The sequence below is a fragment of the Streptomyces odontomachi genome (assembly GCF_024435355.1).
Classification (GTDB): domain Bacteria; phylum Actinomycetota; class Actinomycetes; order Streptomycetales; family Streptomycetaceae; genus Streptomyces; species Streptomyces odontomachi.
Map to the genome: position 1 here is coordinate 173015 of NZ_JAMJWG010000004.1, position 57671 is coordinate 230685.

39 protein-coding genes, 1 tRNA gene and 2 pseudogenes (1 of these 42 cut by a window edge) are annotated in these 57671 nt (G+C 68.7%); 24 read left to right on the forward strand and 18 right to left on the reverse strand.

Annotated elements, in window-relative coordinates; translation table 11 throughout:
• Positions 1-339, reverse strand: the beginning of a protein-coding gene (locus tag NQO67_RS11645) for a M6 family metalloprotease domain-containing protein (RefSeq protein WP_255950022.1). The gene continues 1119 nt to the left of window position 1, outside the view; 339 of the gene's 1458 nt are visible here — the first part of the coding sequence; its start codon is at positions 337-339; its stop codon lies off the left edge, out of view.
• Positions 340-1352: 1013 nt separating this feature from the next.
• On the opposite strand from NQO67_RS11645, the gene NQO67_RS11650 reads away from it, so the two are divergent.
• On the forward strand, positions 1353-3422 hold the full coding sequence (locus NQO67_RS11650) for a putative bifunctional diguanylate cyclase/phosphodiesterase (RefSeq protein ID WP_308295646.1): 2070 nt from the start codon (positions 1353-1355) through the stop codon (positions 3420-3422).
• Positions 3423-3585: 163 nt separating this feature from the next.
• Here NQO67_RS11650 and NQO67_RS11655 read toward each other — a convergent pair whose 3' ends face one another.
• The 3 genes from NQO67_RS11655 to NQO67_RS11665 form a co-directional block, all read right to left on the reverse strand.
• Positions 3586-4689, reverse strand: coding sequence for an LLM class flavin-dependent oxidoreductase (locus tag NQO67_RS11655; RefSeq protein ID WP_255950025.1), 1104 nt, complete (start codon positions 4687-4689; stop codon positions 3586-3588).
• A 252-nt stretch (positions 4690-4941) separates the two neighbouring features.
• On the reverse strand, positions 4942-5679 hold the full coding sequence (locus NQO67_RS11660; protein ID WP_255949784.1) for a maleate cis-trans isomerase family protein: 738 nt from the start codon (positions 5677-5679) through the stop codon (positions 4942-4944).
• 192 nt (positions 5680-5871) lie between these two features.
• Positions 5872-6750: a maleate cis-trans isomerase family protein gene (locus NQO67_RS11665; protein ID WP_255949786.1), complete on the reverse strand. Its 879-nt coding sequence runs from the start codon at positions 6748-6750 to the stop codon at positions 5872-5874.
• 356 nt (positions 6751-7106) lie between these two features.
• Between NQO67_RS11665 and NQO67_RS11670 the strand changes: the two genes are divergently transcribed.
• Both NQO67_RS11670 and NQO67_RS11675 read left to right on the forward strand, forming a co-directional pair.
• Positions 7107-8063: a D-2-hydroxyacid dehydrogenase gene (locus tag NQO67_RS11670; RefSeq protein WP_255949787.1), complete on the forward strand. Its 957-nt coding sequence runs from the start codon at positions 7107-7109 to the stop codon at positions 8061-8063.
• Positions 8064-8186: 123 nt separating this feature from the next.
• The gene (locus NQO67_RS11675; RefSeq protein WP_255949788.1) at positions 8187-9626 is read left to right on the forward strand and encodes an amidase; all 1440 of its coding nucleotides are present in this window, start codon (positions 8187-8189) and stop codon (positions 9624-9626) included.
• 246 nt (positions 9627-9872) lie between these two features.
• Here NQO67_RS11675 and NQO67_RS11680 read toward each other — a convergent pair whose 3' ends face one another.
• Positions 9873-10376, reverse strand: coding sequence for a DUF3830 family protein (locus NQO67_RS11680; RefSeq protein ID WP_255949789.1), 504 nt, complete (start codon positions 10374-10376; stop codon positions 9873-9875).
• Positions 10377-10469: 93 nt separating this feature from the next.
• Between NQO67_RS11680 and ehuB the strand changes: the two genes are divergently transcribed.
• The 5 genes from ehuB to NQO67_RS11705 all read left to right on the forward strand — a co-directional run bounded on the left by ehuB (position 10470) and on the right by NQO67_RS11705 (position 14132).
• Complete coding sequence (gene ehuB, locus NQO67_RS11685) at positions 10470-11375, forward strand: ectoine/hydroxyectoine ABC transporter substrate-binding protein EhuB (protein WP_255949790.1); 906 nt, start codon at positions 10470-10472, stop codon at positions 11373-11375.
• On the forward strand, positions 11372-12121 hold the full coding sequence (ehuC, locus tag NQO67_RS11690; RefSeq protein ID WP_255949791.1) for an ectoine/hydroxyectoine ABC transporter permease subunit EhuC: 750 nt from the start codon (positions 11372-11374) through the stop codon (positions 12119-12121). Before ehuB ends, ehuC begins: the two co-directional genes overlap by 4 nt.
• The gene (gene ehuD, locus NQO67_RS11695; protein ID WP_255949792.1) at positions 12118-12768 is read left to right on the forward strand and encodes an ectoine/hydroxyectoine ABC transporter permease subunit EhuD; all 651 of its coding nucleotides are present in this window, start codon (positions 12118-12120) and stop codon (positions 12766-12768) included. The genes ehuC and ehuD overlap by 4 nt, the downstream gene beginning before the upstream one ends.
• Positions 12758-13579 carry an ectoine/hydroxyectoine ABC transporter ATP-binding protein EhuA gene (gene ehuA / locus NQO67_RS11700; RefSeq protein ID WP_255949793.1) on the forward strand — a complete coding sequence of 274 codons (822 nt, stop codon included), beginning with the start codon at positions 12758-12760 and terminating at the stop codon, positions 13577-13579. Before ehuD ends, ehuA begins: the two co-directional genes overlap by 11 nt.
• 476 nt (positions 13580-14055) lie before the next feature.
• A tRNA-Lys gene (locus NQO67_RS11705) sits at positions 14056-14132 on the forward strand.
• A gap of 124 nt (positions 14133-14256) precedes the next feature.
• Here NQO67_RS11705 and NQO67_RS11710 read toward each other — a convergent pair.
• The 10 genes and pseudogenes from NQO67_RS11710 to NQO67_RS11755 all read right to left on the reverse strand — a co-directional run bounded on the left by NQO67_RS11710 (position 14257) and on the right by NQO67_RS11755 (position 34144).
• Positions 14257-15615 carry a tyrosine-type recombinase/integrase gene (locus NQO67_RS11710; protein WP_308295647.1) on the reverse strand — a complete coding sequence of 453 codons (1359 nt, stop codon included), beginning with the start codon at positions 15613-15615 and terminating at the stop codon, positions 14257-14259.
• A 453-nt stretch (positions 15616-16068) separates the two neighbouring features.
• On the reverse strand, positions 16069-16461 hold the full coding sequence (locus NQO67_RS11715; protein ID WP_255949795.1) for a CPCC family cysteine-rich protein: 393 nt from the start codon (positions 16459-16461) through the stop codon (positions 16069-16071).
• A gap of 208 nt (positions 16462-16669) precedes the next feature.
• Positions 16670-16867: a hypothetical protein gene (locus NQO67_RS11720; protein WP_255949796.1), complete on the reverse strand. Its 198-nt coding sequence runs from the start codon at positions 16865-16867 to the stop codon at positions 16670-16672.
• On the reverse strand, positions 16833-17060 hold the full coding sequence (locus NQO67_RS11725; protein ID WP_255949797.1) for an HINT domain-containing protein: 228 nt from the start codon (positions 17058-17060) through the stop codon (positions 16833-16835). Before NQO67_RS11725 ends, NQO67_RS11720 begins: the two co-directional genes overlap by 35 nt.
• A complete protein-coding gene (locus NQO67_RS11730; protein ID WP_255950046.1) occupies positions 17012-17344 on the reverse strand; it encodes a hypothetical protein in 333 nt (110 codons plus the stop codon). The genes NQO67_RS11725 and NQO67_RS11730 overlap by 49 nt, the downstream gene beginning before the upstream one ends.
• Positions 17345-18874: 1530 nt before the next feature.
• Positions 18875-19971: pseudogene (locus NQO67_RS11735) on the reverse strand (integrase core domain-containing protein).
• Positions 19972-20500: 529 nt separating this feature from the next.
• A complete protein-coding gene (locus tag NQO67_RS11740; protein WP_255950026.1) occupies positions 20501-27310 on the reverse strand; it encodes a polymorphic toxin-type HINT domain-containing protein in 6810 nt (2269 codons plus the stop codon).
• 251 nt (positions 27311-27561) lie between these two features.
• Positions 27562-31899, reverse strand: coding sequence for a LamG-like jellyroll fold domain-containing protein (locus NQO67_RS11745; protein ID WP_255949798.1), 4338 nt, complete (start codon positions 31897-31899; stop codon positions 27562-27564).
• 665 nt (positions 31900-32564) lie between these two features.
• Positions 32565-32789, reverse strand: coding sequence for a hypothetical protein (locus NQO67_RS11750; RefSeq protein WP_255949799.1), 225 nt, complete (start codon positions 32787-32789; stop codon positions 32565-32567).
• A gap of 77 nt (positions 32790-32866) precedes the next feature.
• The gene (locus tag NQO67_RS11755) at positions 32867-34144 is read right to left on the reverse strand and encodes a hypothetical protein (protein WP_255949801.1); all 1278 of its coding nucleotides are present in this window, start codon (positions 34142-34144) and stop codon (positions 32867-32869) included.
• Positions 34145-34952: 808 nt separating this feature from the next.
• Between NQO67_RS11755 and NQO67_RS11760 the strand changes: the two genes are divergently transcribed.
• The 3 genes from NQO67_RS11760 (at position 34953) to NQO67_RS11770 (ending at position 37465) form a co-directional block, all read left to right on the forward strand.
• Entirely contained in the window at positions 34953-35882 is a 930-nt protein-coding gene (locus NQO67_RS11760; protein WP_255949802.1) for a hypothetical protein, read from the forward strand.
• 107 nt (positions 35883-35989) lie between these two features.
• Entirely contained in the window at positions 35990-36436 is a 447-nt protein-coding gene (locus NQO67_RS11765; RefSeq protein WP_255949803.1) for a hypothetical protein, read from the forward strand.
• 555 nt (positions 36437-36991) lie between these two features.
• A complete protein-coding gene (locus NQO67_RS11770; protein WP_255949804.1) occupies positions 36992-37465 on the forward strand; it encodes a hypothetical protein in 474 nt (157 codons plus the stop codon).
• A 373-nt stretch (positions 37466-37838) separates the two neighbouring features.
• Here the strand turns inward: NQO67_RS11770 and NQO67_RS11775 are convergent, their stop codons facing one another.
• A complete protein-coding gene (locus NQO67_RS11775) occupies positions 37839-38465 on the reverse strand; it encodes a class I SAM-dependent methyltransferase (protein ID WP_255950027.1) in 627 nt (208 codons plus the stop codon).
• Between NQO67_RS11775 and NQO67_RS44555 the strand changes: the two genes are divergently transcribed.
• The 3 genes from NQO67_RS44555 (at position 38464) to NQO67_RS11785 (ending at position 41932) form a co-directional block, all read left to right on the forward strand.
• Positions 38464-38997, forward strand: a complete 534-nt coding sequence (locus tag NQO67_RS44555) for a hypothetical protein (RefSeq protein WP_374118972.1) — start codon at positions 38464-38466, stop codon at positions 38995-38997. The genes NQO67_RS11775 and NQO67_RS44555 overlap by 2 nt on opposite strands.
• A 1-nt stretch (position 38998) precedes the next feature.
• Complete coding sequence (locus NQO67_RS11780) at positions 38999-40537, forward strand: aromatic amino acid lyase (RefSeq protein WP_255949805.1); 1539 nt, start codon at positions 38999-39001, stop codon at positions 40535-40537.
• A 756-nt stretch (positions 40538-41293) separates the two neighbouring features.
• The gene (locus tag NQO67_RS11785) at positions 41294-41932 is read left to right on the forward strand and encodes an HD domain-containing protein (protein WP_255949806.1); all 639 of its coding nucleotides are present in this window, start codon (positions 41294-41296) and stop codon (positions 41930-41932) included.
• 334 nt (positions 41933-42266) lie between these two features.
• Here NQO67_RS11785 and NQO67_RS11790 read toward each other — a convergent pair whose 3' ends face one another.
• Positions 42267-43127, reverse strand: coding sequence for an SDR family oxidoreductase (locus tag NQO67_RS11790; RefSeq protein ID WP_255949807.1), 861 nt, complete (start codon positions 43125-43127; stop codon positions 42267-42269).
• Positions 43128-43242: 115 nt separating this feature from the next.
• Between NQO67_RS11790 and NQO67_RS11795 the strand changes: the two genes are divergently transcribed.
• The 7 genes and pseudogenes from NQO67_RS11795 to NQO67_RS11825 all read left to right on the forward strand — a co-directional run bounded on the left by NQO67_RS11795 (position 43243) and on the right by NQO67_RS11825 (position 50685).
• A complete protein-coding gene (locus NQO67_RS11795; protein ID WP_255949808.1) occupies positions 43243-43971 on the forward strand; it encodes a TetR/AcrR family transcriptional regulator in 729 nt (242 codons plus the stop codon).
• Positions 43972-44254: 283 nt separating this feature from the next.
• On the forward strand, positions 44255-45136 hold the full coding sequence (locus NQO67_RS11800) for a Rieske (2Fe-2S) protein (protein WP_255949809.1): 882 nt from the start codon (positions 44255-44257) through the stop codon (positions 45134-45136).
• 257 nt (positions 45137-45393) lie between these two features.
• On the forward strand, positions 45394-46641 hold the full coding sequence (locus tag NQO67_RS11805; RefSeq protein WP_255949810.1) for a sensor histidine kinase: 1248 nt from the start codon (positions 45394-45396) through the stop codon (positions 46639-46641).
• A gap of 35 nt (positions 46642-46676) precedes the next feature.
• Positions 46677-47390, forward strand: coding sequence for a response regulator (locus tag NQO67_RS11810; protein WP_255949811.1), 714 nt, complete (start codon positions 46677-46679; stop codon positions 47388-47390).
• 133 nt (positions 47391-47523) lie between these two features.
• Positions 47524-47868: pseudogene (locus NQO67_RS11815) on the forward strand (ATP-binding cassette domain-containing protein); the annotation flags it as partial.
• A gap of 202 nt (positions 47869-48070) precedes the next feature.
• Positions 48071-49468 carry an MFS transporter gene (locus tag NQO67_RS11820; protein ID WP_255949812.1) on the forward strand — a complete coding sequence of 466 codons (1398 nt, stop codon included), beginning with the start codon at positions 48071-48073 and terminating at the stop codon, positions 49466-49468.
• The gene (locus NQO67_RS11825; RefSeq protein WP_255949813.1) at positions 49465-50685 is read left to right on the forward strand and encodes an FAD-dependent monooxygenase; all 1221 of its coding nucleotides are present in this window, start codon (positions 49465-49467) and stop codon (positions 50683-50685) included. The genes NQO67_RS11820 and NQO67_RS11825 overlap by 4 nt, the downstream gene beginning before the upstream one ends.
• A gap of 170 nt (positions 50686-50855) precedes the next feature.
• Here the strand turns inward: NQO67_RS11825 and NQO67_RS11830 are convergent, their stop codons facing one another.
• Entirely contained in the window at positions 50856-51896 is a 1041-nt protein-coding gene (locus NQO67_RS11830; RefSeq protein ID WP_255949814.1) for an NAD(P)-dependent alcohol dehydrogenase, read from the reverse strand.
• Between the two features lie 120 nt (positions 51897-52016).
• On the opposite strand from NQO67_RS11830, the gene NQO67_RS11835 reads away from it, so the two are divergent.
• The 3 genes from NQO67_RS11835 to NQO67_RS11845 all read left to right on the forward strand — a co-directional run bounded on the left by NQO67_RS11835 (position 52017) and on the right by NQO67_RS11845 (position 57458).
• Entirely contained in the window at positions 52017-52625 is a 609-nt protein-coding gene (locus tag NQO67_RS11835) for a TetR/AcrR family transcriptional regulator (RefSeq protein WP_255949815.1), read from the forward strand.
• Positions 52626-52749: 124 nt separating this feature from the next.
• Entirely contained in the window at positions 52750-53523 is a 774-nt protein-coding gene (locus NQO67_RS11840) for a caspase family protein (protein WP_255949816.1), read from the forward strand.
• Positions 53524-53534: 11 nt separating this feature from the next.
• The gene (locus NQO67_RS11845) at positions 53535-57458 is read left to right on the forward strand and encodes a CHAT domain-containing protein (RefSeq protein ID WP_255949817.1); all 3924 of its coding nucleotides are present in this window, start codon (positions 53535-53537) and stop codon (positions 57456-57458) included.
• The last annotated feature ends 213 nt before the right edge of the window (positions 57459-57671 follow it).

Below are 57671 nucleotides of genomic sequence, written 5' to 3' on the forward strand. Positions count from 1 at the left end.
CGACGTCAGGACGTCCGGGCTGGTCCTGGGGCGGGCGTCGGGGAACGACAGGAAGACCAGCAGCGCGTCGAGCGTTCGCCTGGGACGCGGATACGCGCCGTTCCAGCTGTCCACGCCCTCCGAGTGGTGCGCCTCGGTCCGGCCCAGCGCACACGGCATCGACCGCCGGTCGGCGACCGCGGAGCCGGCCACCAGCGACGTCGCGGCCAGCGCCGACAGTGCGGTCAGCGCGGCCGCGGCACTGCGTAGCCAGGGCCGACGTTCACCAGGGCGCGGATCGGGCGGGCGCGCGGCGTCGGGGACGCGTGCGTCGGCCTGGGGCGACCTGGGCCCGGGCATGCCGGGGACGGTTCGCGCGGCCTGCGCTTCCGGACCCCGGCGGGGTGCGGAATTCGGCGGTTCTGTGCGTTCGTGGTGGGGCGGTTCCGCAGGGCCGGCGTCCAGTTCGGCGGCTTCGCCGACCGGCTCGGGCTCGGGGTCGGGGCCCGACGGCTCCTCCGGCCGTCCGGGGCGCCCGTGGGGCTCGCCGGTCTCCTCGGGCTCGTTCGGCTCCTCGGGGCGGAGCGGACGCGGCACGGCTACCTCCGGGCGCGGGTTTCAGGGACACCGCACCCAGCCTCATCACTTTTGTCACACTTCGCCCAGTTGTTCTGGCCCGGCCGAGTGAGCGGCGATGGCCGCTTCCGCACTCACGGAACGTCACAATCGATCGGGAGCCGACAAAGCCGCCCGCAGAGCCGACCAGGACCGAACGTGAAACGCTCCGTCGATGAAACGACGATGATCCGTCCCGCGAGCGAGAGCCACGCCTGGCCGGTCGCTGGCTGGATACACCCCGGGCGGCGCTCTATGATCGGCACACTTTCCTGCGCGGACCTGGCCGAACCGGCCCCCCGCCGACCCGGCCCCCACCCGCCCACCGGCGCGCCGGCGACCGGACGTACGACTGAGACCAGTACGACATCGACTGCACAACGACTGCACTGCGGGAGCGAGCGGTGAGCGGAACGCCCGAAGGACCGGCCCCACCGGCAGACGGCACCCCTCGGGCCGTCACGGAGCGTTGCTCCCGGGACGCCCAAGGCGGTACGGGTGCGCCCGGCGAGCCCGGGTCCCGGGGCGGGCGCTCAGGCGGGGGTGCGGAGCCGAGCGAGGGCTCCGACGCGCGCGACGGGGAGCCCCACAGTACGAACGCGCCCCACCCGTACGGCCCCCCGGGCGACGCCTATCTTCACGGCGCTCGCCCCGAACGGTCGGAGTACCCGGGCAACGAAGGCGACCGGGCCCCGCTGGACCGGGCGAGCGCCCAGGTGGACCGTGCGAGCGCTCCGTCCGGCCCCGCGGGACCGGCCGTGGCCCCGCCGCCCGCGGACCCGCCCACCGCACACCCGGGTCCGGCACACCGGCCTGCGGGCAACCAGCCCTCCGCGGCCCGCCCCTCCCCCGACCGCACCGGGGCGACCGGTCCCCGTTCCGGTGCGTCATGCGCGCACTGGGCCGCGTTCGCCGCCGCGCCCGTCGCGCTGGCCGTCGTCGACGGCGCCGGTCTGGTGGCCACCGCGAACTCCGCGTTCACCGACCTGTTCGGCACGGGTGGCGGTGCACCGGTCGGGCGGCCGGCCGCCGATCTGGTGGACCTGACCTCCGACAGCCGGATCTGGCATGCCTATCGGGAGGTGCTCCGCGGCCGGTCGGGCCGGCTGCGCTGCACCCGCCGGCTCAAACACCCCGACGGCCACTCGCTGTGGGCGCAGATCACCATCGCCCCCCTGACCGGCCGCCAGGACAGCGGCAAGGACAGCGGCGACGACCCGGCGCGGAAACCCGCAAAGGGTCCCGAAGGAACCGCCGGCAGCGCGGCGCCCGCGGCACTGCTGTCCGTCTCGGACATCACCGCACGCCGCGAGTTGCAGGCCCGGCTGCGCCACCTGGAGATGCACGACCCGGTGACCCGGCTGCCCAACCGGACGCTGTTCTTCGAGCGCCTCACAGCCGCCCTGGAGGCCGGCTCGTACGACGCGTACGAACCCCCCGCCCCCCACGCCCCCGGCACATCACCCGCACCGACCTCCCGGCCTGCCCCGGCCTGCGGCCAGCGCCCGTCTCCCTCGTCTCCTCCGTTCCACCCTCTCTTCAACGCCTGCGGACGCCACCGTGAGGCCGGCACGGGGCGGGTCGGCCTCTGCGTCCTCGGTCTCGACGGGTTCAAGGCCGTCAACGACACCCTCGGCCACCGCATCGGTGACCTGCTGCTGGCGGCCGTGGCCGACCGGCTGACGCACTGCGCGGAGCAGGCGGGCCTCGGCCGGGCCGCGACGACGCCGCTCGTGGCCCGGCTCGGCGGCGACGAGTTCGCGCTGCTCGTGGAGGACTCCACCGGTACGGAGCAGGTCGCCGACCTCGCCGAGTCGGTGCTGCGCAGCCTCCAGAAGCCCTTCGACCTGTCCGGTCAGCGGCTCTCCGTCTCCGCCTCGATCGGCGTGGTGGAACGGCGCGCCGCCGGCACCACCGCCACCGCCCTCATGCAGGCCGCGGACACCACGCTGTACTACGCGAAGGCCGACGGAAAGGGCCGGTGGACGCTCTTCGACCCGGAGCGCAACGCGCACCGCATGACCCGGCAGGCGCTGTCGTCGACGCTGCGGCCGGCGGTGGAGCGGGGCGAGTTCATGCTGGAGTACCAGCCGCTGGTACGTCTCGAGGACGGCGGGCTCCGCGGGGTGGAGGCGCTGGTGCGCTGGCAGCACCCGCAGTTCGGCACCCTGACGCCGAATCGCTTCATCGGTCTGGCCGAGGAGGACGGCTCGATCGTGCAGCTCGGCCGCTGGATCCTGCAGACCGCCTGCCGGCAGGCCCGGCAGTGGCAGATCGACCATCCCGACGTGCCGCCGGTCTACGTGAGCGTGAACGTCGCCGTGCGCCAGGTGTGGGACTCCGACCTGGTCGCCGACGTCGCCGAGATCCTCGCCGAGACCGGTCTCGCGCCGCGGCTCCTCCAGCTGGAGCTCACCGAGTCCGCCGTGATGGGCTCGGCGGGCCGTCCGCTCCAGGCCCTCCAGGCCCTCAGCGACATGGGCGTGCGGATCGCCATCGACGACTTCGGCACCGGGTACTCCAACCTGGCGTACCTCAGCCGCCTGCCGGTGTCGGTGCTCAAGCTGGACGGCTCCTTCGTGCGCGGTTTCCGGTTCGACGACGAGGCCCACCCGAACCCCGCCGACGAGGTGATCGTCGAGGCACTGGTACAGCTGGCCCACCGGCTGGGGCTCACCGTCACCGCGGAGTGCGTGGAGACGTCCGGCCAGGCGGACCGGCTACGGCGGATCGGATGCGACACGGCACAGGGCTGGCTCTACTCGCGCGCGGTACGGGCAGAGCGCATCCCCGAACTCCTGGTGACCGGAGCGTGCCCGCGAGCGTGACCCGCCCGAGCACCACCCCAGCCGGCCCGCACCACGACAGCCCGCCGGCACCACGACAGCCGGCCCGCACCACTACAGCCGGGCCGCACCACTACAGCCCGTCCGGCGTTTGAGGACGAGGCCGTCAAGGCCGACAGGGGGGTCTGGGGGCACAGCCCCCAGATCAGCGCCCCGGAACGCCGGCACCCGCCCACATCCCGTACGCATCGGCAATCAACTCATACGACCGCAGCCGCGCAGCGTTCCCATGCGCGTTAGCAGTGATCATCAACTCATCGGCCCCGGTACGCTTCTGCAGGTCGTCCAGCCCGGTACGAACCTCGTCAGGCGTACCGTGCACCACGTTGGCGTTCCACCCGTCGATGAACTCCCGCTCCATCGGGCTGAAGCTGTACGCCTCGGCCTCCTCAGGGGTCGGCACGAGACCGGGCCGCCCCGTACGCAGCCGCACCATGCCGAGCGCCGCGGCCAGCACCTGGCGACGGGCCTCACGCGCATCGTCGGCGGCGAGCGCGGAGACCCCGATCAGCGCGTACGGGGCGGCGAGCACGCGGGAGGGCCGGAACGACTCGCGGTACAGGTCGAGCGCGGGGACGGTGTTGCGCGCCGAGAAGTGGTGCGCGAAGGCGAACGGCAGCCCGAGCGCCCCGGCGAGCTGCGCGCTGAAGCCGGACGAGCCGAGCAGCCAGACCGGCGGCCGGGCCGGCGACTGCACCCCGCCGGGCGCGCTGGCCTGTACGGGGCCGGGGACGGCGTGGATGCGGGCGTACGGGTGCCCGTCGGGGAAGTCGTCGTCGAGGAAGCGGATCAGCTCGGCGAGCTGCTGCGGGAAGTCGTCGGCGCCCTCGTTCAAGCGATCGGTGCGGCGCAGGGCGGCCGCGGTGGCGCCGTCGGTGCCGGGGGCGCGTCCCAGGCCGAGGTCGATCCGGCCGGGCGCGAGGGCCTCGAGGGTGCCGAACTGCTCGGCGATCACGAGCGGCGCGTGGTTGGGCAGCATCACCCCGCCGGAGCCGAGCCGGATCCGCTCGGTGTGGGCGGCCAGGTGGGCCAGGATCACGGCGGGCGAGGACGAGGCGACGCCGGGCATCGAGTGGTGCTCGGCGACCCAGTAGCGGTGGAACCCGCGCTCCTCCGCCAGCCGGGCCAGCCGGACGCTGGTGCGCAGCGCGTCGGCCGCGGTGTTCTGCGCGCCCACGGTGGCCAGGTCAAGCACCGACAGCGGCACGGAAGCGCTGCCCCGGGCCTGGCCGGCGATCTCCTGACGCACGTCGTCCTCGTGGACGTCCTCGTGGACGTCCTCCTGGCGTACGTCGCCGCTCTCGTTCACCGGGGATGCCTCCTGGCTGTGCGGGTACGGTGTCTCCCCAGCGCGAACGGAGACAGGCTCCGGTTTATTCCGCCGGTCCCGTGCTGCCGGTCCTTCACCGCTCTACCCGCGCATCTCAGCGCATCTCCCCCGCCCGTCCGCGCCCGCATCACCCTGCCGAGCGGACCGCGCCGCCCGGCAGGGACGCCGGTGTCACTCCGTGGCCTGGACCAGGGGTTCGCGGGTGAACAGCTTCCCCAGTTGCGGGGCGTTCACCCGGCGCCCGGCGAGCCGCAGGGCCTCCCATGCGGTCACCTGGTTCGCCGTGAGCACCGGCTTGCCGAGGGTCTCCTCGAGTTCGGTCAGCCATGCCACCGTGTGCAGAGCCGTGTCCGGCATGAGGACCGCCTCCGCGTCCGGGTGGTCCCCGGCACGGCCCAGTTCGAGCACCTGCTCACGCCCCCAGGTGCCGACCTCGGCGGCGGTGATGATGCCGCTGCCGCGGGTGCTGAGCACCTCGATGCCGCCCTCTTTCAGGAAGGCGGCGAAGAGCTTCGCGACGTCTTCGGGATAGGTCGCGGCGACCGCGACCCGGCGCAGCCCGAGCTCCTGCGCCGCGTGCACGAACGCGAAGGACGTACTGGACGCCGGCAGCCCGGCGGCCCGGGCCAGCGACCTCACCTGCTCGTGCGCGCCGTCCCAGCCGTAGACGAAGCTGCCGCTGGTGCACGCCCACACGGTGGCCTCTGCGCCGGACAGCCGTAGCTCCTCCACCCCCGCGGCGAGCCGGTCGGCCGACCCCATCTCCAGCAGCGCGTCGACGCGATGCGCATCCGTGCCGATGTCGGTGTGCACGACGGCCAGCCGGATGCCGCCGCCGAGCAGCAACTCCATACGCGGGTAGTCGTCCTCCGCCGAGTGGCCGGGATACAGGAATCCCAGTGCGGTCACGTCCAGCCTCCTTGCCTTGCGCGTAGTACCTCAGGCGGATCGCCTACCCCCCTCCGGCCCGCCCGACGCGCCCCACCCATGGGGCACCTGGGCGGGCGGGTGCGGGCGGGTGCCCCGGTTACCGGGGACCAGGGCGCCGGTCGCCGTCGTATCCGGCCCTCGGCGCCCGGTGCGCCCGGTGTGTCCTTCCGGTCAGGACCAGCCTCCCTCGGTCTCCGCGGGTGGGGGCCCGTCGGACAGCGCCCCGCTGCCCTCACCGGTCGTCTCCCCCAGCGCTTCGAGGGCCGGGGACGCACCCGCGGGTGCCGGCGGCTCCAGCTGGGGGACGCCGGGTCGGGCGCCCGGATTGAGCAGTGCCTGGTACGGGCCTACTGCACGGGTACCCAGCCGCCGCAGCGCGGCCCACATCGTCACCTGATTCGCCGACAGCACCGGGATCTGGAGCTCGGCCTCCAGCTGCGGGATCACGTCGTAGGTCGGAAGGTTGGTGCAGCTGATGAAGAGCGCGTCGGCGTGGCCCCGCACCGCCTCGCGCGCCATGCCGACCACGTCCCGGTAGGGCACCTTCCAGATGTGCCGGGTCAGCCCCAGCATGGCCCGACCGGTGACATGCACCCCGGCCTCGGCCAGATAGTCCTCCAGCGCCCCGGTCACCGAGTCCGTGTACGGGGTGACCAGGGCTATCTGCCGCGCCGAGAGCTCTTCGAGCGCCTCGAGCAGCGCCCCGGACGTGGTCAGGGACGGCACCTCGCCGGCCCGCAGCATCGCCTCGCACATGGCTCGCTCGCCCGCGATGCCGCCGACGAAGCTGCCCGAGGTGCAGGCGTACGCCACGACCTCCGGCTCGGCGACGCTGAGCGCCCGAACGGCCTCGCCGAGCGTCTCGTGCTCGCTGACCATCCGGGCCAGGTCGAGGCTGACCTCGACCGGCACGAACGGCGTACGGGTCAGGAACAGCGAGATCTCGTCCGGCACCCAGCGCCAGAGCTCGCGGTCAAGCGCGAAGTCAAAAGGGGCGACGACCCCCAGACCACGCTGTGGCTGGGGTCCACCCAGGAAAGAGACGTCCATAGCAACTAACCCCGATTCGATCAACCAGTGGGGATGCAGTGCGTTCGGCCAAGGGCCGGGTTGACGTGCAGGGTGGAGCTGCGTGAAGGGTCGCCGGAAGGCTTGGGTGGTACACCGACGGCCGACGGGGCCTGGAAGATCACCACAAGTCCGACCGGAGAGCTCAGAGGACAGCTCCGGTGGAACGAGAAAGCCGGCACACGCCGGGACGTCGGGATGGGGAGGCGGAGCCTCGAAAAGGATCCGTGTTGACGACGGTAGGTTCGACTGCCAGCGTGGTCAATCCGCCTTTTCCAGTCGCTCCCCACTGACGATGCAATGGAAGCGGAACGCCGTTGCAGAAGGGTTTCCACCCGATGTCCAAAGCTGATCTTCCCAGCGTCCTGGTCCTCGGCGACCAGCCTGAGCCGCGCCTCGGTGCGCTGACCGGAAGGGCCCGGGTGAGATTCGTCGACGAGACCTCACTCGCCTCACAACTTCCCAGCGCAGACGTGTTGTTGGTGTGGGACTTCACCTCCACGGCGGTGCGCGGGGCATGGCCCGAGTCCGGTCCGCGGCCCCGTTGGGTGCACACCGTGAGCGCCGGTGTCGATCATCTTCTGGGGCCTCGGCTGGTGGCCTCGGACACCGTCGTGACCAACGCACGCGGAATCTTCGACCAGCCCATCGCCGAGTACGTCGCCGCCCTCGTTCTGGCCATGGCGAAGGATCTGCCGAGCACATGGGCTCTTCAGGGCCGCCACGAGTGGCGACATCGGGAAACACAGCGGTTGGCTGAAAATCGCGCTTGCGTAGTGGGCTCAGGCCCTATCGGGCGGGCGATCGCCCGGACCCTCGAGGCGCTGGGGATCACGACAGCGCTGGTCGGACGCACCCGGCGGGACGGCATCCACGGCACCGAGGACCTCGATCCACTTCTTGCGTCCGCCGACTGGGTAGTGAGTGTGGCACCGCTCACCGATGCCACCCGCGGCATGTTCGATGCCCGGCGTTTCGGCCTAATGCGCCCCTCGGCGCGCTTCATCAACGTCGGCCGCGGCCAGCTGGTCGTCGAAGCGGACCTCGCCCGGGCGCTGGCGGAGCGGTGGATCGCGGGCGCCGCGCTCGACGTCTTCGAGCACGAGCCACTTCCGCCGGACAGCCCGCTGTGGGACACGCCGGGCCTGCTGATCTCCCCGCACATGAGCGGCGACACGATCGGTTGGCGCGACGATCTTGCGGCGCAGTTCGTCGCCATGTACGACCGATGGGAGGCCGGCCAGCCGCTGCCGAACGTGGTCGACAAGGAGCGCGGGTACGTGCCCGGCGGCTGACCGGGCCGCCGGAAAACCTCGGGACCCGTCGGCACGGGAAGCGGACCCGGCGGCCCGGGAACACACCCGACACGAGGGCACACGACACATGCGCATACCGGACACACAGCACAAGGGAGAGCGATGACCGAGCTCACGGATCTGACCGCGGTAGGGCTCGTCGAGGGCTACCGCACGGGCGCCTTCAGCCCCGTCGACGTGGTGGATGCGGCCTTGCGGCGGTGCGAGGAGATCCAACCGTCGGTCAACGCCTTCGTGCGCATCGACGCCGAGCAGGCACGGGAGCAGGCCCGCGGCGCGGCGGACCGCTGGGCGCGCGGCGAGCCGATGGGCCTGCTCGACGGCGTACCGGTGACGGTGAAGGACATCCTGTTGCAGCGCGGCGCGCCGACCCTGCGGGGTTCGAAGACCGTCCATCCGGAGGGCGTCTGGGACGAGGACGCGCCGTCCGTGGCCCGGCTGCGGGAACACGGCGCGGTCTTCCTGGGCAAGACCACCACGCCCGAGTTCGGCTGGAAGGGCGTCACCGACTCACCGCTGTCCGGAGTCACCCGCAACCCGTACGACACCTCGCGCACGGCGGGCGGCTCCAGCGGCGGCAGCGCGGCCGCGGTGGCGCTCGGCGCCGGCCCGCTGTCGCTGGGCACGGACGGCGGTGGCTCGGTGCGGATCCCCGCCGCCTTCTGCGGCATCTTCGCGTTGAAACCGACGTACGGGCGCGTGCCGCTGTATCCGGCGAGCGCCTTCGGCACGCTGGCGCACGTCGGCCCGATGACCCGGGACGCGGCGGACGCGGCGCTGGCGATGGACGTGATCAGCGGCCCGGATGCGCGTGACTGGTCCGGACTCGGCCCGCTGACGGAGGGCTTCCGCGCCGCTCTGACCCACGGCACGGACGGCACCGAGCTTCGGGAGCCGGGCAGCGGGGTGCGCGGCCTGCGGATCGCCTACGCCCCGACGCTCGGCGGCAAGGCCACCGTGCAGCCCGCGGTGGCGCAGGGCGTGGGGCGGGTGGTGCAGCGACTCACCGAGCTGGGTGCGCACGTCGAGGACGCCGACCCTGGCTTCTCGGACCCGGTGGAGGCGTTCCACGTGCTGTGGTTCAGCGGCGCGGCCCGTGTCACCCAGCCGCTCGGCCCCCGCGAGCGTGACCTGCTCGACCCGGGTCTGGCGGAGATCTGCGCGCAGGGTGCCGGGTACAGCGCCCTGGACTACCTGGCCGCCGTCGACGTCCGCATGGACCTCGGCCGCCGCATGGGCCGCTTCCACGAGACGTACGACCTGCTGCTGACCCCGGCTGTGCCGATCGCAGCCTTCGAGGCGGGTGCGGAGGCGCCGGCGAGCTCGGGTGAGGCGCGGTGGACGAGCTGGACGCCGTTCACGTACCCGTTCAACCTCACCCAGCAGCCCGCGGCCTCGATGCCGTGCGGGGTGGACGACGACGGTCTCCCGGTGGGCGTCCAGCTGGTCGGCGCGCGCCACGCGGACGCGCTGGTGCTCCGGGCGGCCCAGGCCCTCTACGAAACGGGGGCGGTGGGCATCCCGGCGCCCACGTTGGCGTAGCTTCCCCCGTCGGCCGTGCGGCCGAGGGACGCCCCTTCCGAGGCACCCCTCGGCCCACGGCGCAAAAAAAGGGGGCGCGGGGAACTGCGCGAGCAACCCACCACCGCCCGGTGGTCCGGACACGACAGAACCGCCCCTCCGGTCCGGTGGCGACCCGAAGGGTCGCACCGGGCACCGGGCACCGGGCACCCGGACCACGGGCACCCCGGCCGGCCGGGGTCACCCTGACCCACGGGCCACCGTGGGTCAGGCCCGCTTGAAGGTCAGCGACTCCCCCAGCGCACCGGCCCGCCACAGGTCCTGACTCGCCTCGGCCATCCGGTCGAGGCCGTCGACCACCTGCCCCCAGACGATGCCGGGGATCCAGCCGAGGTCACCGTTGATGAGCAGGTTGTTGCGCTCGTAGAAGAACGCGAGGTCGATCATGGTCGCCCCGGCCTGCACGCCCGCGGCGGTGCTGCCGTAGCCGTAGGCCTGGCTACCGAGCTGCGTCCCGTTGAAGGTGAAATAGACAAGGTCACCCGGAATAGGAGTGACCGTCGGATTCTCCAGCGGCGGCTCCTGCGGGGCGAACGGGGGCAGAAGGGTGTAGATCTCGTTACGGGCGTACTTGGCGTGGTAGACGTCACCACCCAACGGGAGGGCGTCCCAGACCGCTGCGCAGGTCAGGGGGGCCCGGTCGTCGAGCAGCTTCGCCGTGCAGGTCACCCCACGCTTGGGCAGGGAGACCTCAATGAATCGTTCGCTCATGAACCCATCCTGCACACCGGGTCAAGACCGCACCCGATCGTTGACCGAAAGTCGGTGGGCATACCTTGCATCGGATGGGGTAGCCGCGCGCCCATGGCTCCGACTTCGGAAAGACAAAAACAACGCGAACCGAACGGCATACGCCGCCGGACGCTTCTCGCCGGTGTCGCCGCGCTCGGTACCGCGGCTGCCGTGGGCGGAGCGGCCGGCTGCTCCCGGGTGGCCGAGGGCGACACGCTCGAGCGGCTCAGGTCGCAGGGCGTGGTACGGCTGGGCATCGCAGGTGAGATCCCGTTCGGCTACATCGACAAGAACGGCGAGTTCACCGGTGAGGCGCCGGAACTGGCCAAGGTGATCTTCAAGCGCCTCGGGATCCCACGGGTGCAGCCGGTCGCCACGGAGTTCGGCTCGCTGATCCCCGGCCTGAACTCGCAGCAGTTCGATGCGGTGTCTGCCGGTATGTACGTCAACAAGGACCGCTGCCAGCAGGTCATCTTCGCCGAACCCGAGTACCAGATGCTGGACGCGTTCATCGTCCGCAAAGGGAACCCGCTGGGCCTGCACAGCTACGCTGACGTGGTCAAGAAGAAGGCCAAGTTCGCCACCGGCACCGGGTACGCCGAGATCGACTACGCGGTGGGCGCCGGGATGAAGCAGAGCGACATCGTCATCCTCCAGGACCAGGTGGCCGGCCTGAACGCGGTCGAGTCCGGCCGGGTCGACATCTTCGCCGGCACCGCGCTCACCACCCGCACGGTCGTGGCGCACAGCAAGAAGGCGGAGGTCACGGAGCCCTTCGCGCCACTCGTGGACGGCAAGAAGCACGTCGATGGCGGGGCCTTCGCGTTCCGTCCCGTCGACACCTCGCTGCGGGACGCCTTCAACGTCGAGATCGCCAAGCTGAAGAAGAGCGGTGAGCTGCTGCGCATTCTGCGCCCCTTCGGTTTCACCACGAAGGAAATGACGCACCTCACCACGAAGGAGCTCTGTGCCCAATGACCACAGGACTGTGGCAGCACTGGGTCCTTCCCGGTATCTGGATCACGATCCAGCTGACGATCTACAGCGCGGCACTCGCCGTCGTCGTCGCCTTCGGCGTGGGCATGGCACGCACCCACAAGTTGTGGATCGTCCGCTTCCTCGCCGGCTTCTACACCGAGATATTCCGCGGCACCTCGGCGCTGGTGCTGATGTTCTGGATGTTCTTCGTCGTGCCCCTGCTGTTCGGCTGGAGCTTCGTACCGATGTGGGCGGCGGTTCTCGCCCTCGGCCTGTCCTACGGGGCGTACGGCGCCGAGGTCGTGCGCGGTGCGCTCAATTCGGTCGCCCCGGCGCAGCGTGAGGCGGGCATCGCGCTCAGCTTCACGCCCTGGCAGCGGATGCGGCTGATCCTGCTGCCGCAGGCCATCCCGGAGATGATCCCGCCCTTCAGCAACCTCCTGATCGAGCTGCTCAAGGGCACCGCGCTGGTTTCGCTGCTGGGCATCGCCGACACCTCGTTCGCCGCGTACCTGGTGCGCCTCGCGACCCAGGAGAGCGCCAAGATCTACACGATCAGCCTGGTCATCTACTTCGTCCTCGCGTTCGTCCTGTCCCGCGGCATGCGGGCCCTGGAACGCAAGACGAAGGCGAACATCGGCCGCCCCATGGAGCCGGGGTTCTTCAAGAGCCTCTCCCTGCGCCACTCGGCGTCCGGCTCGCAGGGCAGCAGTAAGGACCTGACGCGGACCGGAGGTGTCGCATGAACTGGGAATGGTCTGCCGTCAGTGACTTCATGCCGAAGTTCTGGGACGGCGTGGGCACCACGCTGGAAGCCGTCGTCCTCGGCTCCCTGATCTCGTTCGCCCTGGGCCTCGTCTGGGCCTTCGCGATGCGTCTGCCCACCCGGTTCGTACGCTGGCCGGTGGGGTTCATCACGGAGTTCATCCGCAACACGCCCCTGCTGGTGCAGCTCTTCTTCCTCTTCTTCGTGCTGCCGGAGTGGGGCATCTCGTTCGACGCGCTGACCACCGGGATCGTGGGGATCGGGCTGCACTACTCGACGTACACGATGCAGGTCTACCGCGCCGGCATCGAGGCCGTGCCGCCCGGCCAGTGGGAGGCGGCCACCGCGCTCAGCCTGCCGCTGCGGCGCACCTGGACCGCGGTGATCCTGCCGCAGGCGATCCGTCGCGTGGTGCCGGCACTCGGCAACTACGTGATCTCGATGCTCAAGGACACCCCGATGTTCATCGGCATCGGCGTGCTGGAAATGCTCGGCGAGGCCCGTCTGGAGAGCGCCGACACCTTCCGCTTCGTCGAGCCGGTGACCGTCGTCGGAGTCGCCTTCATCGTCATCGCCTACCCGGCATCCCTTCTCGTACGAGCCCTGGAGCGTCGCCTTGTCCGCTGAAACCCCCGCCACCACGCCAAGTCAGGAAACCAACCCCCCGGTCGACGGCAGCGAGCTGATCCGCTTCGACAAGGTCACCAAGCGCTTCGGCAGCAACATCGTCCTCGACGAGCTGGACTTCTCGGTCGCCTCCGGAAAGCACGTCACCCTGGTCGGCCCGTCCGGCTCCGGGAAGACGACGATCCTGAGACTGCTGATGACCCTGACCAAACCCGATTCGGGCACCATCAAGGTCAACGGTGACTACCTCACTCACGAGCAGCGCGGCGGCAAGCTGGTCCCCGCGGGCGACAAGCACGTCCGCGAGGTACGCAAGCACATAGGGATGGTCTTCCAGCAGTTCAACCTGTTCCCCAACATGAGGGTGCTGCGGAACGTCACCGAGGCCCCCGTCACCGTCCTCGGCATGTCCAAGGACGAGGCCGAGGAGCGCGCCCGCGGCCTGCTCGACCTGGTCGGCCTCGGCGACCGCTGCGACGCCTACCCGACCCAGCTCTCCGGCGGCCAGCAGCAGCGCGTGGCGATAGCCCGCGCCCTCGCCATGCGCCCCCAGGTGCTGCTCCTCGACGAGGTCACCTCCGCCCTCGACCCGGAACTGGTCGCCGGTGTCCTCGACGTGCTGCGTGACATAGCCCACACCACCGACATCACGATGCTCTGCGTCACCCACGAGATGAACTTCGCGCGCGACATCTCCGACCAGGTCCTGATGTTCGACGCGGGCCGCGTCATCGAGTCCGGCACCCCCGAGAAGATCTTCACCGACCCGGAACACGAACGCACCCGGGAGTTCCTCAGCGCGGTGCTGTGAGCGGTGGGGTGGGGGGAGAACGAGTAGGGGGGAGGGCGAGTAGGCGGGCGCCGAGCGAGGGGAGAGCGGGTAGGCGGGCGCCGAGCGAGGGGAGAGCGAGTGTGGGAGGAGGACTGGCCGGGGGGGCGGTGGTCTGCGCGAGCGCGGTCAGCACGACGCCGTTCCCTGGTCGCCCCTTGAACCCTCCACCTGGGCCTCTCCCGCCTGGGACCCTCCGCCTGGGCCTCTCCCGCCTGGGACCCTCCGCCTGGGCCTCTCCCGCCTGGGACCCTCCCGCCTGGGCCTGCCGGGGCCTGCCTGGGCCCCGCCCGTCGCCGGCCCACCCTCACCCGGCGCCTCCTCACCACCAGGTCACCCTCTCCCCGACGGTCCTGGGCTCCCGCCCGGTCCTGGGCTCGTGCCCGGTCGTGGTCGGAAGCACCCCTGTCGTGGTCAGAAGCACCCCTGCGGACCAGGTAGTATTTCCTTGTCAGCAGGCGCCGCTAGCTCAGTTGGTTAGAGCAGCTGACTCTTAATCAGCGGGTCCGGGGTTCGAGTCCCTGGCGGCGCACCACACCGAAACACAGGCTGACCAGGCCGTTCACCCTTCATGGGTGGACGGCCTTTGGCGTTCTCGGGACTGGTGTGGGGCGGGGGTGGGACCCTCGTGGGGCCGACCGAGGTGCAGCTGGGGTGTGCTATGCCTGGCGTGACCTGCGTCTTTGTCGACCGTGTGGGGGCTCGTGCTGGCTGTCTTCCGGCCGCTGCGGATATTCCCGGTGCCGTGGGCGAGCGGTACCGGGCACGAGGCAGCCGGCTTGGCGGATCAGCTCGGCGGTGTCCGCGGCGGTGCGGTGAGCGAGGTCGGGCAGGACGGACGTGTAGGTGTCTGCGGTGAGCACGATGCTGCTGTGTCCGAGCACGTCCTGGACGACCTTAAGGTCCGCGCCGGCCGCGAGCATCAGGCTGGCTGCGCCGTGACGTAGGTCGTGGAGCCGCACTGGAGGCAGGCCAGTGAGGGTGTTCAGCTCGCGCAGATGCTTGGTGAGTACCTCCGGGTTCAAGGGCTTGCCGGTGGGTGTGGTGAAGACGTAGCCACTGTTCGCCCAGGCTGTCCCTGCTGCTTTCTCTTCGGTTTTCTGCCGGCGTTGGTGGGCTCGGAGAGCCGTGATGGTGTCGGGGTCCAGGGCGATGGTGCGACGGCTGGCGCGGCTCTTGGGTGGACAGGGCACGAGCTGCCCGCCCTGGTATTGCAGCTGGCGAGCGACGGACAGCGTTCCGCGGTGCAGGTCGAGGTCGCTCCAGCGCAGCCCGACCGCCTCACCACGCCGCAGACCACGCACCGCGATGACACGGAACGCCGCGTACAGACGGTGATCACTGATGGCGGCGAGGAAGGCAGCGGTCTGCTCGACCGTCCACACCGCAACGCTCGGACGGATCCCAGTGCGTCGCCACTCCTCAATACGCTCAGCAGTCCACACCACCGGATGAGGACGCATCGTGGTCGACAGTTCGATATGCCGCGCGGGATTGTCGACGAGGACACCGGCACGCACCGCCGCGTTCAACGCGGTCCGCAACGCTGCACGCACCCGGTGCGCCGTCATCACAGACACACTCCCAGCCAGCCGGTCAAACAGCTCCTGCAGACACGGCAAGTCAAGTTCGGCCAGCAGGACATTGCCCACCAGCGGAATCAGGTGATTCTCCAGGTGCGAGCGATAGTTCCGGCGGGTCGAAGCACGCAACCTGTTACGCGAAGCATGCCAAGAGGTGAGCCACTCGCCCACCGTGAGCAGCCCTAGCTGAGACGCCGAAGTCCTATACAACCGAGTCAGAGCAGTACGAGCCTCGGCACGGGTCGCGTATCCCCCACGTCGCAACCTCCGCCCGCCACAACCCGGACTACGCACACCAAACGAGAAATACCAACTGCCATGACCACGCCGCGAAAGCTGCCGGCAACGTCCAGCCAACTGCCTCCCCGTAGCCCGATCAACGCAACCGCACCGCTTGTACACACTGCCCCGGCCCCGCACCACGACCCCTTCCACTCCAGGAGGAACACCACCCGGAGCAACGATCGGATAGGGCCGGAGCTACGACGCTGCGCAGGTCGTGCGACAGGTCGGAGAACTGGGTCCACCGGGTGACAGCCGCCCTTCCCTACCGGCGTCCATGTCACGGCCAAGGGTGGCGGTCTCGATAACGACCAAACCATTATCTCGTCGCCCAGACCCATCGGGCGAGAAAGACCATGGCCGTCGCCCGCCCCCCACATCCACGAACTCCTCGCCAAGCGCGAAACGACCACCGATGACCTGGTCTGCTGGGGTGGCACCGCCAACGCCGACATGTGCTTCCTCATCCCGCACACCGACCCCCGCAAATCAGCCGCCCTCACCGTCATCGGACTCGGCAACGCATACGACCTCTAGCTAGACCTTGAGAAACCTTCACCCGAAGTGCTACTCAATTCATACGGCGGTGTTCACTGGATTGGCGAACTAACGTTCCATGGCACTCTTCGGACGCCTCCAGAATGTCGGCCGCCACCAGTAGAGAACGCTTCGATCTTCAGGCCACGGTTCCTCTTGTACAGATACTTCCTCAAAGTGATCAACAGTCAGGTCAATTGGCCGGAATCCCTCGTCCACTAGCTCTTCAACCGCTGGCTCGCGAACTTTACGGCTAAAGCGCTCTTCGCTTGCCTGGATTGTCTGGTACGTCCGCTGAGCATCGAGGAGGCAGCACTTATTCGCTCCGTAGGCGAGGAGAGGCCATCGAAGTTGCACCACATCGTCTTCCCAGAAGCAGACCTGGCAGACGAGAGAAGATCCGGTCCGGCCGTTGTGAACGAGATGGCCACAGCAGGGGCATGGCGAGCGATCAGAAATCATGGGATCAAGGCTCCAGGCTGATTGCTGAAGTGCGCCATTGGGTTCTCCGGTCTGTAGTAAGTAACAATTCTCCCCTCATTTGCAATTCCAAATTCTCCAGTTCCTGGATCCAGAAAATACCTCGTCCTCCATCCCGCTTTGTCAGCACGCCCAGCCTACGACCATCACATACACACATCAGGTCATCTGCCGCATAGCTATATTCAGCCTAACTATCGAATCCCATTTCTTCGCGCTTCTCGAAATGGGCATCAAGGTTTCCCTTGCTCGTCCACTTTTCGACGCCGCAGCCGACATTGTGGACGAGTACTGGCGTATCGCCCGCCAACACATAGTAGGTGTGGAGGTCCGCGACAGTCAGGTTGTACATGTCAGCCGCGCCGGCCTTGTCTTTTCGCGAGGTCATCCATGCGTGGCTGTCGTCGGCCGTGTTGAGCGCATGACCGTGGGGCAGCTTTCCGGCGGGGGTCCACGTGGGTGGAGTCGTCCCAGAAGGGGTGTCGGAAGGTGGTGTGGAGGGTTGCGGTGCGGCCGTGGGAATCACGAATGGTCAAGTCAACGAGGTCGTTGTCACGGTTGATGTGGACGGCGGTAACCATGCGGGGACCCTTGTGTTTGCCAGTTGTGGGGTCGCCTGTTTCGACCTGGTCACCCGGTTTGTGTCACCGATGGGTTTGGTCGTGCCGTCCTTCATCGGGATCTGGGTCTCGGGGCTGAAGCTGCAGGCCTCTGCCGCTTTCCGGCTGGCTCGTCGGTAGAAGCTGCCCAGTTCATCGCGTAGTGCGGCCAGACCGCTGCCCACGGTCAGCGAGCCGCCCGCAGCTACGTCGACCTCTCCGGCCACAAGGTTGACGGCACCGCTGATGCACACTTCGGCTGCCACCGTGCACACACCGATGGCAGCGATGGCAACGCCAACCCCGGGTCGGTCTTTGTGGGTCGAGCCAACCTATGGAGTCCGCAGCTCGGCAGAATGTTTGGTTGTTGTCCGAGTTAAGGGCTGTCCCGTAATTCCCAGCGGCCTCCCGGCGCCAGATGCGGCCACTTCCCGCGTTGTCGGGATCGACCACGTACCTCCCCGCTGCCTGAACGGCGTGAGGTGCCCCCACCCATGCCCTCAAGGCAGTGGGGGAGCCGCTCGCCGTTCCACTGGGGATGACGGGACAGCCCTTAGACGACTGGCACTGGCTCACTGCCCAGGTGTGCAGCGCCTCCCGATAGGTTGTGTCGCCCACCATGATCCCCCGGTAGAACAGTTCCTTGGGAGTAGCAAGAGTCTTACCGCCGAGCTGCGGCTTGCCCGCTTTAGTGCCGTCATTAACTTTCGATGTGGGCGGGGAGGAGTGGTGTTTCTTGCTGTGGCCGCCGGATCCTCCGCACAGGCCAGCGACGAGACCGCACTGGACGCTTTTGCCACTGGGGTCGGAATCGGTGACGGGGTTGTTGTTGGCGTAGGCGTAGCCGTTCCGCGGGTGGCGCCGAAGGGCAGGGTGCGGCGTTGGGTCATGCTCTGGCCGTCGGTGGAGATGGCGAGTTGGCCGGTGCCTTGGTGGTCGGTGACGGTGAGGGTGATGCTGCCGTCGTCCTGCTGGACGGCCTATCTCCGCAGGAGGACAAAGCTGTACACGACCACCCCACCAAGCAGCCCCCAGCAGGCCGTCGCACCTACCACCCGGCGCGCTCGCATGACAGATCGACGGTCCGTACCTGCCCTGCGCAGCCTGCAGAGAGGTCGCGGTTCCGACCAGTAGTAAGCAGGGAAGCCGAAGCCGACGATCAAGGAGAGACCGAGCCAGTAGCCCGCACTCTCGGCACGGAGGTCCGATCTGCAGATCATTCCTACAAGCGCCACAGCACAAAAAAATGCAACCGGCCAGGCGAAATATGGCATAATTCTCCAATGCATGACGGGAAGCAAGAAGTCGGCAAACCCTAAGGCATCGAAACGACTCCCACTCTCAAATACCACAGAACCTTCTGACCCCCCAATTCTCCTTTTCACGTCGGCCTCGAATCGCTCTTCCGCTGGCGTTGACGAGAGCATCTCGTACTGGTAAGTGGATTCGTAGTCCTGAAGATATCCGGTGGACCAGAATATATGTACACCGGTCGCACTACTGGTGCCATCGATACGCACTTCAGACACTTCACCGCCACGTGCAGCCTGAACGAAATCTGAGACTCCCACTTTCATGGGCACTTCGAACGAACACAAGCCGACGAACCCTAGTGCCAGCACAACCAGCGCCATCGCTCGAAATGCAAGGCCCAAAGGCGCAGCGAAGCGCCACCGAGAGAGTTCCGCACAGGTACCACTTATTCCACGTACCACTGAAGTCACTTGCCTACAGTCATAGTCCAGTAATAGATTTGACGGAGAGGGTGCGGCTGCCGATTATTCCATCCGGCCAGGTCAGGCGGCATGTCGGTATTCGTGGATTACTCCGCCAAGCCGGTCTCGGCGGCGTATGTCCAGACGGGAGATTCGCTCCAGATCGGTGATCGGTTCGGGGACCACACGCAGGGGCGCGCCTGGTCCATCGTTTGATGGGGCCGGTGGGCATTGTGGTGCAACTCGAACTGGCGTAGAGCATGACGCAGATGCCGCTCATTCCAGATGAGGGTGCGGTCCAGGAGTTCGTGGCGGCAGGTCTGGACCCAGCGCTCCATGATGGCGTTCATGCGCGGTATCCGCACGCCGGTGATCACGGTGTGGATCCCGGCGGTTTGCAGGATCTCGTCGAAGAGGGCAGGGAACTTCGCATCCCGATCCCGGATCAGGTACGTGACAGCCGTTACGCCGTCCTTGAGATCCATGACGAGGTTGCGTGCGGCCTGGCTCACCCATGGGGCTGTGGGGTGCGCCGTGGTGCCGAGGATCCGGATGCGACGGGTGGCGTGCTCGATGACCGCGAGAATGTACTGGCGCCGGCCAGTCAGGGTGACAGTCTCCATGAAATCGCAGGCCAGGACAGCGTCAGCCTGGGAGCGCAGGAAGTTCGCCCAGGTCGTGGCGGCTCGATCGGGTGCGGGGTCGATGCCCTCTTGTTTCAGGATCTCCCAGACGGTGGAGGCAGCGACCTTGATGCCGAGGGTGGCGAGCTCGCCGTGCACGCGACGGTAGCCCCAGGACGGGTTCTCCCGCACCAGGCGCAGGATCAGAATGCGAATCGAGCGAACGGTGGGCGGGCGACCTGGTCCCTTCGGTCGGCAGGTACGGGCATGGCGACGCTTGAGCAGATCCCGGTGCCACCGCAACACGGTGTCAGGCTGAACCAGCAAACGCATCCGACGCAGAACCTGACGTGGCAGCGGCACCAGCAGAGCGGCCAGGAAGGCCCGGTCTTCCGACGCGAACCTCACCCGGTCGGCACCGAGCTGCCGCTCAAGGACCATGATCTGATGGCGCAGGGCGAGAATCTCCGCGTCCTTGTCGCGATCGCTCATCGATAGCAGCCGCAGCGCGGCGAACGCGTTGGTAACGGTCAGGTAGGCAAGACGAAGCAACACGAGCCTTCATCCTGCCGCACCACCGAACAAGCCCCTGAGCTGCATGGATGGAAATATCGGCAGGCGCAGGGGCCGCTACCGCTATCAATCGCTACGAAGAACCCACCGAAATGCGCATAACCCGGTCACTTCTATTGCTATCCCAGTTCGCAGCGAGTCCCCGTCAAGCGATATCGATTTCCCTTGCATGGCCACTCAGCCAGGATTTTCTGGCGGGACCGACCGGCAGAGATCAGCAAGCGCATCCGTAAATGACCGACACTCCGCCCTTGGCCAGCCTACGTACTCTTTGAACGCTTCGTCGGATGGAACCAAAGCATCAACCCACCCCAAAACCGAGATTAGCATGACGATCTCACGACGGTTCAGCCTCAGAGCGAATTCGCCGTCAACATGTTCACTTTCCATTACAAATCCTTACCCCTTCCCGACACCTATCACATAAAGCCGCCCGCCTAGCGCGCCCTCTTATTGCGGAATCTGACACCGGAGTACGATATTCGACCCAATCCAGGGGCCGATCAATCGATCAGGGTTCGACATATTTTGTACCGACCGCATTTTTCCACTGCTGCTCTGTGAAATTGTAGGCGTGTATGTCTTGCGGGGTTCGAATCACTAGAATCTTATTTGACGAGTCGTAGTAGACGGGATTGCCAGTCGAAGAGTCGACATGGGTGAAGTTGCGAGGCTGTGCAAGATACTGGGCTGTAGCCACCGAGTCGGTGCCGATCCCATTCAGGGCATGCCCAGTAGCACCTTCGTTATATCGAGCGATGTTGTACTCCACCCCCTGAGTCACTTCCGGCCCGTAGGTGTCGTAGACGTGATCCAACACATCATCGGATGCTGTCCAACAACCTGAATTGTGCACCAGGACTGGCGTCTCGCCCGCCAACACATAGTACGTGTGAAGGTCGTCGACGGTCAGGTTGTAGGTGGTGGCATGCGACGTGTACGCATGGTTGCCGGTGACGATGGCCGTCTCGCCGTGCGGCGTGCGCAGGGTCATGCCGGGTTTGAGGGTGCCGGCGGTGACCCAGCGTCGTTCGGAGGGGGACCAGAAGGGGTGTTCGTGGGTGGCCGTCAGCTTTTCGACGCCGGCTTGGGTGGCTATGGAGAGCCGATTGAAGTATTTGTCACCGTTGGTGACGATGAGCTGGGTCACCTTGCGTGGGACCGTCTTCCCAGTTTCGGGATCAGTGGCCAGCACCTTGTCACCGGTCTTGATGTCCTCTATATCTTTGGTGCTGCCGTCTGCCATGAGGACGTCGGTACCGGCCAGGAAGCACTTGCAACCATAACTTCCCCCACCAAGCCCCCCAAGGATAAGCCAGTAAGCCTCGTCCAGCGTTTCCCCAATTACTTCGGTCATAGCGGCAGATTGTGCGCACTTTGCGGCGTGGTCAAGACAATATGTGGCGGCAATCTTCTTGGCGTGCGCCACATTTCCGGTCTTAAGCAGGTAGTTGTAGGCGGCTATGCATCCGTCTCTGCCATAGCAGGCCATTGACAGGCGGTGGCCATCGCCGACCTGTGTATCCCAGTAGTCCTTCCCCTGCACGGTTCCGGATGCATACCCATACCACCACCGCTTCAGAGCATCCTTGTCGTTCGTCTGCGGCCCAAGTTCGAGAAGGTGATCCGCCACGGACGTGGACCGGCCACCGCCTGCACCGCTCCCCTTCGACGTGGGCGGCGAGGGTTTGCCGTGGCCGCTGGACCCGCCGCAGAGGCCGCCGTCGCTCCCGCACATGACGCTTTTGCCGCTGGGGTCGGCGTCGGTGACGGGGTTGTTGCCGGCGTAGGCGTATCCGTTCATCTGTTGCGGGTCGGTCGGGTCGATGAGCGGGTCGACGGAGATGAAGCGGCCGGTGGCAGGGTCGTATTCGCGGGCGCCGAGGTGGGTCAGGCCGGTGGTGGCGGTGTCGTCGGTGCCGCCGACGAAGCTTTTGGTGCCGGGCCAGGCCGAGGGCTGGGTGGCGCGGGTGGCACCGAAGGGCAGGGTGCGGCGTTGGGTCATGCTCTGGGCGTCGGTGGAGATGGCGAGTTGGCCGGTGCCCTGGTGGTCGGCGACGGTGAGGGTGATGCTGCCGTCGTCCTGTTGGACGGCCTGGTGGCCGCCGCCGAGTGGGATGTAGCGGGTGGTCTTGGGTGTGCTGCCTGCGTCGTTGGCGAGGGTGATCTCGCCGCTGCTCAGGTACAGGGTCGTGCTGGTGGGGGTGCGGGCGATGAGGCGGTTGCCGTCCGCGTCGTACAGGTAGTCGGTCTCCTTGTTCCCGCTGCCGTCCGTGGCGGGTTCGGTGACCTTGGCCAGGTGGCCTTCGGCGTCCCAGGTCAGCTTCTGGTCGTCGCCGGCGACGGTGCGGGTTTTGGTGTTGCCGATCTCGTCGTAGGTGTAGGTGTCTTCGGAGGTCTGGGTGGGTGTGGTGGTGGTGACGGAGGTCAGGGTGTGTGGCTGGGGGCTGCCCGGCTGGGGGTAGGTGTAGGTGCGTTCGGTGTCACCGCCCGCCGCGCCCGCCGGGTCGTGGTCGGTTTCGCTGAGGCGGTTGCCTGTGAGGTCGTAGCCGTAGCTCTGCCAGTACGGGGCGGGGCCGCCGATGTCGGAGCCGGTGGGTGTAGTGGCGCAGGTGGTGTCCGCCTCGGTCCAGGCTTCGGTGAGCCGGGCCAGGTAGTCGTAGGTGTAGCACTGGTTGTCGGTGCCGGTGGCGGAGACGTCGGCGGCGGAGCGGATGTTGCCGGCCTCGTCGTAGGTGTAGGTCGTGTCCTTGTCGACGCCGGGGACGTTCAGCCGGTCCACGCGCACGTTGTGCAGGCGTTGGGTGCCGTACTCGTAGGTGTTGGTGATGTCGGTCGTCGGCGTGTCTGACGATGCACCGAAGGCGTACTGCTGGGGCTTGCCCGTGGGGGTGTAGCTGATGGAAGTGGAGAAGCCGTCACCGGTCACGGCCTTGGGCCACAGCGTGTCGTCGTCGCGGGTATAGGTGTACTGGCCTCCGGGCAGCCCACCGGCCTCGGAGTAACTGACGCCATCCACGACACCGTCGAATCGATACGCGATGCCTGCCTGGTAGGTGCCCGCAAGGTCCCCTTCGGCCTCGGGGATGACCACGGCGGTGCGCACGGCTCGGTAGAGGCGGTCGTAGGAGGTGACCTTGTAGGTGTAGGCGTTTCCGTTGTCGTAGCGGGTGGACTCGGCGAGCTGGCCTTTGGCACCGCTGACGGTGTCATAGGTCCACTTGGCCCTCAGCGGACCGGTCGCGGAGTCCTGGTGCAGTTCGGTTTGCCGGCCCAGGCCGTCGTAGACGTGGACCAGGGTGGTGTCGCGGGCGTCCTTGGTCGAGATCAGCTGGCCACGGTCGTCGTACGTGCTGGTGGTGATGCCCTCGTCTGGGTCATCCGCGATGGTCTGGCGGCCCAGCTGGTCGTAGGTGTAGGTCCAGGTGTTGCCCGCGGGGTCGGTGACCGTGTGCTGCTTGCCCTGGTTGGTGTAGGTGTAGCGCGTGGTGTCGTAGGCAGCGTCAGGATCGCGTTGGTGCAGCTGGCGCAGCTCGGTGGTCTGGTTGCGGGCGTCGACGAGAGTCGTGGTGGCGGTGCCGCCATCGGGCGGTATCACCGTGGTGCGGTCGCCGCCGTAGATGGTCTTGGTGGTGGCCAGGACGGGACCACCGTCGCCGCTACCCGCCACCTGCTTGCTGAGGATCTCGCGGCCGAGACCGTCATAGCTGTGCCAGGTCTGCGTCTCGAGGTTCACGGCCTTCTGGGGCGGAAACACCTCTCCCGGGGTGGCATCGGTCCTGTAGTAGGAGGCCCATTCCTTCGCCGTCAGGCCGCGTTCGTCGTAGAACGTGTCCGTCAGCTCAAGACCACCGTCGGGTCCCGGTGACTGGGTCTCGCGTGGTCGCAAGAAGCCGTCGTAAATCGTGTACGACGCCGCTTGGCCTCCCCCCGCCAGGGTCCGCGTTACGACCGCGACCGGTTTGTTCTCCGCGACCTGGTAGTTGTACTGGTACGTGGGCAGCTGGGTGCTCCAGCCAGTGTGGTTGGCCAGCCAGATCTCATGGGTGCGGCCCAGCGCGTCGTAAGTGGTCTTGGTCTTGTTGCCGTTGGTGTCGGTGACCACGGTGGGTTGCCCGCGCAGCGGGTCGAGCGTGGTGGTCGTGGTCTGGACGGTGTTGGTGTCGCCCGGGTCCGCGGGCGGTGTTTTCTCGGTAACGGTGGTGGCGAAGCCGCTGTCCGGGGCGTAGGCCTCCGTGGTGGTCCGGCCATCGCTGCGCGGGGTCCGTACCGGGCTGCCGCTGCCGGTGACCGTCACGGTCGCGGTGAGATCGGTCGTGGCCAGGGTGCGACCGTAGGTGTCATCGAAGGTGGTGCCCGACTCCAGGTAGGTCGCCGTAGTGCCGTCGTTCTTCTTCAGAGTCGCCGTCGCCCAGGCCTCGCCCTTGGTGGGCGCGGCGTCGTAATCCAGGCTGTCGTAGGCGGTGCGCACGTCGGAGACGACGTCCTTGGTCCGGTCGGGCGTGGCGTCACAGGCCACGGCCACCGTCTCCACCCGCGACGGCAAGGTGAGGATGTTGACGTCGGCTTTGGTGTCAATCGTGTTGACGGCGTAGGTGGTGCGGGTGCAGCGGTTGTCGTCGGCGGTCGTGGTGTCCCCGCGGTCGTCGACCTGCGTGGGCCGACCAGCCACGGTGTCGTAGCTGGTGGACGTCACCGTGGTGCGCCACTTCGCACCCGCGCCGTCATCAAGGGACGTCCAGGTCCGCGTCTCCGCCGTACCGGTGAAGTTCGCAGTGACAGTGCCCCAATCCCGCGTCTTGCTCGCGGTCTGGTGGTGCCATGGCCGGTTCACCGTCTTGGCCAGCACCTTCCCGCCAGGCCCCGAGTAACTGACCGTCTTGTAGGTGAAACCGGCGGACGACTCGTCATCAGTGATCGCATCACCCTCGCCCGACCCCAGGGTGACGCTGACCGATTTCGTGCCACCGGATGCCGACGTCGTCTTGCGGTCGCCGTCCATGCCGCGCAGGAAGTAGGAGTCCTGCTGCGAGAGCATGGCCGTATCCTCGCCCTGCCCACCGGTCTTGACCCGAACGTGCCCGTAGCCACGCCACTGCGACCAGGTCTTGAACTTCTCCTTGGTCAGCCCATCGTCGTCATCGAAGTGCCAGGCCGCCTCGTGGTCCGGGTACTCATACGAGGTGACCTCGTCCGGAGCGCCGCCGGTGCGGTCGGTGGCGGTCACGGACTTGACCACGTACTTGTTGAACCACTGCCGCTCGGGATCGTCCGTCGAGTCGCCGCCGATGAACTGCGGGAAGCACCGCGTGGTGTTGGTCTCCGGCGTCGGCAGCTTGTCCCAGTCGCACTCCGCGTCGTAGTAGTTGACGTCGATCTGGCCACCGTACTCGTCCGCGACCGTGGACAGACGGTCCTTGATGAACGGGGCGTAACCGTCTTCGGTCTTGTCCAGCCGGTTCGCCAGCTGCTTGTACCCGAAGGTGGTCTTCGGCAGCGTGACGGTCGGGGTGGCGGACTTACCCGTGTGCTGGATGGAGTCGAGCAGGAACTGGTAGTCAGTGTCGGCCATGTCCCAGCGGTGGTTCATCTCCCACGAGTCGACATCGCTGTAGGCACCAGGACCGGTACGTACCTGCGTGGTGACCGACGTCAGACGCTTACGCGTCCAGAACGAAGGCGACAACCTGCCGTTATCGCAGTCCTTGCCCTCGTCGCAGTTCAGGTCCCAGGGAGTGTCGTACCACGCCGAGGCGTCACTGGTGATCGAAGAGCAGGACGTGTCGCTCTCGTCCTTGGGCAGGCAACGTTCGGAGCTGTGGAAGTTGACTTTGGCCAACGGCTCACTGCTGTACACGGCATCCGACCGCAGACCGTATTCGATGTGGTCGAGGTAACCACCGCGGGTGTAGCGGGTGTCATCGCTGGCCTTCAGGTTGCGCCCGTATGAGTTCTCCTCCTGGTTGTAGTAGTAGGCGATGGCGTTGCCGTGCGTGTCGACGGCGTAGTCCAGGTTCCAGCGCCACGCCTGCTGACACCAGGAGTCCGCGAACGTGTCTGCATGGCACGGCTCGTCGCTGTCGTCACCGAAGACCGGCACCGTCCACGTGGAGTCCGTCGTCTTCTTGCCGTCGCTCCAGCCGGGCAGACGGTTGTAACCGAAGTAGTAGCGGATGCCCTCCGGTGTGGTCAGGATCCAGTACTCGCCGTCCTTGTCACCATTGCCCCGATCCGTCGAGGCCTTATGAGTGACACGCGTGCCATCGTCCTGGCGCAGCTTCCACTCGTCCTTCCCCGCAGGGACGAGCTCGCCACCCTTGCCGTTGAAGGTGAGATAGGCGTTGTCGTACGCCCAGCACTCATCACCCGGCTTACTGCCGTCCGCGTTCTTGACGTCGTCGTCGGCACAGGACTTGTAGCGACGCTCGATGAAGCCCGGCGACAGGTCGAAGCCGTCCCCGATCCAAGAGGACTGGTTGTTGGTGTTAGAGGTACGGCCGTCGATCGTCCCGGACGAGTAGTCCAAGGCCACCTTGGGCGCGAACTCACCCGGGACCGACGGAGTGGGCATGTCGTACGACCACGTGAAGTCGCCGGTGTTGAGATCTGTGCTCCACGTGGCTGACGGGGACAGCGAGGTGGCCTTGTAGTCAGATTTGCTGCTGTCCTCATCAGCCGTCGCGGCTAGCACGGTGGTCTGACCACCCCGCAGCGGGACACGGCCGGCAGTCAGGGCCTGCCGCTCCGTGTCGTTGGCCGACCCGACCGGGCTGGTGCTCCGGCACCGCTGCTTGTCAGGCGTGGTCAGGGCACAGGACGGAAGCTCGACGAGCCTGAGGCGGGAGCCGTAGTCGCCGCCGAAGGCCTCGGCGAAGGCGGAGTAATCGAGGGAGAGACCGATGGATGTGTCGGCGGCGGCGTCCGCGGTGCCGTCCGGTTGCAGGGTGAACAGCAGGCCGTCGACACCGGCCTTCCGTGCCGCAGCGCGCGAGGCCATGGTCGCCTTGACGGCACTGGCGGAAGCGGAGGTTTTGCCGACGGAGGAAGGGGCTCGCAGGGTGAGTGGCAGCTTGCTCGCCTTGACCTGCCGCGTGGTCTTCTCGCCGGAGGGTTCCGGCAGTGTGACGGTCTCGGAAGCGGGCTTCGGCCAGTGGGCACGGGGTGCCGCTTGGGGCACGCGTGGGCCCTTCATCACCTTGCGGGGCTTGACCTTGAGGGTGTGGCCCGCGACGGGCTTGTCCGCCGCCGTGACGTGCCGCCCGCCCTGGCCGTCGGCCGCCGCCATCGGGGTCGCCGCTGCCTGGAGCAGCGTTCCGACCATGAGAGCCGCGCTCAGTAAGGCGACACGCCGCCGCAGGCCGGTGGCGCGTCTTCCCCTCACCAAGGCCGCTTTACCTGATCTTCCCGATATGCCCGATCTGCCGCTCATCTGCTTCCTGCCCTCAAAGAGTCAAAAGAAGAGTCATCCGAGGCCGGCGCCGTCTCGAAGCCCACCCTGGTCGAAAGTCGAAGTCGTGCCGATTCGCCCCAGCGGAAACAGACCACGTGGCCCGCCCCGCCGGGAGCCTTGAGTCAGCCGGTCGGCACCTGCGTCGGCGGGTCGAACCAGCTATTTGCCAGCTCTGCCACCTGTGTGTCTGTCAAGGGGCCCTGAAAGACCCACACATCGTCGACGAGGCCAGGGAAGTAGTCCCCGAACGCCCCCGCGTCCTTCGCCCGTCCGACCTGGAGCCCGCCCGAGGCCTCGAAGGCCAGAGCGTCCTCCGCCCAAGGCACCAGGTCCGTGCAGTCCGGATCGTCCGCGGTGCCGTCACCGTCACCGTCCTGGCAAGCGACCTCTTCCAGGTCCCCGTTCACATACAGGCGCATCTGCTTCGCGAAGCCGTCGTAGACGACAGCCAGGTGGTTCCAGTCACGCACGTCCTCGAAGTAGCCGTTGTCCGCCTGCGTGACGACAGGTGTCTCGGTGTCCTGATCGGGCATGGTCAACCGCCATCGGCCGGGGGCGTCGGGATGATCGGGATCCGGCACGTACCGCACCGCGAAGGCGCTGGTCTGCTGCCCGTCCGCGCTGACCAGAGCCGCGTCTTCGGTGGGTGTCGCGGCTGCCTGCGCCCAGGCCGCGATCGTGAAACTCTTGGTGGTGTCCACGGGCATCGTGGCGGTGGTCGCGTAGTCGTCGACGCCGTCGAGCTGCATACCTCTGTTGCCGATGAAGCCACCTCCGCCCTTGGCACCGCCGTACAGGGTCATCGCATGGGCCTCGGCGGAGTCGTCCGGTGTCGTGCTGGGTGCGGTGTCGTCGAGGTTCTCGAACATCCACCGGCCCTTGACCAGCGGTCGCTGCTTGAACAACTGCCCGACCTCGTCCGCCGACAGCGCCCGGTCGTACAGGCGCACGTCGTCGATCTGTCCGGGGAAGTACGAGCCCGGCTGTGCGTCGTACAAACCGGCCCCGATCTGCACCGGACCGCTCGCGTACCAGGTCGTGGACAGGCTGGTGCTACCGGCCTCCGCACCGTTGACGTACAGCGTCAACCGGTCCGCGACCGTGTCGTGCACGCCCACCAAGTGCACCCAGCCGCCGCCATACGCGACGCTTCCCTCGGGCTGCATGGCCCTGATCGGCGTGGCGTCGGTCGTGTCGGCCGAGTACTGGTTGAAGACCCAGCGGTCGTAGGAGCTGGAGTAGTACAGCTCGAAGCCCGACTTGTGGGCACCGGCCTGGGTCGCGACGATCGCGGCGTGCTCGGGCTTGGTCGCCGGGAGTTTGACCCAGGCAGAGACGGCGAAGCTGCGCTGGTTGTCCAGCTGCGGCGAGGTGGTCGTGGCGTAGTCGTCGGTGCCATCCAACGTCAGCGCACCGCCGGACACCCCCTGCCCTTCGCTCACGACGGCACCGTTCCTCAGGGTGGCCGGGTCGACGTCCGCGTGGCCGGTCAGCACCGTGGCATCCGCCGCCTCATCCAGCGGGAAGATCGCGCGGGCCTGACGCCCAGGAACGGTCAGCGGCTCATGCTGGTGCAGGTGGGCGACGTCGGTATCGGTGAGCGGCTTGTCGAAGATCCGCAGATCATCGATGACGCCCGGGAAGAACGACTTGGCGACACCGTCGTACGAGCCCGCGCCGATCATCAGGCCGCGCCGCGCGTCCCACGGGCTGTCATAGGCCGCGGATCCGACGAGCTGCCCCTGCACATACAGCCGCAGCTCATCGTTCTGCGTACTGAAGGTGCCGACCAGATGGGTCCATTCCCCCGCACTGACCCCACCCGCCTGCGGCGCCATGGCACGCACGATCGGAGCGCCGGAGGTGTCCGAGGTGTACTGGTTGAACGCCCAGCGGTCGAAGTCCTTCGAGTAGTACAACTCGAAACCGGGCGAGTGGTTCCCCGGCTGGGCCGCGATGACGGCCGCATGATCGGGCAGAGCGGACAGCTTCACCCAGGCCGACACGGAGAACCCGGTGTCGGTGGGCACCGTGGGGATGTCGGTCTGCGCGTAGTCATCCACCCCATCGAAGGACACCGCCGTCCCCGTCACGCCCGCAACGCCCGGGGTGGCACCGCCGTGCAGAATCGCCGTGCGATCCGGAGTCGACGCCGCGGCCTGGGAGGCGCCAGGCTGGTCATCCAGTTGCCAGGCGGCACGTTCGGGCTGCCCTGCTTTGACCCGGAACTGGTAGGTGCGTATCTCGCTGGGATTCCCGGCCGAGTCGAAGGCCTGCGCCGTGAAGAAGTTCAGGCCCGCCTGCGCCGGAAGCACCTGCGCGATCTTCTCGGCGCCACCGGACGTGGTGATCTTGTGTCGGGAAGACGGGTCCTCGTTTAGGCCGTACCAGTACGTCGTTACATCGCTGTCGACCGCCTTGATCGGGAACGAGCCATATTTACCCACCCCGTCGTACCAGGGGTCTTCCGGATCCTCCGGATCCGACGCCGGATACTCACCGGAGGAGACGGCAGGCGCCTTGGGCCACTGAGTGTCGTAGACGAAATAGCAGCCAGTCGGCGCGTCACCCGCATACGACCAGGGCGAGTACTGCGCCCCGTCATAGGAGCGCACGTACCAGTTGATCTGCTCGTTAGCCGGAATCGATGACGGCAGGGAGAGCGAGAAAGACGAGCCGGACTTCTTCGCCGTCGTCCGCGCCGGCGACCAGTGGGTGACCACACCCTTGCCATCACCCGCGTCCCACTTGGCCTGGAACTGCACCGACACACTGTCGCCATCCGGGTCAGTGACGTTGTTCGCGTAGATCTTTCCAAGCGTGCGTACGTGTGCGGCCGACGACGGCTTCTTGCAGACACCGCCGTACTCCATCGTCAGCTGCGACATCTTGATCTGCGGCGGCGGTCGGTTGTACTTCACCCGCAGATATGCCTTGTCCGAGAAACGCTTCCAGCTGTACGCGACGTCATGGTCCTCGTCGTAATCCGTCGCCTTCAGACCAAACGTCATCGTCGACAACTTCGCATCCGCCGACTTCTGCACCGCCGACTTCACATCGAACTCGGCGTCCTTGGCGGCACACCCTTCGTACCCATACGCAAAGGACTTCGTATCCAGGTGGTCGGCCCAGAACCCGCCGGCTAGTTGCGTGTTCCAGGTCGTCGACGAGGAAATGTCCTTCGTCCGCCACAACTCCACGTCCTTCGCGGTGCACGAAGCAGACCAAGTGTTGCGCACGACGAATTCTGCCGACAGGATCGTCTTCCCCGCGAACTTCGACGTCGGGATCCGGTAAAAGAGCCGCTTGAGGTCATACGGCTCGCAGTACGCCCAACCGCAGTACCCCATACCGGCGTCCGACTTGCCGTTGAACTTCCACTGCGGCGACGACGGCCGATACCGCGTCGCCATCGTCCAGGCCGAGGCCCGCGGCGAATACCACTGCGGATCGATGAACACCGGATACGTCGTGTCCGCACCCTTCAGCACATCCTCATCCGGAATGAGGACAAGTTCACCTCCGTCCGACGCGACATCCACCCCGACCGGGGCCAACTTCCCTGATTCGGTCGGGGCCCGCTCGTCGCCGTCCGCTGCCGGAACCGCCGCCTCCTCCTGCGGGCCAGCGGCTGCCGCCTCACCCGACGGCGTGCTGGAATCCCACATCATCGGCTGCGGCGCCTCGAACACCGCGCTCCCAGCACCGCCATCTACGGCCGCGATGCCGTGTTGCGCTGTCTCCTTGACGTCCACACCGTCCGCGGCCAACTTCAACCGCAACTCCGACAGTGCACTGCTCGCCGCCGCCTGAGCCGACTTGACCACCAGCAACTGCGTGAAGCCGTCCTCCTGCGCACCCATCCGCAGGTCCACATCCGGCAGCACATCCCGATACGTCGCCGTCGCACCGTCCAACTCCGGCACCGGCAACTCCCCCGGCCAGGACAGCGACACCTCCCGACCCGCCCGGCTCATGCGCACCAGGGGCGCAGTGCCCCCGCCGGAGAACCGCAGGCCGACCGCCGTCGCCTTCGGCGCTACCGTCCCGTTCGAGGACGTGGTCAGGTCCGTGTCGATCGGCTGCCACTCACCGCCCACGCGGGCGCGCACCGGTCGCAGATACTCGCGGGCCTGCAACGTGCCGTCAGGTGACGCAAAAACGTCACTGCTCTCACCGCGCAGCGAACCCACTTCCACGTCACGCCCCAGGCGCTTGGCCTCGGCCAGGGCCTCATCCTCCGAAGCGGCGACAGGGGCCTGCTCGTCGTCAGCCGCCTGGCTACCCGCGGACGCCGGAGGCACGCGAGGTGCGTTAGCCGGCGTCTGGGCGACGGCTGTGCCGGATAAGGACAGCGGGGTGAATCCGGCCATCAGCGCGGTCGCCAGCACCGCCCCCACCGCGCACCCCAGCCGGCGTCTTCGCACGACGGCACCCACACCGCCAGATCCGCGCACCATGGAACCCCCACCCCGACTTCACATCAATCACACAGACGCGCAGAGTTAACACACCGTGACCAGGAGGAGTCAAAGCAGCACCGCGTCCGTGACGAATCTTTGTCCGATTACCGTCAATCAGGCGTGAACTTGCTGCCGCATCACGCGTTTTGATTGGCAGTCAGTCGAGCCCTGGTCGAACATCGACGGGGGTCTCGCCTCACTCACCGAGGCTGGCTCACGGAGACCGGCACGCAGCGTCTTACGGACGCATGACACCGGCGAATGGGTCCGCAATGGGGCCGGACGCCACGAAACCCCTCGACACACTGCGGCACGGGCCGCCACCCCCACTCGGCCCTGACCTGCGCCTTTCACCCCCAGGTGACACACACCACCACACTCCGACCCCCACCGAACCACCCACCAGCGCACTCTTAATCAGCGGGTCCGGGGTTCGAGTCCCTGGCGGCGCACGACGTTACACCTAGGCTGACCTGGGCGTTCTCGAATTTCGAGGGCGCCCTTTGGTGTTTCAAGATCACGCATGGGGACGAAATGGGTCCGTGTGCCGGATCTGCGTCGGTGGGGGCATCAGCTGGTCGGGGGTTGTGAGGGCCGACGGGGTGTACCGGCGCGTGTCTGCTGCGGAGAGCGGGGTGCCCCGCTACCAGCGCAGCCAGCCTTCACCGCGCGGCGGGCCAGGGACCACCCCCGCGGGTACGGGGAGGAGTCACCCTGCTCGTGCTGCCCAGCGGCTGCCGAGGACCGTTCACACGGATGCGGGGAGCAGGCTTCTTGACCAGGAACTCCTCTATGCGAGAACACCCGCGTGCGGCTTGTTCGAGGGCGTGGCGAGCCTCATTGTTGGTGGTGATCTTCTCGTTGCGGTGGTCGGTGGCGGTGAACATGGCCTGGACGTTGGGGTAGATGCAGATGACGGACCCCTCGCGGCGGTCTGCGCGGAACTGAAAACGGCCCGCCGGCTCTACTGTGCGTCCCGGAACGAGGCGGCCCAGGTGCGGTCGCGGCCGGGCAGGCCTCCCGTTCCGATCTGGCAGACGTAGGGGCAGAACACGCTGTTGAGCACCCAGGGAGAGCTGTCCGGGCCGAAGTCGGGGATCGGCGCGCCCTGGGTGATGCCGTAGCCGGCCACGGCAAGCTTGCCGGTGTCGCGCAGGCGTGCCATCTCGTTCGTGATGAAGGTCTTGTGGTTGGCGAACCACGTGTTGGAGAGCAGGAAGTCGTTCCACTTCTGCTCCGTGAAGGGTTTGTTGGCGGCGTTGTGGATGACCTGCCACACCGGAGTGCCCGCCGGGGTGCCGTAGGCGCTCGTGAAGGAGGGGTCCACCGGGTCGCTCATGTGCTGCTTCCAGAGCTTGATGAGGGAGAACTCGGTGGCGAGGAACTTCTGGTCCGCGCGGAGGTACGGCAGCACGAAGTCGATGTACTTCTGCGCCGCGTCGATGCCCGCCACGTGCGGATGGATGTCCACACCCGCGATATCGGCATTGCCGGCCGCGAAGGTCATCCAGCGCTTCGTCTGGGCGTTCTGGTTCGCAGGGTCCTCCAGGCCGTTGAGCGCGCCCATATAAATGGCGGTCTTGCAGTCCGTGCCGAAGTGCGTGTTCCGGTACTGGACGGCGTGCCGGGCGAGCGCCTCGTAGAAGTCGTTGATGAGGGAGGTGGTGCGGTCCACCGGCCTCGTCTCGTAGAACGGTTCGTTGCCGACGGTGAGGATGTCGACCTTGTCGAGCACTGCGGCGAGGACCTTGTCGAACCGGGCCAGGGCAGTGTCCATGGCCGCGGTGCCGGGCACCGGGATCGCCGCGTCGGAGTACTGGAACTTCGTGGAGAGCACGGTGCCGTAGCCGTCGGAAGCTGCCTGCAGCAGCTTCGCCATGCCGGACTGGGTCGCCGGGTCCCCCTGGTCGGCCTTGGACATCAGGTAGAAGCCACGGATCCAGCCAGCGGAGACGGCCGCCAGCTCGGCGTAGTCGATCATGTCCAGGGATTCGTTGACGTTGGCGGCGAGAACACCCGACGCGGAGGCTACGCCCGCCTTGCCCACGGCCGCACCGGACGGCGCGGCGTCGAAGGAAGCACCGGTTTTGGCCACGGGGCCGTCAACGCGCCTCGCGTCGGTGCCACGGGCCTCCAGCCCGGCGAGCGCAAGAGCAGCGCCTGTGGACAGGGTGAGCAACCGGCGCCGGGACATCGCCCCGCACCGCAGCCCGCCACCGGACTCCGTTCCGCTTCCCCTCATGTGCTGGCCTGCCCTTCCGTTCGTCCGGTCACGCAGTCTGACACGGTCGGGAAAAGGAACCGCCGCCCCGACGACACGCGGCGGCCCTGGATCGTAGCCCGGACACCGAGAACCAGGAAGACCGTCAGCAAGGTTGAGCCTGATCCGCGGCGGGACACCGGCTCCACCGTGCGGACCGCGGACATTCCCGACGAGGCCCGAAGCCCGCTTCCGACGGTGGGCGGCGGAACGCCGGAAGGTGGCCGGATCGACTGTCTCCCGCCGATGAAGTGCACCGTGCCCGCGGCCCGCGGGGATGTGCGGCGGATGACGACTGGGCACAGCTGAAGGCCCAGCTACTCACGAACGGCCAGAGCGACGCCGGCGTCCAGATCCGAAAGGTCCGCGAATCAGCATCAAAGATCCGCTAATCAGCATCAATCGGCTGGCTTTCGTGGGCCGGGCCGGCCCGGGCCGGTGGCCGGTGGCCGGTGCAGCAGCACGTCCAGCAGCACAAGCCGCGGGCCACGCACCACGTCCTCACGAACCGTTTCCATACGGCGACTGAAGGCCAATTGGTCCACACCAATTGACAGGGCACGGTCAATCCCAGACTGTGTGGGACACGGATCACTTCCTGTCCCCCGGAGGCATCATGCGAGGGTTGTCCACCAGGATCAAATCGTGCTTGGCCACCGCCGCCCTGGCGGTTTCCGCGGTCGTGGCCCCGCCCGCCGTGTGGGCCGACGCGGCAGCCGGCACGCCGGCACAGGTCTACGGGGCGTGGCACTGCAGCGACGACGCCTGTACCTGGGCAACGGTGCGGGACATGGCTGACTTCGATCACAACAACCACTGGCTCATCGACCGTGGCGACGGCCGCCCATCGGTCAATCTGGTGGTGCTCAGCTTCGTCAATCCGCTCAGCCTGCTCAACGGGACGACCGGCAGCGGCACCGCGGACGGCGCCCCGATCGGGATGAACCAAGCTGTCGTCGACTACTTCACCTCGCACGGCATCCGAGTGATGCTCTCCATCGGCGGCATCACCTACACCGACGACTGGAACACCGCGCTCGCCCAGAACCCGGGGCTGCTCGGCCAGAAGGCCGCGGCGCTCGCATCCCGGCTGGGGGTGGGGATCGAGATCGACTACGAGGAGAGCGCGTCACCGGACACCGCCGGACTCCAGGCCTTCATCGACGCCTATCGCGCTGCGCACCCCTACGACGCCTCGGGCGCCGACCCCACCGCGCGCCTGACCATCGACGTGGCCGCGGGCGACCGCTGGTTGATCGATCTCGACCAGTACGCGACCGATCACTGGCTCACCACCGGCACACCCGTTCTCGACTACGCCAACGCCATGGTGCCGAGCAAACAGCCCTCCGCGACGGGCGCCGAGGACAACTGGCAGGAGCACCTCACCGGCAAGCCCAACTTCGACCCGGCCATTCCTCCACTGGCACCCGCCAAGTTCACCGGCAGCCTGTACATCGCAGAGGGCTCGCAAGTCCGGCCGGAGTGCACGGACTTCTCCACGTCGCTCCAGAACGCCACGAGCACCTGGACCCAGAACGCCGCCCCCGCCGGCGCCGGCACCACAACCGGACTGCTGGGATACATGTTCTGGGCCGCGGAGCGCCCCTCCGCCCGGGGAGTCACCACCACCCCGCCCAACTCCTGCGAAGGTGGTGTCGGAGCCGGCGCCACCGCCTTCGACATCCCCATCCCGATGCCACCGCTGCGCCAGAGCTGACCGGGAGAAAGTCGCATGGTCGTCGACGGAATGCGCGCCCGTTTCCGACTCGTCGTCGACTCGGACGACGGCGATCGAATCGTCGCTTTCTTCCCGGCGGGAAAGTCGTGGACTCTGTGATCAACCTGCACTTCTCCGTACGGCCAGACCAGGGGGAGCCCAGCGGCTTCGACCTCGGGGACATCATCTGCTCCGGCGACCAGGGCACCGCCGGCTCGGCCGGCCACACACCGGACCAGGGAATGATGATCTACATCGCCGTCGCAGACCTCCTATACGGGGTCAAGGCGCTCCTCGCCGGCAGGCGCAAGCGATTCGACTTCGTGGGCACGGACTCCTCGTTTTGGCTGGTATTCAGGCAAGTGAAGGGCGGTGTGTCGGTGGCAGCGCAGACCGGGGTGATCACGCGCGCCACCCATCCAGGGCTCACCCGCGAACTGCTGTCAGCCGCGGAATCCCTGGAGTGCCACGGCGTTCGCCAGCTCCCCGAACACGACGCCGCCAAACAGGACTACTTCGACGCCCTGAACGCCTTTCGTGCGCTCGCTGCCTGAGGGCCCTGCCGCTTTCCCTGCCGATCGGAGTCGCACCACAAGTGCACCAGAACGAGCGGGGAACGGTAGGGAATCACAGTGAACATGGCCAAGCCCGACGGGGCCGCGCGCGCCATGAACCGTTCGCACCCGGTCACCACTCGCGCCGGCTCCAGGTGTTCGCAGGTTCACTCGAACCGGTCCCCGGATGTTCGCAGCTTCCCAAGCCGAGAGCGCGAGTTCGGTTCTCGTCACCCGCTCCAGAGTCAGGCCGCAGGTCAGCGCGGCCTGGTGCCGGTTTGCCGCAGTCGGACTCAAGCCGAACGGCAACCTGCGACGTCAGTCCGGGCAGAAGTGCGGCGCAGCGGACCGCCGTACCGTCGGAAGCGTCGGCGCCACCCGGGACAACGCGCAGAGCGGTTCGGGGCGGGTTCGGCGATGCCCGGGGCGTAGTCAGTACCGCTGATGAACGTCCCATCGCAGCCCCCGTTCAGCCTTTTCCCGTTGGCTCAGTGCATGACGCAAGCCCTGCGTGCTGCTCAGCGCGCGGCAGACTCTTACCGCGGAAGGTTGCAAATGAAGTTCGTCACGACCGTCTGGAAACCCGAGCAACACGGTTTCTGGCTGGACTCAAGGGACTATCTCGCTGAACTTCCCAAGCTTCGCGAGAAACTGCCACCCGGGGCGTGGAAATTCGCATCCGATCCGTTGCATTACGACATGGGGCACGGCAACAGTCACTGTGTCAAGGATCTGGAGTTGTCTGGCATCCAGGTATCCACCGATAAGAGCGGAGGGCTGGCGCTGGAGTTTGTCCCGAATCAGTGGAAGCACGACTCCGGGCTGCGTATCAGCTATTCAGGCGTAGCGCACTTCTCCATCGACTACAAGCGTTCCATCGACTGGATGGTGGTGGACACCGTACTCCTCGACGAGATCCTGCCGGACGAGGACGGCGGTTGCACGCATGAGATCGCGCTCACCGACGCGTCGATCACAGTCCACTGCCAGGACCTGCAAGCCGTCTGGGAGGATGCAACTGAGACGTAAGCCGGGTTGCCGATTCGCGGGACCGAACATGGTCGACATCCACGAGTCATCTGAAAAACTGTGGATAACTCGGTAACTCACTGCCATTCACGCGATAGGTCGACGACGAGTGGTGGACCTGCCGCCCCGCCCAACCCGTTCCGGTCTTTGCGCCCGCGGCCGTCAACTCCTCGCCGCGCCCCGCTCCCGCTCCCGCTCGCCGGTCGACATTCCCACTCTGTACGGGGACGGCGCGGCCTCCACAATTACCCGTGCCTCGGGCACTCGCAGCTCATGCCCCTTCCGTCTGCCTGGTCCCGCCGAGGACTCGGCCTGCCCAACTCCCGGCCGCCCGGACGCCCACCAAGCTGCGGGCCACCTGGCGGGCGCCTGATCAAGATGTCCCACACATCCTCAGCCGGCGGTGGACGCTGACGGCATAGCCGCCGCCGTCGTATGGGTCAGCGTCCCAGGTGGAGAAGCGGCCAACGGGGGCGAGGCCGGCCGCGGCGCAGCAGTCGTCGTATTCCGACAGCGTGATGCTGGGCGGCACCGGCAGGTGAGATTCGTTCAGGCCGAAGCCGGCGACCATCAGACCGCCCGGTCGCAGGGCAGCGGCCAGGCGCTTGACCACCGTCGCCTCGGTGCCGGCAGCCAGCAGCGGGAACACGTTACCTGCGGCGACCACGAGATCGAAGTCCGCTGCGATGCCGAGCAGGTCCGGCTCGAACGCCGCCAGATCGACCTGGAACCAGGGCAGTCCCGGGGCCTGTCGCTGTGCCACCGCGAGCATCGACGCATCAAGATCCGCACCGACACAGTCGTACCCGAGCTCCGCAAGTCGGATCATGACCCGCCCGGTACCGCACCCGGCGTCCAGTACCCGCGCTCCGGCAGGCACGAGCCCTGCACAGAATCGCGCTTCACCGTGCACGTCCTTGCCGCTGCGGGCCAGGGCCGCGAACCGTGCAGCGTAGTCCTGTCCGGCCGTCCCCCCGGTCACATCATTCCAGCGGCTCATGAGGTCAACTATAGGTGGACCGTTTTGGGAGAACTGCACTGTTCAGTCCGTGGGGCCGCAGGCGCATAGGGCCGGGGAGATCGGTCGGCGCACCTGGCACGACTTCGGCGGCTGGGCCGCCGATCTGCTCGCGACGCGCGCCGGACCCGACGGCTCACAGCCCTGCTCCATCCGGGACTCGTCGAGCCCGACGCGTTCGTGGTGCCCTACGGGACGATCAGTGCCATCTCCGAGGACCTCCTGGACGTCATGGACAAGGTCGTCGTCGACGACTGGCGAGAGGCCCGGCCGGGTCGGGTCGGGTCGCTTCGGTGCGCTGCGCGACCGGGTAAACACCGGGAGGCTGTCCGAGAAGACCCTGCACGCGGAACTGGGCGCTATCGTCTCGGGACACCGGCCCGGCCGCGAGCATGCCAGCGAACGCATCCTGTTGTGGCATCGCGGCCCGTCCATCATCGACGTCGCTGTGGGTCAGCTCATACGGGAGCGTGCGCGGAGCGCTGGCGTCGGCACCATGCTGCAATACCGGTGACATGACCGAATCCACCCGCACCACTCTCAGCGTGGAGCGGCCGGCCGACCTGGGTCCGGCCGCGGTGCTGCGCATCGCCCGTGCCGGCCACGTACCCGTGCTTTCGAAGGAACTGACCGACCGAGTCACCGAGCGCCGGACCAGGGTCCTGGCCGCCCTGGCAGCCGGGAGCGCCGTGTACGGCGTCAACACCGGCATGGGCGCCCTGAGCGAGCAGCGCCTGGACGAGGCTGAGCAGACCCACCACCAGGAATCGCTCATGCTGGCCCGGTCCGTCGGCGGCCCGCCCTGGCTCACCCGGGAGGAGACACGGGCGGTCCTGGCGGTTCGGCTGCGTACGTTCCTGGGCGGCGGCAGCGGCGTCAGCACCGGCCTGTGCCTGCGACTCGCTCAGATGCTCGCACGTGACGTGCTGCCGGCCGTACCGCGCAGCGGCCTGGGCTCGGCCGGCGAGATCATCCCCCTCGCCCATCTGGCGGCTCCGCTCAGCGGACGCGGTGCGGTGCTGGGCGCTTCCGGCACCGACGTCGCGACCGCCGTCCCCGCGGCACCCGCACTGGCCGCCGCGGGACTCGCCCCGCTGGCCCTCGGGCCCAAGGAGGGTGTGGCGCTGATCCAGGGCGTGCCCGTCACCACCGCGCTCGCGGTGCTCTGCGCCGACGACGCCCGGACCGCCCTGCGCCAGAGCCTGCAGATCGTGGCGGGCGAGTTCGCCCTCACCGGTGCCGCACGGGATGTGCTCCACCCGGCGCTGGCACGCGGGGACACGGTGCTGGGGCGTCTCACGGCCGAACTGCTCGGGCTCGCCGGTGCGCCGGTCGGCCCGCGGACCCTCCAGCCACCGGTGTCCTTCCGGGTCTCCGGCCAGGTATTGGCACACGTCGACAGGGCGGTGACCCTGCTGGAACAAGCCGTGTGCCGGGCCGTCGAAGGCGTCACCGACTCACCCGCCCACATCGACGGGGACGGGGCGGGCCACTTTCTCGGGACGGCGGGCTTCCACGGCTACGATCTCGCCGCCCACCTGCACACGCTGACGGTCGCCCTGGTCGGGGCCGCGGAACTCGGCGCCACCCGTCTGCACCGGCTGCTGGACCCCAGGGTCACCGGGCTGCCGGCGCAGCTCTCCCCGCGCCCCGGCCCGCACACCGGCCTGTCTCCCGTCCACAAGCGTGCCGTCGGTGTGGTGCACGATCTGCGCCGCCTGACGACTCCGTCCCTGGTGGGAACCGTGGAGACGTCCGGCGGCCAGGAAGACGTCCAGACCTTCTCGGTGGAGGCCGCCGAGTGCTGCCGGCGCGCCGTCGACGGGTTGCGGAACGTCCTCGCCTGCGAGCTCCTCGCCCTGCACCAGGCGCGCTGCCTGGGTGCCGAGTTGCCCGACGCCACCACAGGACTCGCCGAGGCCCTGGGCGAGGTGGCCGAGGTGCTGCCGGTTTCACCCGAGGACAGGTTCTTCGGGGAGGATCTGACGCTCCTGCGGACGCTGCTGCACGACGGTTGGCCGAGAAACACTCCGCCGGACAGCACCAGCCCGTAGCACGCCACCAGCCGGCAGGACGGCGCGGCGCGGCCGAGTTGATCGAGATACGGGGCGATCGCCGGCTTTCGCAGGACGGCCATCGCCTCGTCACCGAGGATCTCCTTGTAGTCGGGCGGATCAATGCCGGTGAGGGGCGTCTCCTCCCCGGCCGAAGGGCCGGCCACCGACCAGCTGATCAGCCAGCGAGCCGTCCGCGACGACCCGACCGACAGGTGCCCTGCCGACGAGTCGGTGGAATGCCGGGGCACGACAGGGCCTGCGTGTGCGGCTCCCGCACCCTGTGATCGAAGCACCGACCTCCCATGAACCCCCGAGGTTTACCGGGACGGCCGTCAGGATCGCCAGTCCACCATTGCTGACCAGCGGCTTCGGACGCCCCCGTGCACCCGGCCCCCCGCCGAGGACTCGGAGCCGCCGCCCCCCTGATGGCCTACTGAGCCAGCCGAACACCCCACTGAATCACCAGCTGACCGGCCCCGGGGGATCCTCCCGTCCGTTCCCATGGTCTGAGAACTTCGCCGGGGACTCACACCTGTGGTCAGGGAAAAAGCCGGCTGCGCTTGGCTCTCGGTCGGGGTTTGCGAGGGCCGACGGGGTGCAGCGGCACCCCTTTGCGGCGCGAAGCGGGCGAGTGGGTGGTGCGTCCATGGGGTGGTGCGTCCATTCGGACAGTCCTGGTGACCGGGTCGGCTGGGGATCGTTGACATGGGCCGGAGACGCGCCGGCACCTTGGTCTGCCGCTCAGGAGGAGTCATGTCCGAGACCATCGCCGGGATCACGATCCCGGACAGCGCTCTGGTGCGCGAGGCCACCGCACTCGTGCGCCAAGCGGCGGACGACACCCTGTTCCACCATTCTCGCCGGGTGTTCCTGTGGGGGATGCTCAGGACCGCCATGCGGGGCGCCGAGGTGGATCTTGAGCTCGCCTACGTCGGCAGCCTGTTCCACGATCTCGGTCTGACGGTCGACTACCGGACGACGGACCGCCGCTTCGAGCTCGACGGCGCCGAAGCCGCGTACGCGTTCCTGCGCGACCGCGGCCGCACGCAGGAGGAGGCGCGCAATGTCTGGCTGGCGATCGCGCTGCACACCACGCCGGAGGTTCCTCTCCACCTGGCGCCCGAGGTCGCCGTAGTGAACCTCGGAGTCCAGACCGACGTCCTGGGCCTGGAGCTGGAGCAGATCACGCCGGAGCAGCGTGCCGAGGTGGTGGCCGCGCATCCGCGGCCGGACTTCAAGCGGCGCATTCTCCAAGCGTTCTACGAGGGCATGGCCGACCGGCCGCAGACCACGTTCGGCACCATGAACGATGACGTACTGGCCCACTTCGACCCGGCGTTTCAGCGTGAGGACTTCGTCCAGCTCATCCAACAGAGCGCCTGGCCCGAGTGACCGGACGCGGCACGCGCACGACGACCGGCGCCGCGGGCGCGGCCGGGACGGCGGCCACCTGCGCGGCCGCGGCTTCGGCGCGGGGCTTCGGCGCCGTCTCCGGACATGTCGACGGCAGCCCCGTACGGGGACGGCTACATTCAGGTCCCCGGTCTTCGGTCTCCGATCGCCGGAGCGCACGGGGTGAGGAAACCTCTGGGATGGTGCGGAATCCGGTGCGGAGTCCGGGTTCGTGCCCGAGGGCGCCGATCCGGTGATCGACGTCCTCGGGCGGCAGAGGACGGGTCTTCGTGGGCGGCGAGTCAGGGCGGGGCGGTCTGCGCGTCCCCTGGATCTATTCGGCCCAGGCACGCTCCAGGTGGGTGCGGAAGGCGGCGGGCTCTCGCCCGATCAGCTCGGCCAGCGTCGGGTCGACAGCGGTGAACTCGCCATTCCGTGCCGCGGCGAAGATGCTCAGCATCAGGTCGGCGATCGGGGCCGGGGCACCGTGCGCCATGACCTGCTCGCGGAAGGCGTCGTCGGGGACGACGGTGCAGGTGAAGGGCCGTCCGGTGGTCTGGGACGCGATCTCGGCGACGGTGTCGAAGTCGAGCGCCGCCCGGCCGGTGAGCGGCGGGGTGGGCCCCTCGAAGCGGGCCTCACCGGCGAGGATCACCGCGGTGGCCTCGGCGAGGTCGTCGTGGCCGGTCCAGGCGACGGGGCCGTCCGCGGGGAGGGCGATGTCGCCGGTGTGGCGGGCGGACTCCAGGAACAGTAGGGCGCTGGAGGCGTAGAAGCCGTTGCGCAGCGCGGTCCAGGGCAGGCCGGTGGCGCGCAGCAGATCCTCGGTCTGGGCATGGTCGCGGCAGGCCTGGAAGCGGGCGTCGTGGGCGGCGCCCATCTGGCTGGTGTAGAGGATGCGGCCGACGCCGGCCCGCACGGCGGCGTCGATGGCGGCGCGGTGGCCGTCGACGCACTCCTGGCCCGTGCGGTCGAGGGAGACGAGGAGCAGTTGCTCGGCGCCCTCGAAGGAGTGGGCGAGCGAGGCGGGGTCGTCGAAGCTGCCCTGCCGGACGCGGACGCCGCGGTCGGCGAGGTGCTGGGCTTTGCGGGGGTCGCGGACGCTGACGCCGACGCGGTCGGCGGGGACGCGCTCCAGGAGGCGCTCGACGGTGCGGCGGCCGAGCTTTCCGGTGGCTCCGGTCACGATGATCATTGGGTTCTCCCGACGCTGCTGCTACTGCTGCTGCCGTTGCTGTGTTTCCAGTGGAATCATCTCTACGGTAACACCGGAAATTCCGGTGGAATCAAATTTTCGGTATCATCGGTTCATGGCTACGCGCGACTCCACCGACAGCCCTCGGCACCGCATCGTCGAGGCGGCCGTCGAGCTACTGGAGAACGGCGGCCCCGCCGCGGTGAGCACCCGCGCGGTCGCCGCCGCTGCCGGAATGCAGCCGCCGGCGATCTACCGCCTCTTCGGCGACAAGGAGGGGCTCCTGGAGGCCGTCGCCGAGCACGGCTACGCGCAGTTCCTGGAGAGAAAGCGCGCGCAGCTCGACCCTGCCCCGCAGGACCCGGTGGAGGAGTTGCGCTGCGGCTGGGACATGGTGGTCGAGTTCGGGGTCTCCCGGCCCGAGTTGTTCGGGGTGATGAACCGGGCCACCGGCCGGGGATCGGACACGGCACACCGCGCGGGCCTGGAAATCCTCCATGGGCGGGTGCGTCGGCTGGCAGCCGCGGGATGGCTGCGCGTCGACGAGGAGCTGGCCGCTCAGATCATCCAGGCGACCGGCCAGGGCGCGGTCACCACCTGGCACGCCACCCCCGCGGACCGCCGCAATCCGGCGCTGTTGAGCGTCCTGCGCGAGTCCATGGTCGCGGCCGTCACCCGCGCCGAGCCGGCGATCCCCGCCGCGGAGCCCGGTTGCGCCGCGGCGGCCCGCGCGCTGCGCGCCGCCCTCCCTGATGACGCCGACGTCCTGAGCGACGCCGAGCAGCGCCTGCTGCGCGAGTGGCTCACGCGCCTGGCGGCGGACGGTGGCGCGCCGCCTACCTGATCGCACGTCAGGATTCCACTGCCGACAACGCTCCTGGTCGATACCGCCAGGCCTCGCGTGACCTGCACCTTTGTGGACTGTGTGGGGTTTCGGGCCGGCTGTCCCCCGGCCGCCGTGGGTGCTCCAGGCGCCGTGGGCGAGCGGTACCGCGGTCCCCCGGACAACACGGTGAACATGCGTGCCGGGCGCTGCGCGTACATGCTGTGAGGGCTGTGTGACGGTCGGCGTTCCGTCTTCTGCCGAGGTCCTTTTGCGCCGAGCCGCCGGAGAAGGGAGCAGGGGCATGGCCTTTGTCACGCCGTTCGTCAAACGCATCGAGCATCTGGAGAGCCTGGACCACATCGCCGCTCCGGTGGCTGCGATCGTCCACCGGCTGGTACGTCCCAGGCTGGTCCGCAATGCACTCAGCGGCACATGGCTGGGACACCCCCTCCATCCCGCGCTCACCGACGTCCCGATCGGTGCCTGGTCGATGGCCACCCTCCTGGACACGGTGGGCGGCAGGCGAGCCGTCCCGGCCGCCGGCCTGCTCACCGCGGTCGGCGTCGCCGCCGCGGTGCCCGCAGCGGCATCAGGCCTGAACGACTGGTCCGACGCCAAGGGCGCGCCCCGGCGTGTCGGCGTCGTCCACGCCGCCGCCAACAGCGTGGCCCTGGGGCTCTACACAGCCTCGCTCGTGGCCCGCTGCCGGGGCAGACGGTGCAAAGCCACGCTGCTCGGCTACGCCGGGATGGGGGCCCTGGCCACCGGCGCCTACCTCGGCGGACACCTCACCCTCACCAATGCGGTCAACGTCAATCACACGGCGGACGAGGACCGGCCACACGAGTGGACGCCCGTGCTCCCCGACGCGGACCTCGGGCAGGGCGAGCTCCGCAAGGTGCGGGCAGGCAGTACCCATGTCCTGCTGGCCAGGCTGGACGGGCGGATCGTCGCGCTGTCGAGCACATGCAGCCACATGGGCGGACCGCTGGAGGAAGGCCGGATCGAGGACGGCTGCGTCATCTGCCCGTGGCACGGCAGCACGTTCTCCCTGACGGACGGCAACGTCTACCGGGGCCCCGCCACGGCACCGCAACCGGCCTACGACACCCGCGTGCAGGCAGGCCAGATCGAGGTCCGGGCCCGCGACTGCAAGGGCTGTCCGCGCCGGACTGACGGCTGACGGCTGACGGCAGACGGCAGACGGCAGACGGCAGACGGCAGGACCCTGGTCCGGGGTACGTGGCCACCACGAACCGTCGTATCGGGCTCATGCACGGCAACGGCGCTGGTCCGGCTGGTGGAGGGCACGCTTCGTCGACTGCTCCCGTCAGTCCCTGCGCCTGCGCCGCATGCTCGTACCCGGTGACGGCACGCGACGGGTACGCCCAGCGGTCGCGCGCGTCCTGACGCCGTCCCGCCGCCCATAAGCTGGTGTCCATGACCCCAGTGGCGGAGGAACGTCCGCGCGCGCTGCTCTCGGGGGCGTCACGGCGGTGGGTGCGGGTGCTGCCGTGGGCTCTGGCGTTCGTGCTGTCCGCTGCCCTGCTGCCCACCACCATCGTGGTCCTCACCGCCGACTACGGCCTGACCGGAGGCGTTGCCGGTGGGTTGGCCGTCGCGCAGGCCGCGCCGCTGCTGCTCGCCGTCGTACGGCCGCTGCACGCCTGGTGCGTGGTCTTCGTCGCGGACGTGGCCGGGGCGCTGGCCCTGCTCACCGTCCACTTCGAGGAGCGGCTGCTGTGGCCGTTCCCGCCCATGGAACTCGTCGGGTACGTCGCCCTCTGCCTCGCCCTGGGGCTGCGCGCGCGGCCCCGGACGCTGGTGCTGGTGTGGCTCGCCACGGCGAGCGCGAATGTTGGCCTGGGGTTCGTCGCGCCGCACGGCTTCGGGGCCGGGGACGTGCTGTTCACCATCCTCGGCGGCGTCGCGCTCCTGCTGGGCGGTGTGCTGCGCGAGCGGTACGAGGTGCAGCGCAGGCTGGTCGAGCAGGAGACGATCAGCGAGGCCGAGCGCGGTCGGCGGACGCTGCTGGAGGAGCGCGCCCGGATCGCCCGCGAACTGCACGACGTGGTGGCGCACCACATGTCCGTCATCACGGTGCAGGCGGACACCGCGGAGTACCGCCTCGACAGGCTGCCGCCCAACGTGCGGGAGGAGTTCACGTCCATCGCGGCGACCGCGCGGGAGTCGCTCGGCGAGATGCGCCGCCTCCTCGGCGTGCTGCGGAACGAGGAGGCGCACGGCGAGCTCGTGCCGCAGCCGGGCCTGACGCAGATCGGGCAGCTGGTGGAGGCGACGGCGAGGACCGTCGGGCCGGTGGAGTTCACCCCCTGCGACGTCGAGGTGCCCGACGCGGTCGGCCTGTCCGCGTACCGGATCGTCCAGGAGGCCCTCGCGAACGTCGTGCGGCACGCGCCGGGTGCCCGCACCCAGGTGTCGCTGTCGGTGACGGAGTCCGATCCGCGGTGCGGTGCGCGGCTCACCGTCCTGGTCGTCAACGCCTCCCCGCCCCAGCCGCCCGACCGGCCGCTCGAGGTGGACGGCACCGGGCACGGGCTCGTCGGCATGCGCGAGCGGGTGCGGCTCGTCGGCGGCAGCCTCGACACGGGGCCACTGCCGGACGGCGGCTTCCGGGTCGCCGCCCACCTTCCGCTTGACTCCCCCGCACTCCCCTGCACTCCCTGAACTCCCTGCACTCCCCTGACGGAAAAGGACTTCACGTGACGACGCGCGTCATCATCGTCGACGACCAGGCCATGGTGCGGGCCGGCTTCGCCGCGCTGCTGGCCGCCCAGAGCGACATCGACGTGGTGGGCGAGGCACCCGACGGCGCGCAGGGCGTCGAGCTGAGCCGGCGTACCCACCCGGACGTCGTGCTGATGGACGTGCGGATGCCCGAGATGGACGGGTTGGAGGCCGCACGCCGCCTCCTGGCGCCGCCGCCGGGGGGTGGGGGCACCTCCCACGCCCTTCAGGCCGTGGGGGAACACCGGCCGCGCGTCCTGATGCTCACCACGTTCGACGTCGACGACTACGTCTACGAGGCGCTGCGGGCGGGCGCGAGCGGCTTCCTGCTCAAGGACGCGCCGCCGGCCGACCTCATCGCGGCGGTCCGCATCGTGGCCTCGGGCGACGCCCTGCTCGCCCCTTCCGTGACGCGCCGCCTCATCGCGGACTTCGCCAAGCAGCGTCCCGCGGCGCGGGGCAAGCCCGCGCTGCGGCTCAAAGGTCTGACGGAACGTGAGACCGAGGTACTCACCCTGGTGGCCCGCGGCCGGTCGAACGGGGAGATCGCGCAGACCCTGGTGCTGGCCGAGCAGACGGTGAAGACACACGTCAGCCGCGTCTTCACCAAGCTCGACCTGCGCGACCGCGCCCAGGCGGTGGTCTTCGCCTACGAGTCGGGTCTTGTGACCCCCGGCGAGGGCGAGTAGGAGGGCCCCGTCTCTCCTCCACCCCCTACCGGGGTAGCACATCCACATCGGCTCCCGGGTATGACGCCCGGCGCGCAGCCGTCCCCGCACCCTTCACCCGTCACACGAAGTGCACGTATGAGGGAGACGGGACATGAGGCTGCGCAGTGGCCGGCGGCAGAAGGCGGACGACCGGCCTGAGGAGGACAACCGGCCGGCGGCGGACAACCGGCCCGAGGTCCCGGCCGCCACGCCCGGTCTCGCCGTCGCACTGCGCGACGTCCGGCGGGCGTACGGCCGCGGCGCGCGCACGGTGCACGCGCTCGCGGGCGTCGGCCTCGCCCTGCCGCTCGACACGTTCACGGCGGTCATGGGCCCGCCCGGGTCCGGCAGGTCCACGTTCCTTCACTCCGCCGCCGGGCTGGACCGGCCGTCGGCGGGATCCGTGTGCCTCGGCGGTACGGAGACCACCGGCATGAACCCGCCCACCCGCACCGACAGGTGACCGCCACCCGTATGCGGCCTGATCCGGCGGACCGGCCCTGGGGGCCTGATCCGCCGGACAGGCCCGGGGCCCCTCGCCCCTCCGGGGCGGCAGCCGGCATCGCCTCGGCCCGCGTACCCGGGCTGCCGCGGCGGAGCGGCCGGCCATGCGCCCCCGCTGCTCCCTCCCTCACCCGCCCATCGCGGAAAGGACACCCATGACCACAACCCTGGCTCCCCCGGTCGCCCTCGGGAAGGCCGCCGTCGGAGCCCTCGGCTTACTGGCACTGTCCACCGGCGCTCTGGAGTCGGTGGTGTCACCGACGATCCCGCTCCTGGAACGCGAACTGGAGATGAGCCAGTCCGAAGGAGCGCTGCTCAGCATCGTGCTCCTCATCACCGGTGCGCTCATCACGCCGCTGGCGGGCAAGTTCGGCGACCGCTACGGCGGGAAACGGGTCCTGGTCCGGCTGATGGCCGTCGTCGCGGTCGGCGGCACGGTGTCCGCGCTGGCCCCGAACCTGCCCGTGCTGCTGCTCGGGCAGGTGCTGCAAGGGGCGATGGTGGGCGCGCTTCCCCTGTCGTTCATCGTCGCGCGCAAGAACCTCCCCCCGGGAGAGTCGAAGGTCGCCATCGGGGTGGTCAGCGGGCTCTTCGTCGGAGGAGGGATGGTCGGCATGTTGTCGGCCGGGCCGGTGGCGGAAGAGCTCTCCCGCCACTGGATGTTCGCGCTGCCCACGATCGCGGTCGTGGGGGCCACCCTGCTCGTGAACAGGCTCATGCCGTCCGACCAGCCGGGCGGGTCGGACGACGCCGGCATCGACTGGCCCGGCCTGCTGCTCCTGAGCGGGATGCTGGTCACGCTCATGCTCGTACTCGCGCTGGCGCCCGAAGCGGCCTCGCAACCACGCGTGCTCGGCGCCCTCGTCGTGCTGCTGGCCGTCCTCGTCACCGGTTGGGTGTCCGTCGAACGGCGTGCGGCCTCTCCGATGATCGATCTGCACCTGCTGGCACGACCCGCGATCTGGAAGGCGTGCGTGCTGACGTTCGTGATCTGCCTCGGCACCTCGATGGCCGTCTATCTCGTTCCGCAGCTGCTCGACGAACGCGGCGACGGGTACGGATTCGGCGCCGGCGCCACCGAGATCGGCTTCTTCCTGCTGCCCGGCACCGTCGCCGCGACGCTGGCCGGGCCGCTCGGCGCGATCGGGGACCGGCGCTTCGGCTCGCGTGCCGTGGTCGGCACCGGGGTCGTCATGATGGCCGTCTCCCTGGTCGTGCTGGCGTCCGTGCACACCCAGGTCTGGCACCTCGTCGTCGGCAAGGCGCTGATCGCGCTGGCCAACGGCTTGTGCGTCACGGCGATGATGACCAGCACCGCCACGGCCGTCGAGGCCGCGGACACCGGCATCGCCACCAGCCTGATCCTGGTGAGCCGCGTGCTCGGCTACGCCGTGGGCGGGCAGCTCGGTGGTGCGCTGCTCACCGCCGCAACCCCTTCCGGGTCACAGGTCGCGGCCGAGTCGGCCTACGTCACCGGCTTCGTCATCGCCGGCGTCGTCACGTCGCTGGCCTTGTTCGTCACTCGCACCATGCCCAAAGGAGTCAAGGAATGACCCGCACCGATCAGTTGACGGATGTCCGCAGCTCGCCGAGGCGCACGGTCCTGATATCCGGGGCCAGCGTCGCGGGGCCCGCCCTCGCGTTCTGGCTGAACCGCCACGGATACGCGGTCACGGTCGTGGAGAAGGCGCCCAGCCTGCGTGGCGGCGGCTATCCCATCGACGTGCGCGGCACCGCACTGGAGGTCGTCCGGAGGATGGGGATCCTGCCACGGCTGCGGGACGCGCACATCGACCTGCGACGGCTGACCTTCCTCGACCCGGGAGGCGACGAGGTGACCTCCCTGCACCCGCATGCCGTCACCGGCGGCGTCGCGGGACGGGACCTGGAGGTGCGGCGCGGGGACCTGACCGACGCTCTGCACACGGCGGTCCGTGACGACGTGGAGTTCCTGTTCGACGACTCCGTCGACACGCTCGACCAGACCGACCACGGGGTCGACGTCACCTTCCACGGTGGCGGCAGCCGCACCTTCGACATGGTGTTCGGTGCGGACGGCATGCACTCGCGCACCCGGGAGATGCTGTTCGGTCCCGAGGAGCAGTTCCACCGCTACCTCGGCTACTGCTTCGCCGTGTTCACCATGCGCAACACCTTCGGCCTCTCCCACGAGACCGTGATGTGGAACAGCCCGGGCAGGGCCGCGGCACTCTACGCCGTGGGGGACGGCGACGAGGTGCACGCCTTCCTGAACTTCGCGCGGCCCACGCCGCCCCTGGCAGCGTTCCGGGATCCGCGGGCCCAACGCGACCTGGTCTCCGAGGTCTTCGCCGGCGCGGGGTGGGAGGTCCCGGGCATGCTGGCCGCGCTGCGCGAGGCGGAGGATTTGTTCTTCGACGGGGTCAGCCAGATCCGCATGCCCCGCTGGTCCAGCGGCAGGGTCGCGCTGGTCGGCGACGCCGCGTACGCGCCCTCGTTCCTCACCGGACAGGGCACCAGCCTCGCCCTCGTCGGCGCGTACATGCTCGCCGGCTGCCTCGCGGACCGGGACCATGTCGCGGGCTTCGCCGCCTACGAACACGACACCCGGGAGTTCGTGACCGCGAACCAGGGGCTGGTCGGCCGGGGCGGCGCCACGCTCTTCCCCACCACCGCCCGGGCCCTGGAGCGGCGAAACGACAGGCTGCGCAGCCTCAGCGCCATGCCCCCGGCGGAGGGAAGACCGGCTCACACGGCGCTCACCCTGCCCGATCTCCCGCGCCCGGCATGACCGCCGCCGCAGTGTCAGCGGACCCGGACGGAAGGGCAGGAGGATCCTCCGGAGGGATGTCGGAAATCCGTCGGCGGTGAGGGTGATCCGTCGGCGGTGTGCCGCCGGGGTGCGGCCTTGGCGGGTCGGTGCTCCGCACGTCGCGGAACCCCGGTCACCCCGCTCCCTCGTCAGTCCAGGTCGGACATGTCGAGCACGAAGCGGTAGCGGACGTCGTTTCGCCGGAGCCGGTCGAGTGCCGTGTCCACCTGTGCCGACGGGAGTACTTCGACGTCGGCGGCGACACCGTTGTCGGCACAGAACCGGAGCATCTCGGCTGTCGCCGGGCGGCCTCCGCTGCCCGCGGAACTGAGCTTCTTGCGGCCGATGAGCAGGTCCGTGGCCTCGACGGTGACAGGGCCCAGGTACCCGAGCAGGCTGAGGGTGCCGTCCATCGCCACCAGCTTCAGGTACGGGGCAAGGTCGTGAGGGGCGGAGACGGTGTCGATGACGACGTCGAAGGTGTCGCGTGCCGCGGCCATGTGCTGGGTGTCGGCGGAGTCGATGAGGTCGTGCGCGCCGAGCTTGCGGGCGTCGTCACGCTTGTCCCGGGTGCGGCTGACGACGGTCGTGGTGGCGCCGAGTGCCACGGCCATCCTGACCGCGAGGTGCCCCAGGCCGCCGAGCCCGGCCACGGCGACGCGACTGCCGGGGCCCACGCCGAGGTGGCGCAGGGGTTCCCAGACGGTGACGCCGGCGCACATCAGCGGGGCGGCGGCGGCCGGGTCGAGACCGGCGGGGAGCGGGTAGGCGAAGGCGTCCCGCACGACGTACTCGCGGGAGTAGCCGCCCAGGGTGGTCGACCCGTCCTGCCGGTCGGTGCCGCCGTAGGTCAACGTCGGGAAGGCATGGCAGAAGTTCTCTTGTCCGGCTTCGCACATGGCGCACACGCCGCAGGAGTCGACGATGTTGCCCACGGCGACGCGGTCGCCGACCGAGCGGGTGGTCACCTCCCGTCCGATCCCGGTCACCACGCCGGTGAATTCGTGACCGGGCACCAGCGGCGCTTTCGTGTGCTGGTCGTAGGCGTGCAGGGCGTGCAGGTCGCTGTGGCACACGCCGCAGTAGTCGACCCGTACCGCGATGTCATCCGGGCGTAGGTCACGGCGCTCCAGTGACGTGCGCCGCAGCGCCGTCGGACCGGTCGCCTGCCATCCGGTGGTCGTTCGCATGCCACTCCTTCAACCAACGGATCCCTGAGGAGATCCATAAACAGACTGTTCGGTCTTCCGAAGGGTAAACGCGGCCGCACGGCAAATCAAACCAACTGTTCTGTTTGGTAGGCTCCGGACATGCCGGAACAGCCCCAGACCCCACGAGGCGCCGCGACCTACCAGCGCATCCTGGACGCCGCCACCGAAGAGTTCGCCCAGCACGGCATCGCCGGGGCACGCATCGAGCGCATCGTGACGGCAGCGCGCACCAACAAGGCACAGCTCTACGCCTACTTCGGCGACAAGGAGCGACTCTTCGACGCGATCTTCCTCAGCTCGCTGGAGCGCATCACCGACGTCGTGCCCATCGACGCCGACGATCTCGCGGACTGGGCCGTGCGCCTCTACGACGAATACCTGCGCCGCCCCGACCTCATCAGGCTGGCGACCTGGACACGACTGGAGCGTCGGCCTGCCGGGCACCTCGTCGAGACCCACCAGCACCACGACGACCACAAGCTCACGGCCATCGCCGAGGCCCAGGCCGCCGGGCGGGTCCGCGCAGGTGACCCGTTCGACATCATGGCCATGGTCATCGCCATGTCGATGGCCTGGTCACCGGTCAGCAACGTGTACGCGGCCAGCAGCCGAGAACCCGATGACGTACACGACCGGCGCCGCGCCCTGCTCCGCGACTGCGTCCGCAACGCCACCGCGGCCCGCAAGGTCGACGCATCCACGCCATGACCGCCACCGACCCGGATCCACGTCCTGGGCGCCGGGGAGCACCTTGCCGTTCCGCCACGTTCAGTGATGATCTCTGACAGACTCGCCGTAAGCCGTAAAACGCGTATCACGCGAGGGGTCGGGCATGGTGTTGCGGGCGGTCATCGCCGGGGTCGATCGGTACCAGGACACGGACATCAAGAACCTGTCGTACGCCACGGCCGACGCGCTGGCCGTCGCGGATCTCCTCGGTCGGCTGCATCCGTCCGAGGTCGATGCCGAAGTGCTCGTGGACGAGGACGCCACCAGGCGCAACCTGATGGTCGCCATCGGGGAGAGACTGCCGCGCGTCACATCCGAAGGGGATGTCGTCCTGCTGTACTTCGCCGGGCACGGAAGCCCGGAGACCACTGCCACCATCGACGACGCAGCACGCTATCTCGTCGTTCACGACACCGAGTACGACAGCGTGTTCGCCACGGGGCTGGACATGGAACGTGAGCTTCCACGGCTGTTCGAACGGATCCGTCGCCCTCGGCTCGTCCTGATGCTCATCGACGCCTGTTTCAGCGGGCGAGCCGGCGGGCGGACGTTCGAGGGCCCTCGGCTCCGGGCCGAGCGCAGCCATGTCCGTGGCGAGCACCGCGTCTCGTTGAAGGGGCTCGACCTGGGCGAGGGCCGGCTGATGATCGCTGCGTGCGACGACCATCAGGTGGCGCGCGAGGAGGCGGCCATCGGCCATGGCGTGTTCACCAACTACCTGCTCAAGGGGCCGTCGGCGGCCGGCGACAGCGAGACCGTCGGGATCCTCCACCTGTACGAGGACATCGCGGCTTCGGTCCGAGGACACACCGGCGGGCTTCAGACACCCGTGCTCAACGGTCGGTCCGCGCTCGCTCGGTTCCCCCGCGTGTGGTGACCATGCAGTACGTGGGTGAGTACAACGGGATCTACTTCCTCGAAGGCACCGGCGGGATCGTCGGCATCTGCGACCGTGCCCACCGCAAGGACGTGGTCGGCTTCCGCGAGGACGGGACGATCGACCTCGCCACCCCACCACGGGCGAAATCGAAGATCATCGTCGGTGGCGTGCTGCCGGGCCGCGACGGGGCCCCGCCACAGCACAGGTACATGCCGGACGGGTTCGGCCGGCGGCTGTCCTACGAACCGCTCGCATCCGACGAGCCCGGCACGCTGACCGCCCGGCTGACCGTCGGCCTGCCGGACCGTACGCTCTACCGGGTCCGCTGGGAGACGCTGAGCCGCGACGACGACACCTTCACGCTGGCCGGCGGGGTCTCGGTGACCGTGTCGACGTCCCTGCCCTGGGCGTACCAGGACTCCGTCCTCCAGACCCAGACCGGGGACCGGCCCGGCGAGATCGTCTTCCTCGTGAAGAGCCGACAACCTCCCAGCCGGGTGCGGGACATCGTGATCGTCGCGTGCGAGGGCCACGAGCGGGAAGCGATCCTGGTCCGGTCCCGCTGCGGGCCGGGTTTCGTGCGGTGTCTCGTCGTGCCCGCGCGGCAGTGGTCCGAACGGGTCGCGGCGCCCGGCGAGATCCTCGTCGGCCCGGGGGCACCGGATTTCGACCCGCTGCCGGCGGGCGCACCGACCCTGACCGCACCCGACACCGAAGCGGCGTACGGGCCCGCACTCGCCCTCGCCGTGGCGCACGGCGCACGGCTCGTCCTGACCGGTCAGGACGGTGCCATCCGATTGGCGGGCGACGACCCGCGGGAGTGGCAGCTCGGCGAGGTCCTGAACTCTCCGCTCACCGTCTTCGGAACCGGCCGGGAAGTGGTCGTCGGTGAGAGCACGCCCGTCGATCTCCTGGTGTGCCAGGCCGTGGGGTACGCCAGCCTGCAAGGGTGCCCGCTCGCGTTCATCCCGCCCGTGTCCGGCGAGGTCGGCAGCGGGCGGGACGCGCTCGCCCGCGCGTGCGCCGAGGCCGTGCCGCCCGGGTTGCGCGAGTTGCCGGCGGAGGTCCTGACCGTCTTCACGCGCGGGCTGCCCCTCCACCTGACGCCGTTGCCGGACGGTCGGCGCTGGATGGACCGGCACATGATCGCCCACCTGCCCGGCCAGATCGCCAGCGTGCTGCTCGGCCGCCCTGCCGAGCCCCTCCCGCGCGTGCTGTTCGGCGTGGTCTTCGACGCGCTCCACGCGTTCACCACCACCGAAGGGCGGGTGTACCAGGACCGGCTGGCCGACGGCCTGTCCTACCCGCTGCTGCTGTCCCACGGGGACGCCAGACGCGAGGTGCTGCGGGAGGTCCTGCACCGGCTCGACGTCGACCTGCTGATGATCATCGCGCACGGCGAGGACGATCATTTCGAGGACGCGCACAACGACCGGATCCCGGACAGCGCGATCCGGACCTGGCAACTGCGTGGCGGGCCAGTGGTGTTCAACAACTCCTGTTCGAGCTGGACGACCACGGGCGAGGCCTTCCTCGCGGCCGGGGCACGAGCGGTGATCGGAACGCTGTGGCCGGTCGCCAACGACACGGCAGCCCGCATCGGCGCGTCCATCGCGGAACTGTTCCACGACGAAGCCGTCCCGAGCCTCCTGCACCGCACCCTGCGCGAGATCGCCGATCCCGACGCGGCGGCGTACGTGTACGTCGGACTGCCGGACACCCGGTTGCAGGCCAGGGAGAGCATCCACGAGGAGGAGACAGTCGCCGTGCTGTCCGAGGCGACGGACACGCTCTACCGCTGCCTGAACGAGATCGCCGAAGAGGGCGAACCCGACCTCGCCATGGCCCTGCACAACGCCGTGGTGCCCGCCTTGCGCGAACGGTTCGGTGCCCTGGTGCGCCCCGGAGAGCTGCCCCTGCACCTGCCGCCACCGAAGGCCCAGGCGTCCGTGCTGGACATCGACTACGTGCTGGCCAACGAAAGCCTGAGGTTCCTCCGGAACGTCCTGCCGATGGTCGCCCCGCAGCACTCGCCCGCCGTCCTGGACCAGGTTCGCCACTTCATGCGGATGGCCCACCGCGCGCTGACCACCTGGGACGAACGGCATCGCGCGCACATGGGGTGGGCGGAGACCAGCCCCTCGGGACCGTCCCACATCCTGCTCTCCGCCCTGTTCGCGGCGGAGCGAGCGCTGCCGGCCGTACCGCTTTTCGTCGACTACCGTGACGACGGCGAGGCACGGCACTGGATGGATGTCGCCGTCCGGCTCATCGGGCCGCCCGACGACGACACCGTGGTCCGCCGCATCCGGGACGGCATCGTCGCGGAGTACGTCACGGCCGGGAGCCCCGAGGGGGGTTCGGGCAGCGCGTCGACGGTCGACTGGCTGGCCCAGGCCGTGGACAAGCCCGTGTTGGCGTATGGGTTCGGCAGCGCCAGGGAGAAACTCGGTGACACCGGTGCGGCGATCGCCTACTACGAAACCGCGGTCGACCTCGCGGAAGCCGGGTCGGTGGTCGAGACGGAGGCGCGTGCCCGCCTCCGGACGCTCCGCACGGCCGAGGACGGCGTCCTCGCCGAGCACGTCGCCGCGTTCACCCGCGCCTGCCGCGGCGACAACCTCCATGTCAGCAGCAACGCGGCCGTCGACATGCTGAAGTACGCCGCGGACCACGCCACACCGTTGCCGGACCGGACGGTGCGGCAGGCGTTGGACATCGGCTCGCGACCCGATGGCACGCTGCACTGGGTGAGCCACCGGCTCAACGTCCTCGGTGCCGCGCTGGCCTACTTCGCCAGCCGAAAGGACCGTGCCGGCGGCGCCGCCGTACAAGCCGAGGTCTTCGGCTACCTCGACACCCACGAGTCGACGGCCGTGGTACCGCTGAACGAACTGGCGGCCTGGTACTACCGCAACGGCGACCACCCCGCCGCCATCGCCACCGGGCTCGACCTGGGCACCAGACTTCGCAACGCGCGCCGTTTCGACCCCGCGGTACGGCTGCTGTGCTTCACGGCCCGGGTGATCCTGCGGTCCTACCAGGCGCGGCCGGACACCGCGCTGCTGGGACGGTTTTTCGAGGTGTCGGAGATGATCGGCCGTATCCTCAGCGAACGTTCCGACGTCCGCGCCGCCCTCGGTGACCAGGTGTCCGACGTGTGCACCGAAACCCGGTCGATCTGGCACCAGATCGCTGACCAGGACGACTGGCGGCTGGCCCTGCGAGGTTACTCCGCCTACCTGCGGTGGCCGGCCGTCCGCAGGGTCCCGGAGTGGGAGCTGCTCTCGAAGGCGCACCATCCGCGCAACCTCGAGGCCGTCCGGGACCTGGCCCTCTCCGGGAGCCTCACGCGCGAGGCCCGGGTGCGGATCGCCCCCGACCGGACCGTCACCGTGACGACCACGACGCACCGCGAGGGCGCCACGGGCCCCGACACCGTCTACGCACTCTGCCCGCTCTACGGCGGTGCCACGGAACGCCGCGGCCCGGCGGCGACCTTCGTGGCCGGAACCGCCGTCTTCCCGCTGCGCCGCGGGCAATCGGTGACGATCACGGAGACCGGGGTACCCGCCCTCGACGTTGTCGACGGATGGGCCACCTACCAGGAGCGATGGGGCAGCCGAACGGTGCCGCACCTGCTGCGCATCGACCTCGCACGCGGGCTGATTCCCGCCGAGCTACGCTGCCGACGCCGAGGCGGCGAGCGCGCCGAGGCCACCGTCCGGTTCGACGAGGCGGGCTGCCACATCGAGGTGCGCGGCGAGTTCGGCGACGAACCCTGGCTCGCCGACTTCGCCATGTCCTTCAGCCACTCCCCTGACATGGCGCGACTGATCACCGACAAGAGCCTGCCCTTCTCCCAGGGGCTGCCGATCGAGCTCTACACCCTTCTCATGCTGGGCCCGGCGGGACGCGGCGGAGGGGCGTAGGGTGCTTCGACGAACTCCTCGAAGCACGGCGCCCATTGCGCCGTTACGCGAGCGCGGTCGGCCTCGCCGGTGATCGCGGTGACAGTGGTCAGCGCACCCGCGAGCTGTTCCCGGGACAGGTGCGGCACCAGTCCCGCCAGTGCGTGAACGCGGTCGGGCTTGCTGGTGATGGCGGTGGCGGTGGCCAGTGCCGCCGTTCCGGCGTGGTGCCGC

Excerpts from the sequence above, each read along its gene's own strand:
- NQO67_RS11665 (WP_255949786.1), bottom strand. The coding sequence starts at position 6,750 with ATGGACGTCTCTTTCCTGGGTGGACCCCAGCCACAGCGTGGTCTGGGG.
- NQO67_RS11670 (WP_255949787.1), top strand. The coding sequence starts at position 7,107 with ATGTCCAAAGCTGATCTTCCCAGCGTCCTGGTCCTCGGCGACCAGCCT.
- NQO67_RS11675 (WP_255949788.1), top strand. The coding sequence starts at position 8,187 with ATGACCGAGCTCACGGATCTGACCGCGGTAGGGCTCGTCGAGGGCTAC.
- NQO67_RS11680 (WP_255949789.1), bottom strand. The coding sequence starts at position 10,376 with ATGAGCGAACGATTCATTGAGGTCTCCCTGCCCAAGCGTGGGGTGACC.
- ehuB (WP_255949790.1), top strand. The coding sequence starts at position 10,470 with ATGGCTCCGACTTCGGAAAGACAAAAACAACGCGAACCGAACGGCATA.
- ehuC (WP_255949791.1), top strand. The coding sequence starts at position 11,372 with ATGACCACAGGACTGTGGCAGCACTGGGTCCTTCCCGGTATCTGGATC.
- ehuD (WP_255949792.1), top strand. The coding sequence starts at position 12,118 with ATGAACTGGGAATGGTCTGCCGTCAGTGACTTCATGCCGAAGTTCTGG.
- NQO67_RS11715 (WP_255949795.1), bottom strand. The coding sequence starts at position 16,461 with ATGATTTCTGATCGCTCGCCATGCCCCTGCTGTGGCCATCTCGTTCAC.
- NQO67_RS11720 (WP_255949796.1), bottom strand. The coding sequence starts at position 16,867 with ATGACCTCGCGAAAAGACAAGGCCGGCGCGGCTGACATGTACAACCTG.
- NQO67_RS11725 (WP_255949797.1), bottom strand. The coding sequence starts at position 17,060 with ATGGTTACCGCCGTCCACATCAACCGTGACAACGACCTCGTTGACTTG.
- NQO67_RS11740 (WP_255950026.1), bottom strand. The coding sequence starts at position 27,310 with ATGGTCGGAACGCTGCTCCAGGCAGCGGCGACCCCGATGGCGGCGGCC.
- NQO67_RS11745 (WP_255949798.1), bottom strand. The coding sequence starts at position 31,899 with ATGGTGCGCGGATCTGGCGGTGTGGGTGCCGTCGTGCGAAGACGCCGG.
- NQO67_RS11750 (WP_255949799.1), bottom strand. The coding sequence starts at position 32,789 with ATGTTCACCGCCACCGACCACCGCAACGAGAAGATCACCACCAACAAT.
- NQO67_RS11755 (WP_255949801.1), bottom strand. The coding sequence starts at position 34,144 with ATGAGGGGAAGCGGAACGGAGTCCGGTGGCGGGCTGCGGTGCGGGGCG.
- NQO67_RS11760 (WP_255949802.1), top strand. The coding sequence starts at position 34,953 with ATGGCTGACTTCGATCACAACAACCACTGGCTCATCGACCGTGGCGAC.
- NQO67_RS11770 (WP_255949804.1), top strand. The coding sequence starts at position 36,992 with ATGAAGTTCGTCACGACCGTCTGGAAACCCGAGCAACACGGTTTCTGG.
- NQO67_RS44555 (WP_374118972.1), top strand. The coding sequence starts at position 38,464 with ATGAGGTCAACTATAGGTGGACCGTTTTGGGAGAACTGCACTGTTCAG.
- NQO67_RS11775 (WP_255950027.1), bottom strand. The coding sequence starts at position 38,465 with ATGAGCCGCTGGAATGATGTGACCGGGGGGACGGCCGGACAGGACTAC.
- NQO67_RS11780 (WP_255949805.1), top strand. The coding sequence starts at position 38,999 with ATGACCGAATCCACCCGCACCACTCTCAGCGTGGAGCGGCCGGCCGAC.
- NQO67_RS11785 (WP_255949806.1), top strand. The coding sequence starts at position 41,294 with ATGTCCGAGACCATCGCCGGGATCACGATCCCGGACAGCGCTCTGGTG.
- NQO67_RS11790 (WP_255949807.1), bottom strand. The coding sequence starts at position 43,127 with ATGATCATCGTGACCGGAGCCACCGGAAAGCTCGGCCGCCGCACCGTC.
- NQO67_RS11795 (WP_255949808.1), top strand. The coding sequence starts at position 43,243 with ATGGCTACGCGCGACTCCACCGACAGCCCTCGGCACCGCATCGTCGAG.
- NQO67_RS11800 (WP_255949809.1), top strand. The coding sequence starts at position 44,255 with ATGGCCTTTGTCACGCCGTTCGTCAAACGCATCGAGCATCTGGAGAGC.
- NQO67_RS11805 (WP_255949810.1), top strand. The coding sequence starts at position 45,394 with ATGACCCCAGTGGCGGAGGAACGTCCGCGCGCGCTGCTCTCGGGGGCG.
- NQO67_RS11820 (WP_255949812.1), top strand. The coding sequence starts at position 48,071 with ATGACCACAACCCTGGCTCCCCCGGTCGCCCTCGGGAAGGCCGCCGTC.
- NQO67_RS11825 (WP_255949813.1), top strand. The coding sequence starts at position 49,465 with ATGACCCGCACCGATCAGTTGACGGATGTCCGCAGCTCGCCGAGGCGC.
- NQO67_RS11830 (WP_255949814.1), bottom strand. The coding sequence starts at position 51,896 with ATGCGAACGACCACCGGATGGCAGGCGACCGGTCCGACGGCGCTGCGG.
- NQO67_RS11835 (WP_255949815.1), top strand. The coding sequence starts at position 52,017 with ATGCCGGAACAGCCCCAGACCCCACGAGGCGCCGCGACCTACCAGCGC.
- NQO67_RS11840 (WP_255949816.1), top strand. The coding sequence starts at position 52,750 with ATGGTGTTGCGGGCGGTCATCGCCGGGGTCGATCGGTACCAGGACACG.